The following is a 56843-nucleotide window of genomic DNA, read 5'->3' on the forward strand; positions in this document are numbered from 1 at the left end:
GCGTCCCGAGGGCGGTTACGGCGGTGATCGCGGTCCGCGTCGTGATGACGATCGGCGTTCGTCCCGTGACCGCGATGATCGCGCTCCTCGTCGTGAGGGCGGGTACGGTGCGGATCGTGGTCCCCGTCGCGAGGGCGGGTACGGCGGTCCGCGTCGTGAGGGTGGATTCGGCGGTGACCGGGGTCCGCGTCGTGACAATGACCGGCGTTCGTTCCGTGACCGCGATGATCGTGCTCCTCGTCGTGAGGGCGGGTACGGCGGTGATCGTGGTCCGCGTCGTGATGACGACCGGGGATCCTTCCGTAACCGTGACGACCGCAGCCCGCGCAGTGAGGGTGGGTACGGCGGTGATCGTGGTCCGCGTCGTGACGATGACCGGCGTTCGTTCGGTGAGCGTGATGATCGCGGTCCTCGTCGTGAGGGTGGTTACGGCGCGGATCGTGGCTCGCGCGGTGAAGGCGGTTACCGCGGTCCGCGACGCGAGGGCGGTTACAGCGGAGACCGTGGTTCGCGCGGGGACAGTGGCCCGCGTCGCGAGGGTGGGTACAGCGGCGATCGCGGCCCGCGCCGTGACGGCGGTTACGGTAGTGATCGCGGTCCCCGTCGCGAGGGCGGTTACGGCGGAGACCGTGGTCCGCGTCGCGAAGGCGGGGACCGGGGCTCGCGCGGCGAGGGTGGGTACGGTGCCGCTCCGCGTCGCGATGACGAGCGCCGTCCCTTCCGCGACCGCGATGATCGCGGACCTCGTCGTGATGATGATCGGCGTTCGTTCCGTGACCGTGACGACCGCGGCCCCCGTCGCGAGGGCGCTGACCGGGGTCCGCGGCGTGAGGGCGGCTACGGGGATGACCGGGGTCCGCGGCGCGAAGGCGGCTACCGGGATGACCGGGCGCGACCTTTCTCGCGTGATCGCCAGGAGCACCCCGAGGACGGCACCCGTGCCCGGTATGGCCGGAATGACCGCGAGGACAACATGGGGCGTGAGAGCATGCCGGAGCTCGCGCCTGACATCACCGCCGACGAACTCGACAAGGAAGTACGTGACGAACTCCGTTCGCTGCCGACGGACCTTGCCGAGCTGGTGGGCAGGCACCTCGTCGCCGCGGAGCGCGCACTCGAAGAGGATGACACCGACAAGGCGCACGAGCACACCAAGGTGGCGCGAAGGTTCGCGGCCCGCATCGGTGTCGTCCGTGAGGCGGCGGGCATCGTCGCCTATCGCGCCGGCAACTTCGCCGAGGCGCTCAGTGACCTGCGCGCCGCCAGGCGGATGACCGGATCGGACGCGTACCTCCCGATCATGGCCGACTGCGAGAGGGGCCTTGGCCGCCCCGAACGGGCCCTCGACCTGGTCCGGTCGCCTGAGGCTGAGCGTCTCGAACGGGCTGAGCGCATCGAGCTGTCCATCGTCGAGTCCGGTGCGCGCCGCGACCTCGGTCAGCACGACGCCTCCGTGATCATCTTGCAGCGCCTGCCCGAGCTACGTGATCCGCAGCCGAAGCCGTGGTCGGCGCGGCTGGCGTTCGCGTACGCCGACGCGCTGGCCGAAGCGGGCCACCCGGAGGCGGCGACTGACTGGTTCGCCAGGGCGATGGCCTTCGACGAAGACGGCGAGACCGACGCGGCGGAGCGCTACGCCGAGCTCACCGGCACTGTCATCGAGGACATCGAAGAGGACTTCGATGACGAGTTCGAGGCGGACGAACAGGACGCGGAAGCCGTCCTGACCCTTGCCGAAGATCTGCCCGACAAGACGAAGAAGCCGGCGCCCGCTGACGGTGAAGCCGGAACGCGGGACAGCGCCGAGCCGGAGGGTGCCGCGGACGTGGCGCCATCGGACCTCGGCGGCAAGCAGGACGGCCCGGAGACGACCGAGCCCAAGGACGTCGCCGCGAAGTCGCCTGAAACGGAGGAGGTTCCGGAGTCACCGGTGATTGGTGACACGATGGACGCCACCGGGGCAGGCGACGTGAACGAAGCGGCGGAGGCGAAGGATCTCACCTCGGCGGAATCCGGTGAAACAGAGGCCGTCTCCGAGTCCACATCGTCGGCTGGTGCGAAGGTTGTCCCCGAATCGGCTGACGGCGTCGACACCGGAGTGTCCGGTGACAGGGTGGACTCCGACGATGACGGGGAGGCCGCTGGTGAGACGGTTGTGGTGAAGGGCGATACGCCCGACATCAACCTGGCGTTCATCGAGCCGGACTTCGGCGACATCCTGGATGTGCCTGACGAACCAGCCAAGGAACATCCCAAGCACGACAACTGACGTCTTACGAGACGTTACTGCGGCGGGTGGCCCCTGGGGTCACCCGCCGCAGCAATCTGAGGTTCTACGGTGAGACGCGGTCGAGCCAGTGGATGATGCCGGCCACGTTGGACGCGGCGCCGCTGAGCAGTTCGAACTGTTCGGCCGTCTCGTCATCGGACTTCAGTGCGGTGTAGCGCTCCTTGGTGCGTTCTCTTACCATGGCGACGGCGTGGTCCAGATCCACGCCCTCCGCATGCGCCTGGCGGGTCAGATCGACCCAGATGCGGAGTTCCTCCGCAGAGCGTTCCAGTGTCTCCTGTACCGCGTCCACGGGCCCATAGTGGCTGAACAGCAGCCGTTGCGGCCCAAGCGCCCCGAACAACGCGATCGAGTCGAGTGCCGTCCGCAGGTCGAAGTCCGGCGGCGGGGTGGCCGGACGCAGGTCGCCGGTCTGTGGCAGGTAGACCCCGGCCGCGTCGCCCACGTAGAGATCACCGGTGCCCGAATCGATCAGGCCGACGTGGTGCTTGGCGTGACCGGGAGAGTAGTGGCTGTTCAGTGTCCTGCCGTTGCCCAGGTCGATGGCGCCAGTGTCGCCCAGCGCCACGATCCGCTCGGCCTCGGTGGGGGACAATTCACCGAAAAGCGTGTCGAGCCGGTCGCCCCACACCATCCGGGCGCTGGCCATCAGTCGCGATGGGTCGGCCAGATGCCTGGCGCCCTTCTCATGCACGACGATCTGCGCGTTCGGGAAGAAACTCGCGATGTCCCCGACCCCTCCGGCGTGGTCGAGGTGGATGTGCGTGACGACGACCGTGGCCAGGTCCTGAGGTCCGACGCCAAGCGAGGCCAGCGCGTCGCGCACGATCGGGGCCGACGTCGAGGTGCCGGTCTCGACGAGACACGGCCGATCCCCCAGGATCAGATATCCAGCGGTGATGCCCGAATACCCCGCCATTCTCGTGTCGATTTCATACACGTCTCCGCCTAGGGCGGTGATGTTGTCCACAGGCAGCTCCCGAGCGTCGGCCACTGTCCCCAGAACGGCGTTCGGCCGATCCGGCTCTCTGCTCATCGTAGAGAGTGAGCCTCACCAGACCACAGACGGGAGGACGACAGTGGACCGCAACGAGGTCGTGCTGGTGGGGAGGCTGTCCATGGCAGCCGAGGACAAGACGCTGCCGAGCGGCGACACCCTGACGAAATGGCGCCTGGTCGTACGACGGCGCCGCCGTCACAAGCGAGGTGAGGCTCTGACGGACAGCATCCCGTGCGTGACCTTCGACCCCGAGACGGCCGCCTTCGTTCGCAGTCTCGATCTTCAGGACACCCTGGAGGTCATGGGCGCCTTTCGTTGCCGCATCTACGGCCCGGCCACCGCCAAGGTCTGGCGTTACGAGGTGGAGGTGTTCACTGCCAAGGCAGTAGAGGAGGCGACGTGCCCGGCTCCCGAGGTGACGTCCGTGGACCTCGTCACCCGGCCACCCCGTGCGGTGGCATCCCTCGCCCGAGCGGGCTGAATTCCCCACTCCGCAGCGCCGTGGCCACGGTCCCGGGCGCCTGATTCACATGCGGCCCTCCTCAGGACGCCGCGTCCGGAGGCTCGTGATCAGGTCCCTGTGAGGCCGGTGGCGCGGTTCCTGCGGATGAGCGGGGAGGTCAGTCGATGGCGAAGGTGCGCAGGACGAGGCCGGTGCGGGGCTTGGGGCCGAAGGAAGTGGACTTGCGGGGCACCCGTTCGCCGCTGGCGGCCACGGCCAGCACGTCCTCGACGGCGAGAGGCTTGAGGATCACGGCCGTGCCGCCCATGCTGACGGCCAGCCGGGCAGCGGCCTCCGCGTCGTGGTGCACCACGCGTACGGCCTGTTCGTCATCCCGCATGCCCCACACCCGCGGCATGACGAACTCCGTCAGGATCGAGGTGTTCAGGGAGTTCCATCGGTCGGAGCGGTCGGCGGGCATCGCGAGGGCGAGCTGCACCGGGTCAGGATTGGTCAGTAGGTGGCAGCCGCCCTCGCCGGCGATCAGAAAGGCTGGTTCCGGGGCGGCGTCGAGCGCGGCCAGGCCCTCGGTGAGGGTCGGGTGGTCCTGTACGCGCCACGAACCCTTGGCCCTGGCGGCCGCCTCGTCCAGCGGCAGGCCAGGAACGACCCGGTGGATGGCCTTCAGGTCGGGCGGGTACGCGGAGGAGTCGACGAGCAGCGCCAGCCCGAAGTCCCACGGGCCCAGCGCCCGCTCGTCGGCCGAGCCTGAGGCGCCGGGCGGCGACGAGGCGGCGACGTCCAGGGGGCTGGGTTGAGACGTCGCGCGCGCGGCGTGCTCCTGACGTTGGAGCATGCGATACGTCGCGTACCTGTGGTGACCATCGGCGATGAGGGCCTGGCGGCTGCGGAGGTCGGCGTTGACGGCGTCGATCTCCGCCTGGTCTGTGATCGCCCAGAGGCGGTGGTCGAGGCCGTCCTCTGTCCGGGCGCTCACCAGCGGCGCACGGTTCACGGCCACCTCGTCCACCAGGGTGGTGGCCGTGCTCTGGGCGCCGTCGTACAGGAGGAAGATCGGTTCCAGGTTGGCCTGGGTGGTGCTCATGAGCGCGAGACGGTCGGCGACCGGGCCGGGCAGCACGTCCTCATGAGGCAGGATGATGCGGCGCGCGGGGTCAGTGAGGGCCACGTCGCCGATGATCCCGCGTTGCAGCACGCCGGGGCCGCTCTGCTCGTACACGTAGAGCGCCGGGCGTTCGTCCGATGCCAGCACGCCGGAGTCGAGCCAGGCGCGCAACGTGTCCCGGGCCTCGACATACCTCTCTTCGAGGGGCTTGTCGGACCGGCTGGCGGGGGAAGGGTCAGAAGACGCGCCACCGGACGTGGGCGGAAACGATGGCGACGCGCCGGGAAGGATGAGGCGGACGACATTGTTGGGATGTGCGTTGAGGAGTACGCGGACGTCGCCGTCGGAGATCAGATCGTAGGGCGGGGAGGTCACCCTGGCGGGCTCGTCGACAGTGAAACGGACGCCACGGAAGGGCCGCAGCACCAGTCCATCGGGTACCGGCAGTTCATGAATCCCCATACCGGGCATGCTCCCATAAAGATCCGAGTCTTCCGGAAATCCCCACACCTCAGCCGTTCCGAGATCGCGGTGTCCAGCGGATCCGTCGTCTGCAGAAGGAGGCCTCACGCATGGTCCAAGGACGAAACGTCCACGATGATTCCCCTGGAGCCCCGGAGGGGGACGTATACGAGTGGTATCAGCGGGGGGTGAAGCTGCTCCGCGAAGGTAGTCCCGCGGCTGCCGCGGCCCTGCTCGAGCGTGCCGCGACGGCCGAGCCCGACTCCCGTAGCATCCGTGAGGCTCTGGCCCGGGCGCAGTTCAACTCGCGGCAGTATTCCGACGCCGCCGCTAGCTTCCGCCAGATCGTGGACGCCAATCCGGCGGAGGACTACGCCTATTTCGGGCTTGGCCTGGCGTTGTGGCGGACGGGCGATGTGGAGGGAGCCCAGGAGCCCCTCGCGATCGCCGTGGCCATGCGCCCGGACGAGCGCCACTACGTGTCCGCTTTGAAGAGCGTCCGCGCCACCTTGCGTGCCCGCCGCGAGATGTGACCTGCGCTACCCAAGCTGAAGTCCGCTTCATGTGAGATGGCGGGCAGGAGCGCTGTACGGCTCGCCAAGGCCGTGGTGGATCTCGTACGCGCGTCTTCGGCGGCGAAATCGCCGAACGGTTCCGTCCATGCCGGGGTGAGATCGGGCTGTGCTGGGGTGAGATCGGGTGGTTCGGACATGGTCGGCCTTCCTAGGGTGGGTAGGAGGTCCCCGACGCTAAGGTCTCACGCGACGTGAGAGCCGAACCGGAATGAGGCGCTGTGCTGATCGACGGTTATGACACCCTGCTGCTCGACCTCGACGGGGTCGTCTACCTGGGCGACCACGCGGTTCCCGGCGCGCCTGAGGCGCTGGAGGTGGCACGGGGCAGGGGTGTCCGCCTGGCGTACGTCACCAACAACGCCTCGCGCACCCCCGCGGCCATCGCCGGCCATCTGCGTAGGTTGGGCGTGCCGGCGACGGCCGACGACGTCGTAAGCTCCGCTCAGGCGGCCGCGCGGCTGGTCTCCGAACGGGTGCCGCCGGGGTCGAACGTGCTGGTCGTCGGTGGGTCCGGCCTGCGGCTGGCGGTGCGAGACAGGGGTCTTCGGCCGGTGACCACGGCGCTGGACGCGCCCGCCGCGGTGGTGCAGGGTTTCGCGCCGGGACTCTCCTACGGGCTGTTGGCGGAGGGCGCGCTGGCGGTGCGGCAGGGAGCGCTGTTCGTCGCGTCCAACGGCGACCACACCATGCCCACCGGCCGCGGTGAGCTACCGGGCAACGGCTCGATGGTGCGGGTGATCGCCACGGCGACGGGCGTGGAGCCGTCGTACGCGGGCAAGCCCGATCCGCCGCTGCACCGGGAGTCGGTGATCCGCACCGGGGCCCGCCGGCCGCTGGTCGTGGGCGACCGGCTGGACACCGACATCGAGGGGGCGGTCAACGCGGGCGTGGACGGCTTGGTGGTGCTCACCGGAGTGGCGACACCGCTCGACCTGCTCACTGCCGGTCCCCGGCAGCGGCCGACGTACTTGTCGGAGGATCTGTCGGCGCTGCTCGAGCCCTACCCGGAAGTGCGGCACGGCGGTTGCGGCGGTTGGCGGGCCCGCTGGGTGGACGGCGTGCTGCGACTGGAGGGCGACGGGAGCCGGATCGACGGCCTGCGTGCCGCCTGTGACGCCGCGTGGGCGGCGGCGGGAGAGGGACGGGTGGAGGAGGACGCGGTCAAGCACGTGCTCGACCGCGTCGCGTGACGGCGGCTCGGCTCGGGCGACGCGTTCAGCGGTCTGGCGGGCGAACTGCAAGGAGCCCGCGGCGCCGGCAGCCCACGGTGCCCGCATCCACGGCCGGCAGTGGCGCCGATGAGGAGACCCAGGTGTTCGCCCGTCGCCAAACAGTTGATGAAGTCACTGAATATCCGCGAGGCGACTCAGGTCAACGGGCCGTCAGATCAGACGACGCAGGCGCAGCAGGTCGCCGAAGCTCGCGTCGATCTTCACTTTGCCCCCGAGCAGCGCGCGGGCCAGGTCGAGCTCCCCGTTGACCATCGACACGAGATCGTCGCTGCCGATCGTCAGCCTGACGTCAGCGGATCTGCCGTCCGTGGGAGGTTCCTCAAGAAACGGGTCAAGTCCGTTGTGGTGCAGGCGGCCGTAGAACGTCACGGCAAGGTCGGGAATTCGGCAACTGACCGTGCGCTCGACCACGTGCCTGGCCCGGTCCTGCTCGTCGATCTCGTCGAACTGGGCGACGAGCTTGGCCAGTGCCGCCCGGCACTCCTCGACGCTTGCCATGGTGCCCATCCTTTCTGACCTCTAGGACGTAGCGTTCCACATCAATCGCGGCCGCCATGACCCTTCAACGTCTGACACGCCTGCCAAGGTGCCGGGCGCTCCCGAGAGGCGTTACCGTCGTGTCATGAGTGCGCTGCCGGAGGAGACCGGCGACGAGCGGGTCGACGCCGTGCTCGACGGCCTCGGTCGTCTGGCCGGGCTGCCGGTGAGCGACCATGTGGCGGTGTTCGAGGAGGCGTTCTCCGGGCTTGAGGCCGCCCTCGCCGACGTGGACGACCAGTGAGCCGCCGGATCCGTCTGGACAGCGAGCTGGTACGACGGGGCCTCGCCCGGTCGCGTGAGCAGGCGGCCCAGCTCATCGAGGCTGGCCGGGTCTCCGTCGGCGGCCGGCGGGCGGGCAAACCGGCCACGCAGGTCGACACCGCCTCACCCATCGTCGTGGCCGAGTCTCCCGACGGGCCCGACTACGTATCACGCGGGGCCCACAAGCTGCTCGGCGCGCTCAAGGCGTTCGAGAGCCTGACCGTCGAGGGCCGCCGCTGCCTCGACGCGGGCGCGTCCACCGGCGGCTTCACCGACGTGTTGCTGCGCGCGGGCGCCGCCCACGTGCTCGCCGTCGACGTCGGCTACGGTCAGCTGGCCTGGTCGCTGCGCACCGACGAGCGGGTCACCGTGATGGAACGGGTCAACGTCCGCGACCTCACCCCCGACATGGTCGGCGAGCCGCCCACGCTGATCGTGGGTGACCTGTCGTTCATCTCGCTGCGGCTCGTGCTGCCCGCCCTGGCCGGCGTGGCCGCTCCGCGAGCCGACTTCGTGATGCTGGTCAAGCCGCAGTTCGAGGTGGGCAAGGAGCTCGTGGGAGCCGGCGGGGTGGTGCGCGACCCCGAGCTCAGGGCGGGAGCCGTGCGCGAGGCGGCGGGCAGTGCGGTCCGGCTCGGCCTGGAGGTGCGCGGCGTCACCGCCAGCCCTCTGCCGGGGCCCTCCGGCAACGTCGAATACCTCCTCTGGCTGGGCAAGGGCGAGGGCGCGCCGCCGGTCGCCGACCTCGAGGCCGAGATCCGGCGTGCCGTCGCGGAGGGGCCGCAATGAACCGGACCGTCCTGGTCACCGTGCACACCGGGAGAGAGGCGGCCGTCGACAGCGCCCGCCTGGTCATCAGCCGTCTGGTCGACGCCGGACTGACCGTCAGGGTGCTCGACTTGGAGGCGCCCGAGCTCGCCTGTCCGGGCGCCAAGGTGGTGCCCGGCGACGCCGACGCGGCCAAGGGCGCCGAAGTCATGATCGTGCTGGGCGGCGACGGCTCGCTGCTGCGCTCGGCCGAGCTCGCCCGCCCCACCCGCACGCCGCTGCTCGGTGTCAACCTCGGGCACGTCGGGTTCCTGGCCGAGGCCGAGGTGGCCGACCTCGCCGCGGCGGTCGACAGCGTCGTCGCCGGCCGCTACGACGTCGAGGAGCGCATGACGATCGACGTCCTGGCCCGGCAGAACGGGCAGGTCATCGCCGACACGTGGGCGCTCAACGAGGCGACCGTGGAGAAGCGCGACCGCATGCTGGAGGTCGTGGCCGAGATCGACGGGCGGCCCCTGTCGCGCTGGGGCTGCGACGGGGTGATCTGCGCGACCCCCACCGGATCGACCGCCTACGCCTTCTCCGCCGGCGGCCCGGTGGTCTGGCCGGAGGTGGAGGCGCTGCTCATGGTGCCGATCAGCGCCCACGCGCTGTTCGCCAGGCCGCTGGTGGTCTCGCCGCGCTCCACGCTGGCCGTCGAGATCCTGCCCGACACGCCCGGCGGGGTGCTGTGGTGCGACGGGCGACGCCGTTTCGACCTGCCGTCCGGCACCCGGGTGGAGGTCCGCAGGGGCTCCGATCCCGTACGGCTGGCGCGATTGCACGGGGTGGAGAGCACCGGCGCGCCCTTCACCGACAGGTTGGTCGCCAAGTTCGAACTGCCCGTTCAGGGGTGGCGCGGAAGGGTGCGTCCCTGAGTGAATGAGCGGTGAGGCGCGTAGGATCATGCGCACAGGTGTTCGGAGCGACGGGAGTGGGCAGTGCGACCAAGGGTCGAGGAGGTCCGCATCCAGGGGCTCGGCGTCATCGATGAGGCCGTGCTCGAGCTTTCGCCGGGCTTCAACGTGGTCACCGGCGAGACCGGCGCGGGCAAGACGATGGTCGTCACCGGGCTCGGGCTGCTGTTCGGCGGCCGGGCCGACCCGTCGCGCATCAGGCCGGGCGCCGACAAGGCCACCGTCGAGGGCAGGCTCGTCATCGAGACCGGCGGCCGGGTGGCCCAGCAGGTCGAGGACCTCGGCGGCGACGTCGACGACGGTGAGCTCCTCATCTCCCGCACCGTCTCCGCCGAGGGCCGGTCGAGGGCCTGGCTCGGCGGTCGCAGCGTCCCTGTCGGCACCCTGACCTACCTGGCCGACGACCTGGTGGCGGTGCACGGCCAGATGGACCAGCAGCGCCTGCTCCAGCCCGCCAGACAGCGCGCCGCGCTCGACCGCTACGCGGGAAACGGCCTGGTCAAGCCGTTGCGTGCCTATACGCAGGCGTACAAACGGCACAAGCAGGTGAGCGCGCTCCTCGACGAGCTCACCACCCGGGCACGCGAGCGTGCCCACGAGGCCGACCGGCTCAGGTTCGGCCTGGAGGAGATCGAGAAGGTCGACCCCAAGCCGGGCGAGGACGTCGAGCTGCGCGGCGAGGAGGAGCGGCTCTCGCACGCCGACGCCCTGCGCGGCGCGGCCACGGGCGCCCACACGGCGCTGCTCGGCGACCCGATGGAGGCGGCGAGCGACGCCCGGGACGTGATCTCGCTGCTCGGTGAGGCGCGCGCGGCCGTCGAGGCGGCGGGCGACTTCGACGCGCAGCTGGCCGGGATGGCCGAGCGGCTGGCCGAGGCCGGCTACCTGATCTCCGACGTGGCCACCGATCTGGCCGCCTACGCCGAGTCGATCGAGGCCGACCCCGCCCGGCTGGCCGCCGTGCAGGAACGCCGGTCGCTGCTGTCCGGGCTGATCCGCAAGTACGGCGAGGACAGCGCCGGGGTGCTGGCCTGGGCGCGCGAGGCGGCGGCCCGGCTGGCCGACCTCGAGGGAGACGACGACCGCATCGAGGAGCTGACCCGCGAGCAGGAGGAGCTGACCGCGCAGCTCACCGAGCTGGCGGCCAAGCTGACCGTCGTGCGTGAGGCGGCCGCCGAGCGGTTCGGGCGGGCCGTCACCGAGGAGCTGACCGCGCTCGCCATGCCCCATGCCAGGGTCGTCGTCCAGCTCACCCAGGCCGCCGACTTCGGCCCCGAGGGCGTCGACGAGGTCGAGCTGCGCATGGCCGCCCACCCCGCCGCTCCGCCGCTGCCGCTCAACAAGGGTGCCTCGGGCGGCGAGCTGAGCCGGGTCATGCTCGCCATCGAGGTGGTGTTCGCCGGTGCCGATCCGGTGCCGACCTTCGTGTTCGACGAGGTCGACGCCGGAGTGGGCGGCAAGGCCGCGGTCGAGATCGGCCGCAGGCTGGCCCGGCTGGCCCGCACCGCGCAGGTCGTGGTCGTCACCCACCTGCCGCAGGTCGCCGCCTTCGCCGACCAGCACCTGGTGGTCGAGAAGGCCGGTGACGGCAGCGTCGTGCGCAGCGGCGTGCTGGCGCTCGACCATGAGGGCAGGGTCCGCGAGCTGTCCCGCATGCTGGCCGGACTGGAGGATTCCGAGCTGGGCAGGGCACATGCCGAAGAACTCCTCGGGCTGGCCGCGGCAGACCGGTGATCCGATGTGACATAGCGGACACACCGCGTACTGAATGGCCTCCCGGCCGTTTCACTCTGGCAGGATGGTCATGATGAAGGTTCCGGGGAGCAGAATGCCGGGCCTCCGTGCGAAGAAGGTCGCGGACCTTCCCGGTGTCACGGCTGTGGCGAGAGTCGATCGGCGGACGAAGAGGCTGACCAAGCGCCTCCAGCCCGGTGAGATCGCGATCATCGATCACGTCGACGTGGACCGGGTCAGCGCGGAGGCTCTCGTCGCGTGTGGTGTCGCGGCCGTGGTCAACGTGGCGGCGGGCATCAGCGGCCGCTATCCCAACCTGGGGCCACAGATTCTTGTCGAGGCGGGCGTGACGTTCGTCGACAATGCCACGCCGGAGCTGTTCGAACGTGTCCAGGACGGCGACGTCGTCCGCCTGCACGAGGGCGTCGTCTACCTCGACGACGAGCTCGCCGGCAAGGGCGACGAGCAGACGGCCGAGGCCGTCGACGCGGCCATGGCCGAGGCCCGAGCCGGCCTCGCCGTGCAGATCGAGGCCTTCGCCGTCAACACCATGGAGTACGTCCGCGGCGAGGGCAAGCTGCTCATCGACGGCGTCGGGGTGCCCGACATCCGCACCCCGATGGAGGGCCGGCACGCCCTCATCGTGGTGCGCGGCTACCACTACAAGGAAGACATCGCGACGCTGCGCCCCTACCTCCGCGAATACCGGCCGGTGCTCATCGGCGTCGACGGCGGCGCCGACGCGCTGCTCGAGGCCGGCTATCTGCCCGACGTGATCGTGGGCGACTTCGACTCGGTTTCCACCAAGGCGCTCACCTGCGGCGCCGAGCTGGTCGTGCACGCCTACCGTGACGGCAGAGCTCCGGGCCTCGAACGGGTCCACCAGCTCGGCCGCGAGGCGGTGCTCTTCCCCGCCACCGGCACCAGCGAGGACATCGCCATGCTGCTGGCCGACGACAAGGGCGCCGAGCTGATCGTCGCCGTCGGCACCCACGGCACCCTGGAGGAGTTCCTCGACAAGGGCCGGTCCGGGATGGCCAGCACCTTCCTCACCCGGCTGCGCGTCGGCAGCAAGCTCATCGACGCCAAGGGCGTCAGCAGGCTCTACCGCAGCCGCATCTCCACGCCGCAACTGCTGTTGCTGGTGATCACGGCGTTGATCACCATGGGCGTGGCGCTCTTCCTGTCGCCGCTCGGCCAGACCTGGCTCAACGGCCTGCAGGACGTCTGGAACGCATTCATCTTCTGGTTGGTCGGACTCTTCTCGTGATCGATTTTCGCTATCACCTCGTCTCCATCGTCGCGATCTTCCTCGCGCTCGCCGTGGGCATCGTCCTGGGCACCACGCTGCTGCAGGAGCCCGCGCTCAAGTCGGCCGAGGAGCTGACCGCCCAGCTGGCCAAGACCAAGGAGGAGCTGCGCACCCAGGTCAACCTGCTGCAGGGCCGGGAAGCCGGCAACGACGCGTTCGTCAGCGAGCTCACGCCCAAGCTCGTCGCGGGCGAGCTCAACGGCGAGCACGTGCTGCTGATCGAGGCGCCGGGCTCCAGCTCCGCCAACCGCGAGGCGCAGCACCAGGTCCTCCTGCAGGCGGGCGCGGCGATCACCGGACGGGTGACGCTGACCGACAAATACCTCGACCCCGCCAACGCCGGCCTGATCGACGGGCTGGTCAACCAGCTCAAGCCGGCCGACATGGTGTTCCCCGAGGGGGCCGCCACCTACGACAAGGCGTCCACCCTGCTCGCCGCCACGCTCATGACCACCGATCAGGGCCAGGCGGGCACCGCCAATCAGGCCACCGCGGCCGTGCTCGACGGCTTCGAGACCGGTGGCCTGCTCAGCGTCGACGACGAGCCCAAGAAGCGGGCCACCCTCGCCGTGATGTTCGCGCCGGAGGAGCCCTTCGAGGGCAAGTACGCCGCGGTCCAGGCCGGCGCCCTGGCCTCGCTCGCCGGCGGGCTCGACGCGGGCGGCAAGGGCACGGTGATGACCGGCAGCGGGAGCTCCGCGGTCGGCCCCGGAGGCGCGCTCACCACGGTCCGTGACGACGGCGACATGGCCAAGCGCGTCTCCACCGTCGATACCCCCGACATGCCGGCGGGCCAGATCGTGATCGTCTACGCTCTGCGGGAGCAGGCGCGCGGCGGCGTCGGCCAGTACGGCATCGGCGCCGGAGCCTCGGGGCCCATGCCCGCGCTGCCCACCTCGTCCCCGTCCCCCTCCAACGAGTCAGGGAGCTGACATGGCCCGTGGCCTGCTCTACGCACTCGCCGGCGCCGCTCTCGGCGCCGCCGCCGCCCGTGCCGCCTACACCGCGCTCACCCGCGGGCGCGGGCAGGGCGACCCCGGTGACCGCTGGACCCGCAAGAACCATCGGGGCGAGCCCATCACTCTCCTCGAAGGGCCCGCGTTCGTGGCCGGCTCGGGCGCCGCGCTCGCGTGCGCGCCCGGCCTCCCCACCCGGGTACGGCTGGCGGCGCTGCTCGCCGGGGGCGGCAGCGGAGCGCTCGGCGCCTACGACGACCTGTACGGCACGACGTCCTCCAAGGGATTCAAGGGACACCTGAGCGCGCTCACGCGCGGCGAGGTCACCAGCGGCGCGGTCAAGATCCTCGGCATCGGCGCCACCGGTCTCGGCGCCGCCGCGCTCGTCTCGACCGGCCCGGTCGACACCCTGGTCAACGGCGCCACCGTCGCGGGCGCCGCCAACCTGGCCAATCTCTTCGACCTGCGCCCCGGACGGGCGATCAAGGTCGGACTGCTCGCGGGCGGGCCGCTGCTGGCCGCCTCCCTCCTTCGTGACCGGCCGGTGAGCGCAGCCCTCACGGCGGTGCCCCTGGGGGCGGCCGCGGCGCTGCTGCCCGAAGACCTCGGCGAGCGGGCCATGCTCGGCGACGCCGGAGCCAACGCGCTGGGTGCCCTGCTCGGGCTCGCGGCCGTGACCGGGCTGGGCCGGCCGGGCAGGCTCGCGGTGCTCGGCACCGTCGTCGCGCTCACGGCCGCGGCCGAGAAGGTCAGCTTCACCAAGGTGATCGCGGGCAACCAGGTCCTCAACCGTCTCGACATGCTCGGCCGCCGCCCGGCCGCCGCCGTGTGACCGGACCTGACTCGGCGGACCGGTCATCCGCGTGGCCTGCCAGGATGTCAGCGTGACCGGCTACAGGCGGGCGTCGTGACCTCGAGGCTGGCCCGTGGCGTGGCGGGTGGAGCCCTGCTCATCGGCGCGATCACCATCCTGGCGCGGGTCATGGGCTTCGCCAAGCAGTACGCCTTCGCCCAGACCGTGGGCACCAACTGCCTGGCCACCGCCTACGCCACCGCCAACCAGGTGCCCAACATCATCTTCGAGGTGGTGGTCGGCGGGGCCCTGGCCGGCGTGGTGGTCCCGGTCCTCTCGGGCGCCGCCGGCGCCGAGGCGCCGGCGGGGCGGGAGCGGGTGGAGTGGATCAGCTCCGCGCTGATGACCTGGGTGGTCGTCGTGCTGGTGCCGCTCGGCCTGCTCACCGCGCTGTTCGCCGAGCCCGTCGCCGGGTTGTTCTTCGGCGACGCCCTGAAGGGGTGCGACGCCGGCGCGGTCACCGCCGTCGCCACCCGCATGCTGGTGGTGTTCGCCCCCCAGATCCCTCTGTACGGCGTGGCGGTCGTGCTGTACGGCGTGCTCCAGTCACACCACCGCTTCACCTCGCCCGCCCTGGCGCCCCTGGTGTCCAGCGTGGTCGTCATCGTCGCCTACCTGGTGTTCGTCCCGCTCAGCGGTGGCGACACCGACCCGGGCGCCGTGCCCTCGGCCGAGCTGGCCCTGTCCGTCGGCACCAGCCTCGGCGTACTGGCGCTCGTGCTCACCGTGATCGGCCCAACGGCCGGGCTCGGTCTGCGCTGGCGGCCCACGCTGCGTTTCCCCGAGGGCGTCGCGAGGCAGGTGCGCAGGCTGGCGCTGGCCGGGGTCGCCGCGCTGCTCGCTCAGCAGGCAGCGATGATCGTGGTGCTGCTGCTGTCCAACAACGTCATCGGCAACGGCGCGATCGTGGTCTACAACTACGCGTGGGCGATCTACCTGGTGCCCTACGCCGTGCTCGCCGTGCCCATCGCGACCAGCGCCTTCCCGCGCCTGTCCGCGCGGGCGGAGGCGGCGGACAGCGATGGCTTCGTCACGCTGGCGGCGGGCACCACGCGGGCGGTCGTGCTGGTGTCCGGGCTCGCCGCCGGGGTGCTGGCCGCCGTCGCCGGGCCGGGCGCCGTGGTGTTCCTCGGTTTCAAGAGCGACGTGCCGGCCGCCGACTTCGCCCGGGCCGTCGCGTTGTTCGCGCCCGGCCTCATCGGCTACGGGCTCATCGCGCACCTGACCCGGGTCCTCTACGCCGCCGGAAAGAGCCGGGCCGCGGCGACCGGCACCGTGGCGGGCTGGCTCGTCGTCATGGCCGCGCAGGTCGTCTTCGTGCCGGCCTTCCCCGACGGCTGGAAGATCGCCGGGCTGGCGCTCGGCATGACGGTGGGCATGACCGTGGGAGGCGGGCTGCTGCTGGCATCCGTCGTGTCCGCCCGGGGACGCGGGACGGCGAAGGGACTGGGCCGGGCCGCCGTGGCCGCCGTGGCGGGCGGCGGCGCCGCCTACCTGGCCGGCGCCGCCGTGGTGGCCTGGATCGGCGCGCGCGGCATCTGGCCCAACGTGGGCGCGGTCGTCCTGGCCGCGATCGTGGCGACGGCCGCCGGAGGGCTGGTCGTCGCGCTGGTGGACCGGGCCGACGCCCGGGCGGTGGCCGGTCGGCTCACGCGCGGCGGTCCGTCGCGCGGGCCGGGCGGGATCTGAGAGGAAGGAACTCCTGTGCGGGTGGCATTCGTGCTGGGCACCACGTCCGGCGGCACGGGCAGGCACGTCCACATGCTGGTGGAGGGGCTGGTCCGGCGCGGCCACCAGGTGCTGGTCGTCGGGCCGCGCAGCGTCGAGGAGCGTTTCTCCTACACCGGCGCGGGCGCCCGCTTCGCCGAGGTGACCGTCTCGGACCGGCCGCATCCGTTCAACGACGCGCGGGCGGTGCTCGCCATCAGGCGGCTGACCCGTGGCGCCGACGTCGTGCACGCCCACGGCCTGCGGGCCGGTGCGCTCGCGGCGCTGGGCCGCCGCTCTCCCCGGCGCGGCTCGTCCCGGGCGGTCGCGGCGCGGGCGCCGCTGGTCGTCACGCTGCACAACGCGCTCACCGCCGGCGGGCTCATCGGGCTCGTCTACGGGCTGCTGGAACGCGTCGTGGCCGGGCGAGCCGACCGGGTGCTCGTCGTCTCGCCCGATCTCGGCGAGCGGATGGCCGCTCTCGGGGCCCGCGACGTGCGAGCCGCCGTGGTGCCCGCGCCCCCGCCGCCGCCCGCGCGACGCGGCCCCGAGGAGGTGCGGGCCGAACTGGGCGCCGGGCGGCGTCCCGTCCTGCTGACCATCGCCAGGCTCGCGCAGCAGAAGGGCCTCGACACCCTGCTCGACGTCGCGCGCGGCCCGTGGCCGGACGACGACCCGGAGCGGTCGCCCCTGTTCGTGGTGGCGGGGGAGGGGCCGCTGCGGGAGCCGCTGCAGGCCAGGATCGACGCCGAGCGGCTGCCCGTGACGCTCCTCGGCAACCGTGACGACGTGCCTGACCTGCTCGCCGCCGCCACCGCGGTGGTGGCGACCGCCCGGTGGGAGGGGCAGCCGCTCAGCCTCAGCGAGACGCTCATGGTGGGCAGGCCGGTGATCGCGACCGAGGTGGGCGGGATTCCGGGCCTGCTCGGCGGTGCCGGCGTGCTGGTCCCGTACGGGGACGTCGAGGCGCTGCGCCGTGCCGTACAGGAGCTGGTGGGGGATCCGGGGGCGGTGGAGAGGATGGCGGAGGCGTCGGCGAGGCGCGGCGCTGAACTGCCGGACGCGGATGACGCGGTGGAGAGAATTATGTCCGATTATGGACAGGAAGATCGCACGAAGGATTAGGCGAGGGTTAAGCGTTCTCGTATACTGCGTGCGTTAAGGGAGGGGAGTATCCCTTCGCGGCAGCCTCGTCATCACGGTGTAGCCCCGCTCCACGGGGCCCCCGGGGCTGCCGGTCCGCGTGTTCGGCGGGCGGGAGAGACCTCCGGCAGTTTTTCTCGCATGCCGGAGGTTTAGTCACGTGAGCGTACCCTTGTGGGCTTGGATCGCCGTGATCGGCGGTCTGCTGGTCATCCTCGCCGTCGATCTGTGGATAGTCGACCGGGGCGAGGCCCGCGAATTCTCGATGCGGCAGGCCGGTTACTGGGTCACGTTCTACATCACGCTGGCCGCCGCCTTCGGCGTGGTGCTCTGGATGACGGCGGGTGCCGCCAAGGCGGGTGAGTTCTTCGCCGGTTACATCACTGAATACAGCCTGAGTGTCGACAACCTGTTCATCTTCTTCATCATCATGAGCCGGTTCGCGGTGCCGAAGGCCTACCAGCACAAGGTGCTGCTCATCGGCATCCTGCTCGCACTGGTCATGCGCGGCATCTTCATCGCCCTCGGCGCCGCCGCCCTCGAGCGGTTCAGCTGGCTGTTCTACGTGTTCGGTGTGTTCCTCATCTACACCGCGGTCAACATCGTGCGCGGGCACATGAAGGGTGACGACGAGGGGGACTTCAACGAGAACGTGCTGCTCAGGTGGGTGCGCAAGGCGTTCCCGACGACCGAGGGATACGTCGGCTCCAAGATCACCGTGAAGATCGACGGCAAGCGCATGGTCACGCCCATGCTGATCGTGATGATCGCCATCGGCTCCACCGACCTGTTGTTCGCGCTCGACTCGATTCCGGCGATCTTCGGCCTCACCACCGACCCGTTCGTGGTGTTCACCGCCAACGCGTTCGCCCTGATGGGCCTGCGTCAGCTGTACTTCCTGCTCGGCGGGCTGCTGCAGCGCCTGGTTTACATCAGCTACGGTCTCGCGTTCATCCTCGGGTTCATCGGGGTTAAGCTGATATCGGAGGCCTTGCACGCCAGTGGGGTTTCCTGGGCGCCCGAAATCCCCATCTGGTTGTCGCTCACTGTCATCGGCAGCACCATGGTCATCACCACTGTGGCCAGCTTGGTCAAGGCCCGCGCAGACGCGCGCAGGAGCGAGGAAAGCAGCCCTACCAGGGGCTAGCTAAATGGCTTTCGAGGCGCTTTGCTTGTGTAGTTCCGCCGTGTAATAGTTGCTGACCCCGTAACATCACGGCAAAGCGCCCAGTCCAGCCACCACCAAAGGTTGTCCGTGTCAGACGATTCTGCCCAGTCGAACCGCCTCAGACTCGCGCGCGGGGTGTCCCCGTGGCTCATCCCCACGGTGGCCGCGGCGGCCGCCACCGCGTTGCTGACGCGCCGGGACCGGCGATGGGCGCTCGCGGCGCTGCCGCTGGGCGCGCTCACCGGCGGCATGCTCTGGTTCTTCCGTGACCCCGACCGCACGCCAGGCGAGGGGCGCGTCCTGTCGCCGGCCGACGGGGTCGTGCAGAGCATCGACCCCTGGCCCGACGGCCGCACCCGTGTCGCGATTTTCATGAGCCCGCTGAACGTGCACGTCAACCGAGCCCCTCTTGCGGGAAATGTCGTGTCCGTGCAGCATGTGGCGGGTGGCTTCCTGCCGGCTTTCAACAAGGACAGCGACCAGAACGAACGCGTGGTGTGGCATTTCGACACCGCGCTCGGTGACATCGAGATGGTGCAGATCGCGGGCGCGGTGGCGCGCAGGATCGTGCCGTATCTGAGCGCGGGTGCCAAAGTCGCGCAGACCGACCGCATCGGCCTCATCAGGTTCGGTTCCAGGGTCGACATCTACCTTCCCGAAGGGATCTCTCCCGCGGTGTCCGTGGGCGAGAAGACGATTGCGGGGGTGACCAGAATTGACCACGGCTGATGCCGGCAGTTGGCAGGAGGAAGAGGAAGAACTCCGGGGCCCGGTCGGAAAAGCGTTCCGGCTCTCGGCCGCCGACTCTCTCTCCCTGGGCAACGCCCTCTGCGGTTTTCTCGCGGTCTGTGTTCTGGCCTCCTCCGCCATCCAGTCGCTCAAGGACGGCGGTGACTTCACCCCCGCGCCGAGCTACTTCGCGACCGCGGTGGTGCTGCTGTTGATCGGTGCCACCTGTGACCTGTTCGACGGTCTGGTCGCGCGCCGGTTCCGTGCCTCCGCGATGGGCGCCGAGCTCGACAACCTCGCCGACGTGATCAGTTTCGGGTTCGCTCCCGCGTTCATGGTCGTGATCTGGGGCGGCTTCACGCACCAGGTGCCGTTCGTCGCGGTGCTGGCCGCCGCGGGTGCCGTGCTCGTCGCGGGAGTCGTACGCCTGGCCAGGTTCGCCTGTGTCAAGACCAAGAGCGGCGACTTCATGGGGCTGCCCATCCCGATGGGCGCCATGACCGTGATCTCCATCGTGCTGCTGTTCGAGCCCAGCATCTACGCGCTGCTGGCGGTGCTCGGCGTCGCCTGGCTGATGGTCAGCCGCATCGAGTATCCCAAGCCCAAGGGGCAGCTCGCCGCGGTCGTCCTCGGATGGATCATGGTGAACGTCGCATTCCTCGCCTTCTGGGTGGCGCGGCCGGAGGGTGGTGACCTGCCCATCATGATCGGCGCCTCCATGCAGATCGCGTTGGTGGCGGCGATCCCGCTCCGGATGCTGTTCTACAAGCGGTCGCAGCGCAGGGAAGCCGAGCGGGTCATCAGCAACTAAGGCGATTTTTCGGCCTTCTTCGGCTTTGATGGAGCCATGTCGGCCATGCCGCGCGAGCACACGCGCACGTACTTCCTCGGCAAACTGGCCCAGGAGCTCGAAGCCCGCGGGCTGACCGCCATCCTGCGCGCTCATCCGCCCGCGCTGCGGATCAGCGACCCGGACACCGCGATCCTCGCCGAGACCGTCGACTGCGTGCCGCTGGCCGACGGATGGTTCTACCGCTGGTCGTGGGGCGAGGTCGTCGGGCTCGCCGACGACCCCGCGCTCGCGGCCCAGCGGATCGCCAAGGTTCTCGCCGGGCGCTGAGCTACCAGCCCCGCTCCTTCCACTCCTGGAGCGAGGGGCGCTCGGCGCCGAGCGTGGTGTCCTTGCCGTGGCCCGGGTAGACCCAGGTCTCGTCGGGCAGCCGGTCGAAGACGCGCTCCACCACGTCGGTGTAGAGCTGGGTGAAACGCTCGGGGTCGTTCCACGTGTTGCCCACCCCGCCGGGGAAGAGCGAGTCGCCGGTGAACAGGTGCAGGTCGGAGCCACCCCCGTCGTAGAGCAGCGCGATCGCGCCCGGCGTGTGACCGCGCAGGTGGATCACCTCAAGGGTGACCACGCCGACCGTGATGCGGTCGCCGTGCTCCACGGTGCGGTCGGCGGGCAGCGGCAGCGCGGCCGCGTCGAGCGGATGCACGAGCACCTTGGCGCCCGTCACCTTGACCACCTGCTCCAGCGCCTGCCAGTGGTCGCCGTGCTGGTGGGTCGTGACCACCGAACTGATCGGCTGGTCGGAGATCAGGGCCAGCAGCCGGTCGGCCTCCGCGGCCGCGTCGATGAGCAGCCCGTCGCCGGTCTCGACACAGCGCAGCAGGTAGGCGTTGTTGTCATAAGGCCCGACTGCCAGCTTGTAGATCGTCAGCTTGGCCAGCTCGCGGACGTCGGCGGGACCGCCGACCTGGACGTCGCCTGTGTAGGTCATGGATAGTCCTTCGGGGGCGTCTCGGGCAGATCAGCGGGAGCGAGCGTCGTCAGCCACGGCGGCGGCGCCGGGACGGTCGCCGGGCCGGGCCCGGACCGTTGCCCCGCCAACACCACCCTAACCCCCCGCCCGTCGGACCTGCCCGTGAGCCAGGCCAGTAGGTCGGCCTGCAGGCCTTCCACCGCCGGTCCGTCGCCGAGTCCCCGCCAGGTGCCGGTCGGCGTCCCGTCCGCGCCGAGCATCCTGATCTCGCTGACCGGGCTTCGCTCGTACGGCCATGTCCGCAGGCAGTCGTGCAGCTCACGCGTGACGAACGGCCCGGACCAGTCGGCCGGCCCGAAGCCGGCGTCGAGGTCGACGTGGTGCATGCCGATCTCGCGCAGCCGCCTGACCAGGATGTACCAGGCGGGATGCGACGTCGGGCGCAGGCCGGCGACCGGTGCGGACCAGGCCTCCCCGGGCAGCCCGTCGATGGCCGCGGTCAGGCGGGCGGCGCTGTCCTCCAGATCCGCCAGCTGCTCGGCGGCCCCCCGGCCGGCTCCGGCCTCGATCCCGGCCTGCCTGGCGTCGGGGGTCGCGTACTGTGGTGTCTTGACGCCGGTCCTGGCCCAGGTGAGCAGGTTGACGTGGCTGTCGGCGTTCCGGGCCACGTGGGTCAGGACGTGCCCTCTCGTCCAGCCGGGGAGACGGGAGGGGGCGGAGACGTCGCCGTCGGACAGGGTCGCCGCCGTGGCCAGCAGGTGACGGGTGGCGTCGGCCAGCTCGGCCTTCAGCGCAGGAATAACTGTCATGCCAGATATTTCATCACCTGAGGTGGAGCGTTGGCCCTGGCATAAAAGGCCAGGTCATGCGGTTGACTGGAGAAGGCATCCTGCCGGGGTGGCGGGAGGCCGTAACCTGAGAGGGACGGATTTTCGGAGGGTGGACAGCGACCCGCCGAAATTGTCGGAGCCCCCGTCTACCATCCCCGTGGACCTATCCGCCTCTTCGACATCGGGATCACCGTGGCAGACCGCCTGATCGTGCGTGGTGCACGAGAACACAATCTCAAGGACGTCTCACTCGACCTCCCGCGAGACGCTCTGATCGTTTTCACCGGCCTGTCCGGCTCGGGCAAGTCGAGCCTGGCCTTCGACACGATCTTCGCCGAGGGGCAGCGGCGTTATGTCGAGTCGCTCTCCGCCTACGCCCGTCAGTTCCTCGGCCAGATGGACAAGCCCGATGTCGACTTCATCGAGGGCCTGTCGCCCGCGGTCTCGATCGACCAGAAGGCCACCAGCAAGAACCCACGGTCGACGGTCGGCACGATCACCGAGGTCTACGACTACCTGCGGCTGCTCTGGGCGCGCATCGGCAAGCCGCACTGCCCGGTCTGCGCCCGCCCGATCGCCAGGCAGACGCCCGAGCAGATCGTCGACAGGGTGATGGACCTCGACGAGGGCACGCGCTTCCAGGTGCTGGCCCCCGTCATCAGGGGCCGCAAGGGCGAGTACGGCGAGCTGTTCCGTGAGCTGCAGACCAAGGGCTTCGCCCGGGCCAGGGTCGACGGCACGGTCGTGCGGCTGGAGGAGCCGCCGGTCCTGAAAAAGTACGAGAAGCATGACATAGAGGTCATCGTCGACCGCCTGTCGGTCAAGGAGTCGGCCCGGCGCAGGCTCACCGACTCGGTCGAGACCGCCCTGCAGCTGTCCGGCGGCACGATCACGCTGGAGTTCGTCGACCTGCCCGAAGACGATCCTGGCCGGGAGCGCTTCTACTCCGAGCACCTCTACTGCCCCTACGACGACCTGTCGTTCGAAGAGCTCGAGCCGCGCTCGTTCTCGTTCAACTCGCCGTTCGGCGCCTGTCCCGAGTGCACCGGCCTCGGCACCAAGATGGAGGTCGACCCCGACCTGGTCGTGCCCGACCCTGAGCGCGCGCTCGGCGAGGGCGCGCTCCATCCCTGGTCCGGCGGTCACACCAGCGAATACTTCGCCAGGCTGATCGAGGCGCTCGGCCACGCCATGGGCTTCACCCTCGACACGCCCTGGGAGAAACTGCCGAAGAAAGCGCAGAAGTCGCTGCTGTTCGGCCACGACGAGCAGGTCCACGTCCGCTACAGCAACCGCTACGGCCGGCAGCGTTCCTACTACACCACCTACGAGGGCGTCATCCCGTGGGTGCAGCGCAGGCATGCCGAGGCCGAGAGCGACTCCTCGCGCGACCGGTTCGAGGGCTACATGCGGGAGATCCCGTGCCCGGTCTGCCGGGGCGCCAGGCTCAAGCCGGTCTCGCTCTCGGTCACCGTCGCCGACCGGTCGATCGCCGAGGTGTCGGCCATGTCGATCGGCGAGTGCGCCGAGTTCCTGGCCGCGCTCAAGCTGTCCGACCGCGACATGCAGATCGCCGAGCGGGTGGTCAAGGAGATCAACGCCCGGATGGGCTTCCTGCTCGACGTCGGTCTCGACTACCTCACCATGGACCGGGCGGCCGCCACGCTGGCCGGCGGCGAGGCGCAGCGCATCCGGCTGGCCACGCAGATCGGCTCCGGTCTGGTCGGCGTCCTCTACGTGCTCGACGAGCCGTCGATCGGCCTGCACCAGCGCGACAACATGCGGCTGCTCGACACACTGGTCAGGCTCCGCGACATGGGCAACACGCTGATCGTCGTCGAGCACGACGAGGACACCATCGCCGCCGCCGACTGGGTGGTGGACATCGGTCCCGGCGCGGGCGAGCACGGTGGCCAGGTCGTCGTCTCCGGCACGGTCCAGGACCTCCTGCGCAGCGAGGAGTCGATGACCGGCCAGTACCTGTCGGGCCGCCGGAGCATTCCGATCCCCGCCAAGCGCCGCAAGCGCGACAAGAAGCGGCAGATCACGGTCAAGGGGGCGCGCGAACACAACCTCAAGGGCGTTGACATCGAATTCCCCCTCGGGGTCTTCACCGCGGTCACCGGCGTGTCCGGATCGGGCAAGTCGACGCTGGTCAACGACATCCTCTACACCGCGCTGGCCAAGGAGCTCAACGGCGCCCGCGCGGTGCCCGGGCGCCACTCGCGGATCAACGGCATGGATCTGGTCGACAAGGTCGTCCACGTCGATCAGTCGCCGATCGGGCGCACCCCGCGCTCCAACCCGGCGACCTACACCGGCGTCTTCGACCACGTCCGCAAGCTGTTCGCGGCCACCGCAGAGGCCAAGGTCCGCGGCTACCAGCCCGGCCGGTTCAGCTTCAATGTCAAGGGCGGCCGCTGCGAGGCGTGCGCCGGCGACGGCACGATCAAGATCGAGATGAACTTCCTGCCCGACGTCTACGTCCCGTGCGAGGTCTGCCACGGCGCCCGCTACAACCGAGAGACGCTGGAGGTCCACTACAAGGGCAAGACGATCTCCGAGGTCCTCGACATGCCCATCGAGGAGGCGCTCGCGTTCTTCGAGGCGATCCCGGCGATCAGGCGGCACCTGCAGACCCTCAACGACGTCGGCCTCGGCTACGTCCGTCTCGGGCAGCCCGCCACGACGCTGTCCGGTGGCGAGGCGCAGCGCGTCAAGCTCGCCTCCGAGCTGCAGCGCCGCCAGACCGGGCGGACGATCTACGTGCTCGACGAGCCGACCACGGGGCTTCACTTCGAGGACATCCGCAGGCTGCTCGGCGTGCTCGGCCGGCTGGTCGAGGGCGGCAACACGGTGATCGTCATCGAGCACAACCTCGACGTCATCAAGACGGCTGACTGGGTCCTCGACATGGGCCCGGAGGGCGGTTCCAGGGGAGGCACGCTGGTCGCCGCCGGCACCCCCGAGGAGATCGCCCTGGTCGAGGAGAGCCACACCGGCCGCTTCCTGCGCAAGATCCTGGAGATCTAGCGGCCCCGTACGAGATCGTGACGCCGCCCGAGCCGGCCGACGAGGCGGGCGGCGTCCCGGCCCCTCGGGCACCACTCGGCCGTGCGCCACCCGATTCCGGGACCGAGGGGTGCCGCCCATAAAGTGAGGCGTGAAACTTCCTGACCTGCAGGGGATCAGGGCTGATGGGGGAGGGCCGGCAGCACATGAGGAGTTCGGAGCGGGGCTTCGCCATGCCCGAGATCGGGCGGCGTCAGGCGCTGGGAGTGGCCGGAGTGGCGGCGTGTGGCCTGGCGCTGGCCGGCTGCGGCGCGGACGCCGCCGAGCCGGAGCGAGCCCAGGGCATCAAGGGCCAGGTCATCGCCAAGACGGCCGACGTGCCCGTCGGCGGCGGCACGGTCGTCGACCGGTGGAGGATCGTGGTCACCCAGCCCACCGAGGGCGTCTACAAGGCGTTCAGCGCGGTGTGCCCGCACCGCGGCTGCGCGGTCGGCCTGCCCAAGGAGAACGTCATGACCTGCCCGTGCCACGGCAGTGAGTTCGCGGCCGACACCGGCAAGGCCCTCACGGGCCCGGCGACCGGCCAGTTGACGGCCTACCAGGTCAAGGTCGAGGGCGACGGCATCGTGGTGGTGTGAACCGGTAATTGTGCGTGGTTCCTGGGATCGGCTCACGGCAGGCTGAACCAGCCTGAGGGCGCTGGCCGTACCTGTAGTGAGACCCGAACCTGGGAGGACCGACCATGACCGAAACGACGCGCCGGACAGTGGTGCTCGGAGCCGGAAGCGCGGGGCTCGCCGCGGTGCTGACCGCGTGTGCGAGCTACGGCGATCCCGCGACACAGGCGAGTGCCGAGCCACTGCCCGAGGAGCCGTCGTCCGCGGCGCCGAAGAAGAAGGCGAAGGCGAAGCCGCTGGCCGCCACCTCCGACATTCCCTCGGGTGGCGGGAAGATCTTCGAGAGCCAGAAGGTGGTCGTCACCCAGCCACAGGAGGGTGAGTTCAGGGCGTTCAGCGCGGTGTGCACCCACCAGGGCTGCACGGTGGCCAGTGTCTCCAACGGGACGATCAACTGCCCGTGCCACGGCAGCAAGTTCGACATCGCCGACGGATCGGTGGCCGGTGGACCCGCCGGCGATCCGCTGCCCGAAAAGAAAATCAAGGTGGACGGCGACACGATCATGCTCGCTTGAGGCGTCTTTCATGAATTTCTCACCTGCGTGCGGTTTCGTGGTCGCATGGCAGATGACCTTCAGAGCCGCCGGGCGGTGATCGCGGGTGTGGGCGCCGGTGGCCTGGCGCTCGCGCTCACCGCCTGCGGGGCGGACACCGACACTCCGGACGACGCGGTTGCGGCCGGTCCGGCGAAGTCCGGCGCGCCGGGTGGTGCGCTGGGCAGGACCGCCGACATCCCGGTGGGCGGGGGAACGGTCTTCAAGGAGCAGAAGATCGTAGTGACGCAGCCCACCGCTGGTGACTTCAAGGCGTTCACCGCCGTCTGCACCCACCAGGGCTGCACGGTCGCGAGCGTCGCCAACGGCCTGATCCAGTGCCCGTGCCACGGCGGCAAGTACAAGATCGAGGACGGATCGGTGGCGGGCGGACCGCCCAAGGGGCCGCTCGCCGAGACGGCGATCAAAGTGGAGGGCGACCAGATCACCCTGGCCTGACCTCGGGCCCGCCGTACCAAGGCAGAGCGTACGGCGGGCCTTCCTGTCGGTGTGGCCCGTTAGGCTTTGGTCGTGGTGAGATCAGCGGGCAGCTCCCTGAGTTTCCGGCCCAGGCCAGGATCGATCCCCGATTCGCCGGGGGTCTACCGGTTCCGGGACGGGCACGGTCGCGTGATCTACGTCGGCAAGGCCAAGAGCCTCCGGCAGCGGCTCAACTCCTACTTCACCGACATCAGCGCGCTCCACCCGCGCACCCAGTCGATGCTCAACACCGCGACCGGGGTCGACTGGACCGTCGTGGGCACCGAGGTCGAGGCGCTGCAGCTCGAATACTCCTGGATCAAGGAGTTCGACCCCCGCTTCAACGTCAAATACCGCGACGACAAGTCCTACCCCTACCTCGCGGTCACGATGGGCGAGGACTTCCCGCGCGTGCAGGTGATGCGCGGTGCCAAGCGCAAGGGCACCCGCTACTTCGGCCCCTACTCCCACGCCTGGGCCATCCGCGAGACCGTCGACCTGCTGCTGCGTGTCTTCCCGGTCCGCACGTGCAGCGCCGGGGTGTTCAAGCGGGCGGGCCAGATCGGCCGGCCGTGCCTGCTGGGCTACATCGACAAGTGCTCCGCGCCCTGCGTCGGCAGGGTCACCCCCGAGGAGCACCGCGCTCTCGCCGAGGACTTCTGCGACTTCATGGCCGGCAACACGAGCCGCTTCATCCGGCGGCTCGAGAAGGAGATGCGCGAGGCCGCGAGCGAGCAGGAGTACGAACGGGCCGCCCGGCTGCGCGACGACATCCAGGCACTGCAGCGGGCCCTTGAGAAGCAGGCCGTCGTGCTCGGCGAGGCCACCGACGCCGACGTGATCGCGCTCGCCGAGGATCCTCTGGAAGCCGCGGTCCAGGTCTTCTACGTGCGCGGCGGCCGCATCCGCGGCCAGCGCGGCTGGGTCGTCGACAAGGTCGAGGAGGCTTCGCCCGGCGAGCTGGTCGAGCAGTTCCTGCTGCAGATGTACGCCGAGGCCAGCCCCGAGTCGATGCCCCGCGAGGTGCTCGTGGCCGCGCTGCCGCCCGACGCCGAGGCGGTCACCGAGCTGCTGTCCGAGCAGCGCCGGGCCCGGGTCGAGGTGCGGGTGCCGCAGCGCGGCGACAAGAAGGCGCTGATGGAGACCGTCGAGCGCAACGCCAAGGAGTCGCTCGCCCAGCACAAGATCCGCCGGGCCGGCGACCTGACGACGCGCAGCAAGGCGTTGCAGGAGATCGCCGACGCGCTCGACCTCGACCAGGCGCCGCTGCGCGTCGAGTGCTACGACGTCTCCCATCTCCAGGGCGAGAACGTCGTGGCGTCGATGGTGGTCTTCGAGGACGGCCTGGCCCGCAAGAGCGAATACCGGCGCTTCGCCGTCAAGACCAAGGAAGGCGACGTCGCCTCGATCCACGAGGTGATCATGCGGCGGTTCCGGCGTTACCTGGAGGAGCGCTCCGCCACGGGCGAGCTGGCCCCCGACGACGACGCCCACAGCCCCATCGACCCCGAGACGGGCAAGCCTCGCAAGTTCGCCTACCCGCCCAACCTCGTCGTGGTCGACGGCGCGGGCCCGCAGGCGGCCGCCGCCCAGCGCGCGCTCGACGAGCTGGGCATCGACGACGTCGCGGTCTGCGGCCTGGCCAAACGGCTGGAGGAGGTGTGGCTGCCCGGCGACGACCAGCCGGTCATCATGCCCCGGTCAAGCGAGGGCCTCTACCTGTTGCAGCGGGTCAGGGACGAGGCGCACCGGTTCGCCATCACCTACCATCGTTCCAAGAGGTCAAAGACCGTCAAGGAGAGCGCGCTCGACAGCGTGCCGGGTCTCGGCCCGGCGCGGCGACAGGCGCTGCTCAGGCACTTCGGCTCTGTGAAGAAGCTGCGCGAGGCCACCGTCGCCGAGATCTGCCAGGTCCCCGGCATCGGCCCGTCGACCGCCGAGGTGATCGCGTCAACGCTGAAGGGGGAGTCATCGTGAGCACCCCGCCACCGCGACGGAGCGCTGCCACCGAGCGGCCGAGCGGAGTTCGGCAATGAGCAGGAGTGAGCAATGAGCATGGAGCCGGCGTTCGTCATCGTCACCGGCATGTCGGGTGCGGGCCGCAGCACCGCGGCCAAGGCCCTGGAGGACCTCGGCTGGTTCGTCATCGACAACCTGCCGCCGGGGCTGCTGTTCGCCATGGCCGAGGAGGCGGGCAGGGTCAAGCTGGCCGCCGACAAGGTGGCCGCGGTGGTCGACGTGCGCAGCCTGGCCTTCACCACCGACCTCAACGCCGCCATCGAAGAGCTCGAGGCCCGGGGCGTGCGGGTGCGCGTGGTGTTCCTCGAGGCCAGCGACGAGGAGCTGGTGCGCCGCTTCGAGAACGTCCGCCGCCCGCACCCGCTGCAGGGCGAGGGCAGGCTGGTCGACGGCATCACCCGCGAGCGCGGCATCCTGCGCGAGGTGCGGGCCAACGCCGACCTGGTCATCGACACCTCCTCGCACAACGTGCACGAGCTGCGCAACAAGATCGTCAACTTCTTCGGCGGTGACGACCGCCCGGGACTGCGGGTCAACGTGGTCTCGTTCGGGTTCAAGTACGGCCTGCCGGTCGACGCCGACCTCGTCGTCGACTGCCGCTTCCTGCCCAACCCGCACTGGGTGCCGGAGCTGCGGCCGATGAGCGGTCTCGACGCGCCCGTCCGCGACTACGTGCTCGGCCAGCCCGGGGCCAAGGAGTTCCTCGACGCCTACGAGGAGGTCCTGCGGGTGGTCGCGACCGGCTACGCCCGCGAGGGCAAGAGCTACGCGACGCTGGCCGTGGGATGCACGGGCGGCAAGCACCGCAGCGTGGCCATGGCCGAGCAGGTCGCCGGCCGGCTGCGTGACCGCGGCATGGAGGTCCAGGTGAGTCACCGGGATGTGGGCCGGGAGTGACCGATGACAGCGAAGGCTCAGGCGCCGCGAATGCCTCCGAGGCGTCCGAGGGCCCGGTCCCGGCTTATCCCCTCCGGCCCTCCACGGCGCACGTCCCCGTAAGCGGCGCGCAGGCGGACGGCGGCACCGGGAGCGCGGCAGGGGCACCGCGCTCTGCAGATCGGGCGCCGCGGGTCGTGGCGCTCGGCGGCGGGCACGGGCTGCACGCCTCGCTGTCCGCGCTCCGGTCGGTGACCGACGCGCTCACCGCTGTGGTGACCGTGGCCGACGACGGAGGGTCCAGCGGCAGGCTCAGGCGGGAGCTCGGCGTGCTGCCGCCCGGCGACCTGAGAATGGCCCTGGCCGCGCTCTGCGGCGACGACGAGTGGGGCGTCACCTGGAGCGAGGTGGTCCAGCACCGCTTCCGCAGCGAGGGCGACCTGCACGGGCACGCCGTCGGCAATCTGCTGATCGTGGCGCTGTGGGAGCTGCTCGGCGACCCCGTGCAGGGGCTCGACTGGGTGGGGCGGCTGCTCGGCGCGCGGGGCAGGGTGCTGCCGATGGCCTCGGTGCCGCTCGACATCGTGGCCGAGGTGGAGCTCGACGGCGTCATCTCCACCGTGTGCGGGCAGGTGGCCTGCGCGCTCACCCCTGGCCGGGTGCAGGCGATCTCGCTCGTCCCGGAGGACCCGCCCGCCTGTCCCGAGGCCGTGGAGGCGATCCTGCGGGCCGACTGGGTGGTGTTCGGCCCCGGATCGTGGTTCACCAGCGTGCTGCCGCACCTCAAGGTGCCCGAGCTGGCCAGGGCGCTGCACGAGACCCGGGCCAGGCGGCTCGTCACGCTGAACCTCGCTCCGCAGGCCGGCGAGACCGACGATTTCTCGCCCCAGCAGCATCTGGAGGTGCTCAGACAGCACGCTCCCGACCTCGCGGTGGACATCGTGCTCGCCGACACCGGCGTGGTCGACGACCCCGGCGCGCTGGACAAAGCAGCCGCCGCGCTCGGCGGGCGGCTCGTCATGGCCGACGTGGCCGCCTCCGATGGTTCGCCCCGGCACGACCCACGACGTCTTGCCTCCGTCCTTGACGAGATTTTCCTCCAGAAGCGTTGATCCTGGTCGGCGGGGCTTGAAGGTACGAGAGACTGGGAGCCGGTCTGAATGGGGGAGGACTAAACGCTTATGGCGATGACGGGTGTGGTCAAGGACGAGCTGAGCCGACTGCCGGTGCTGAAGCCCTGCTGCCGAAAGGCCGAGGTCTCCACGCTGCTGCGGTTCGCCAGCGGCCTGCACCTGGTGGGCGGGCGCATCGTGATCGAGGCGGAGCTCGACACCAATGCCACCGCGCGGCGGCTGATCAAGGACATCAGCGAGGTGTTCGGTCACAAGGCGGAGGTGCTGGTGCTGGCGCCCGCCGGGTTGCGCAAGGGCTCTCGCTACGTCGTACGCGTCTACCGCGACGGTGAGGCGCTGGCCCGGCAGACGGGCCTGATCGACAACCACGGGCGGCCCGTGCGCGGGCTGCCCCGCCAGGTCGTGGCGGGCGCCTCCTGCGACGCCGAGGCCGCCTGGCGGGGGGCGTTCCTGGCGCACGGGTCGCTCACCGAGCCGGGCCGCTCGATGTCGCTCGAGGTCACCTGCCCGGGGCCGGAGGCGGCGCTGGCGCTCGTGGGGTCGGCGCGGCGGCTGAAGATCCATGCCAAGGCCCGTGAGGTGCGCGGTGTCGACCGGGTCGTGGTGCGCGACGGCGACGCGATCAGCGCGCTGCTGACCAGGCTGGGGGCGCACGACAGCGTGCTCGCCTGGGAGGAGCGCCGGATGCGCCGGGAGGTCCGGGCGACGGCCAACCGGCTGGCCAACTTCGACGACGCCAACCTGCGGCGCTCGGCGCGGGCCGCGGTGGCGGCGGGCGCCCGGGTGCAGCGGGCGCTGGAGATCCTCGGCAACGAGGCGCCGGAGCACCTGGTGGTGGCCGGGCGGCTGCGGGTCGAGCACAAGCAGGCGTCCCTGGAGGAGCTGGGGCAGATCGCCGATCCGCCGCTGACCAAGGACGCCATCGCGGGCCGCATCCGCAGGTTGCTGGCCATGGCCGACAAGCGCGCCTCCGACCTGGGCGTCCCCAACACCGAGGCCAACCTCACCGTGGACATGCTGGCCCCCTGACGGCCTCCGCCGCGAGGCACGCCGCGGCTCCGCCGCCGGGTGTGGCCGAGGGGCCGTCTCCGGGTGCGGCGGTCGCGTGACCTGGGACGGAGGTGGCGCTCCTGTGATCCCGGGACCGGCGGGCCGTGGCGCTGAGCGGCGGATCAGTCGTGGGACGGCTTCCTGGGAGTGAACAGGTCACCCGCCGGCGGGGCCGGCGTGCCGGCGGACTGGGCCGGCTCGAAGGGAGCCCGATACTCCGGCTCGGGCTGAGCCTCCGTGGGCTCGTCCTTGGTGGCGTTGCCGGCCGCTGCCCGGGCGCCGCGGCGCATGCGCAGCGCGCGGGCGAGCACGAGGGCGAACGCGGGGATCGCCGCGACCGGCAGGGGCACCCATGGCTCCCACGAGGTCGCGAACGCCCTCCAGATGGTCTGCGCCACATAGGGCAGGCCGTCCAGGAAGTCGTCGACGGTCAGCGTGAGCGGATCGGCCCGGCCCCCACCGAGCGTCAGGTGGCCGTACGGCGCGGATCCGCCGATCCAGCCCAGCGGCACGGCCGCCGTCGCGTACAGCGCCGCGGCCCAGGGCAGCGCCAGGCTGCGCGCCCTGACCAGGCGGATCGCCCAGCCGACCAGCAGGCCGGCGACGAGCGCGAGCGCGGACATCAGCGGGACGCCGCCGCCGTAGGTGCGCGCGAACACCGGCAGGTAGTCCCAGAACACGAGGACCGCCCCGAGCCCGACCGCGCAGACGAGCATCGCGATAAAACCCATGACCAGGCCAGACAGCAGGCCGGACCGGCGTTGTGACATCTCAGCCCCCCAGAGAATGCCGGAATTTACTCTGATGAGTCGGGCACTTTACTCGAAGCTCACAAATTGCGCTTGCGGAACCGCCGTTCACACACCGGGGGTGCACGTGGTCTAAACCAATTACGGTCCGATAGGGTTCATGGTTGAGGATTAGCCCGCCATCATGCACGAGGAGATCGGTTTCCGTGAGCATCCGCGTAGGCGTCAACGGCTTCGGCCGTATCGGTCGCAACTTCTGGCGTGCTGTCGCAGCCAGCGGTAAGGACATCGAGATCGTCGCGGTCAACGACCTGACCGACAACGCGACGCTCGCCCACCTGCTGAAGTACGACAGCATCCTCGGCCGCCTCCCTTACGAGGTGAAGGCGTCCAGTGACGAGATCACCGTCGACGGCAAGGCGATCAAGGTCTTCGCGGAGCGTGACCCGGCCAAGCTGCCCTGGGGCGACCTGGGCGTGGACGTGGTGGTCGAGTCGACCGGCCTGTTCACCGACGCCAACAAGGCCAGGGTGCACGCCGACAACGGCGCCAAGAAGGTCATCATCTCGGCTCCGGCCAAGAACGAGGACATCACGATCGTGATGGGCGTCAACCAGGGTCTCTACAACCCGGCCACCGACACGATCATCTCCAACGCCTCCTGCACCACCAACTGCCTGGCCCCGATGGCGAAGGTGCTCCACGACACCTTCACCATCGAGAAGGGCCTGATGACCACGATCCACGCCTACACGCAGGACCAGAACCTCCAGGACGGCCCGCACAAGGACCTGCGCCGCGCCCGCGCCGCCGCGCTCAACGTGGTGCCCACCTCCACCGGCGCCGCCAAGGCCATCGGCCTGGTGCTGCCCGAGCTCAAGGGCAAGCTCGACGGCTTCGCGATGCGCGTGCCGATCCCCACCGGCTCGGCCACCGACCTCACCGTCGACCTCGCCCGCGAGGTCACGGCCGAGGAGGTCAACGCCGCGGTCAAGGCCGCCGCCGAGGGCCCGCTCAAGGGCATCCTGTCCTACACCGAGGACGACATCGTCTCCTCCGACATCGTCACCGACCCGGCCTCCTGCATCTTCGACGCCGGCCTCACCAAGGCGCTCGGCAACCAGGTCAAGGTCGTCGGCTGGTACGACAACGAGTGGGGCTACTCCAACCGCCTCGTCGACCTCATCGAGCTGGTGGGCACCGACCTGTGACACGGCAGCCGCAGCCGCGGGCAGCGGCGCACCACGACGGGGACGCACGAAGGAGCACAGTTGCGCACGCTTGACGATCTCGACGTGAAAGGGCGGCGCGTGCTCGTGCGCGCCGACCTCAACGTCCCCCTCGACGGTGAGACGATCACCGACGACGGGCGCATCCGCGCGTCGGTGCCGACGATCCGGACCCTGGTGGACCGGGGCGCGAAGGTCATCGTCTGCGCTCATCTGGGCCGTCCCAAGGGCCAGGTGAAGCCCGAGTTCTCGCTGCGGCCGGTGGCCGGGCGCCTGGGCGAGCTGCTCGGCCAGGCGGTGGCCTTCGCCACTGACGTGGTCGGCCCGAGCGCCCAGGGCGTCGCGGAGGAGCTCCAGGAGGGCCAGGTCGCCCTGCTGGAGAACCTCAGGTACGAGCCCGGCGAGGAGTCCAAGGACGACGCGACGCGCCAGGCCTTCGCCGAGCGGCTGGCGGGGCTCGCCGAGCTCTACGTCGGCGACGGGTTCGGGGCGGTGCACCGCAAGCACGCCAGCGTCTACGACGTGCCCCGGCTGCTGCCGCACGCGGCGGGCGGGCTGGTCGTGGCCGAGGTCGAGGTGCTGCGCAGGCTCACCGAGGCCACCGAACGGCCCTACGTGGTCGTGCTCGGCGGCGCGAAGGTGTCCGACAAGCTCGGCGTCATCGCCAACCTGCTGACCAAGGTCGACCGGCTGCTCGTCGGCGGTGGCATGGCCTACACCTTCCTCAAGGCCCAGGGCCACGAGGTCGGCGGCTCGCTGCTCCAGGAGGACCAGCTCGACCAGGTGCGCGGCTTCCTCAACGAGGCGGCCAAGCGGGGCGTCGACCTGGTGCTGCCGCTCGACGTGCTGGCCGCCACGCACTTCGACCCGAGCGCGCCCTACGACGTGGTGGAGGCGACCGCGATCCCGGCCGACCGGCAGGGGCTCGACATCGGGCCGAGGACACGCGAGCTGTTCGCGGGCAAGCTGGCCGACGCCCGCACCGTCTTCTGGAACGGCCCGATGGGTGTGTTCGAGTTCGACGAGTTCGCCGGCGGCACCCAGGCGGTGGCCGAGGCCCTGATCGGCTCGGAGGCGTTCACCGTCGTCGGCGGCGGCGACTCCGCGGCTGCCGTACGCAGGCTGGGCCTGCCCGAAGACGGTTTCTCCCACATCTCCACCGGTGGCGGGGCGAGCCTCGAATACCTTGAGGGCAAGACCCTCCCCGGACTCGCCGCCCTGGAGGACTGACGTGCGAAAGCCGCTCATCGCCGGCAACTGGAAGATGAACCTCAACCACCTTGAGGCGATCGCGCTGGTCCAGAAGCTGGCCTTCGCGTTCTCCGACAAGGACTTCGACAAGGTGGAGGTCGCGGTCCTGCCGCCCTACACCGACCTGCGCAGCGTGCAGACGCTCGTCGACGGCGACAAGCTGCGCGTCGTCTACGGCGCGCAGGACCTGTCCCAGCACGACGCGGGGGCCTACACGGGCGAGATCTCCGGCGCCATGCTGGCCAAGCTCGGCTGCACGTTCGTCGTGGTCGGCCACTCGGAGCGGCGGCAGTACCACCGCGAGGACGACGACATCGTCAACCTCAAGGTGCAGGCCGCCTACCGGCACTCGCTCACCCCCATCCTGTGCGTGGGCGAGGGGCTGGCGGTGCGCCAGGCGGGCGAGCAGGTGGCGCACACCCTCGCCCAGCTTGAGGGCGCGCTGCGCAAGGTCTCGGCCAAGCAGGCACAGTCGATAGTGGTGGCCTACGAGCCCGTGTGGGCGATCGGCACCGGCGAGGTGGCCACCCCCGAGGACGCCCAGGAGGTCTGCGCGGCTCTGCGCGTGCGACTCGCTGAGCTGTACGACTCCGAAGTGGCCTCGGCGGTACGTATCCTTTACGGAGGATCGGTCAAGTCAGGCAACATCGCCGGCATCATGGCTCAGCCCGATGTCGACGGCGCGCTCGTGGGCGGTGCCAGCATCGATGCCGGTGAGTTCGTGAAGATCTGCCGGTTTTCCGAAATGCCCGGCTAACTGAGCCGTTCGGAGGGTGCGACTTGACAGCAGGCCGTACCCTCTAGAAGCAAGTTTGAATCGTCGCGCGTAACAGAGCATTGAAGGAACAGGCATACCGTGGAACTCGGAATCTCCATCGCCCTCATCCTGGCGAGCCTTCTCATGATCCTGCTCGTCCTGCTCCACAAGGGCAAGGGGGGCGGCCTGTCTGACATGTTCGGCGGTGGCTTCTCGTCGAACTTCGGAGGTTCCTCCGTGGTGGAGCGCAACCTCGACCGGCTGACGGTCATCACGGGCGTGATCTGGTTCATCTGCATCGTGGCTCTCGGTCTGCTCGTGAGGCCCTGAGCCGTCTGACGCGTGACAGTGATTCTCTCCCCGCCCCATGCGGGGCGATCAAGCGAGGAGTTCATCCGTGGGTAGTGGCAACGCGATCCGTGGCAGCCGTGTCGGCGCCGGCCCGATGGGGGAGGCCGAGCGCGGCGAGGCAGCTCCGAGAGTGCGGGTCTCGTTCTGGTGCGCCAACATGCATGAGACGCGCCCCAGTTTCGCGAGTGACGCGGCGGTTCCCGAGATGTGGGACTGCCCGCGTTGCGGCCTCCCGGCCGGACAGGACGAGCAGGCCCCGCCTGCCCCGCCCAAGAACGAGCCGTACAAGACGCACCTGGCGTATGTGAAGGAGCGCAGGAGCGACAAGGACGGCAAGGCGATCCTCGAGGAGGCCCTCGAGCGCCTGCGCAACACCAAGTCCCCCTGGTAGGCGAGTCCTCCCGGCAGGACGGTCGAAAGGCCCCGGCAGCTGCCGGGGCCTTTCGCGTGGAGCGGTCCGGTCGCGGGCGGGTACGTTACGAGCCGGGCCGCCGGTGGACGATCTCGCCGTCCACGAACGTCATGGCCACCCCGGTAGTCCAGATGTCCGCCGCGGGCAGCGTGAACGGGTCGCGGTCGAGCACGACCAGGTCGGCCGGGCGGCCCGGCTCGATGGCCCCGGCCGGCGAGCGGTTGATCCACGCCGAGCCCGTCGTGTAGGCGCTCAGCGCGGTCGCGAGGCCGATGCGCTGGCCGGGCAGGAACGGCTTGCCCGCGGTGGGGTAGCCGGCGTGCACCGAACCACCCGGCTCGGTCCGGTTCACCGCCACGTGCAGGCCCTGCAGCGGGTCGGCGCTCGACACCGGCCAGTCGCTGCCCGCGCAGAGCCTGGTGCCGTGGGCCAGCAGACCGGCGAACGGATACTGCCAGGACGAGCGCGGCTCGCCGAGGAACGGCAGCGTCAGCTCGTCCATCTGGGCGTGGTGCGTGGCCCACAGCGGTTGCAGGTTGGCCGTGACGCCGAGGGCGGCGAAGCGCGGCACGTCGGACGGCTCGATGATCTGCAGGTGCGCGATGTGGTGCCGGTTGGCCGGGTCGGTGCCCTCGAAGCTGTCGAGCGCCTCGCGCACCGCCCGCTCGCCGATCGCGTGGAAGTGCACCTGGAAGCCGAGCCGGTCGAGCTCGGCGACGTACTCCCTGAGCTTGGCCGGATCCACGTAGGACAGGCCGGTGCCGCCGCATCGGCAGTAGGGCTCCAGTGTGGCGGCCGTGAAGTTCTCGGTGATGCCGTCCTGCATGATCTTCACCGAGGTGGCCGCGAACCGGTCGAGCCCCTCGGCCGAGGCGCGCCGGGCGACCAGCTCCTCGATCTGGTCGAGGCCGCGGGTCCTGTCCCACCACAGCGCCCCCACCACGCGCGCCCTGAGCCTGCCGGAGCCGGCCGCGGACAGGTAGGTGGGCAACTGGTCGTCGGAGCCCGCGTAGGAGCCCACGATGGCGTCCTGCCACCCGGTGACACCCAGTGAGAACAGGTGGCGCTCGGCCTCCGTCAGCGCCGTGTCCAGGTCGGCGGCCGTGGGGCGGGGGGTGAGCAGGCCGACCAGGTCCATCGCGCCCTCGTGCAGCACGCCGCTGGGGGTGCCGTCGGGGTCGCGCTCGATGCGGCCGTCGGCGGGGTCGGGGGTGTCGCGGGTGATCCCGGCCCGTTCGAGCGCGCGGGTGCTGACCCAGGCGGCGTGGTGGTCGCGCTGGATCAGGTAGACGGGACGGTCGGCGAAGTCGAGCAGGCTCCGGTGGGGCAGCCCGCCCGGGAAGGCCGACATGTCCCACCCGCCGCCATCGATCCACTCCTTTTCAGGATTTTTCGTCGCATAGTCTGCGATCTTCTCGATGTACGCGTCCAGTCCGTAGATTTCCGACAGGTCGCACTTGGCGCGTTCCAGGCCCGCCTGTACCGGATGCACGTGCGCGTCGGTGAACCCCGGCACCAGCAGCCCGCCCGCCAGGTCGACGGTCTCGTGCGCCGGCGCCAGCCGCGCCAGCTCCCGCTCGCCGCCCACGGCGGCGATCACGCCGTGGCGGACCAGTACGGCCTCCGCGAAGCCGCCCGTCGGGGTGAAGGCGCGCCCGCCCCGGAAGAGGATGTCCATCGATCTCCTGTCTGGCTGCGCCGGCCGGGACACGACCGGGGTGTTCGGCCCGGGCCGGGGGAGCGGGGCGTCCGGCGGACCGTGTGGCCGGGATGAAGCCCCTCACCGCCGGTCAGTCCGGGCGAAGAGACATTTACACATATATGGCCACATATCTTGCTACATGAAACGCGGTGGTAGCGGTCGCGTAACGGCCCTCCGGCATGCTCATGGCCATGGGATTCTTGCGCATCCGCACCACGGTTGACGAGCGGCCCGGACGGCTCGCCTCCCTTGCCGCCGCCCTGGCCGCACGGGGCGGCAACATTCTCGGCCTGAGCGTCCAGTCCAACGCCGACGGCACCGTCGACGAGTTCGTCGCCGACATCCCGGCGACCCCTGAGACCGTCCGTGAGGCGCTGGAGGCGGCCGGGGGGCGCAGAGTGCAGGTCGTCCCCGCGACCGCCCACGAGCTGACCGACGAGCCGACCCGAGCCCTGCTGCTGGCCTCCAGGCTGAGGTCCACGCCATGGCGGCTGCCCGAGCTGCTGGCCGAGCTGCTGCGCGCGGACGACGCCCGGTGGATCTATGGTGAAGCGGTGAGTGACCTGCCCGATCCGACCCAGCTCATCGTGCCCGTGGCCGCAAGGCGAGCGGTGCGCCTGCGCCGGGGTGAGCTGCCCTTCACGTTGACCGAGGCCGCCAGGGCGGCCTCCTTCGCCCGGCTCGCCCAGCCGCCCGCGGAACGGGCGGGCGCCGAGCGCGCGGCCAAGCTGGCCGACGGCGCGGAGGTCACCGTCCGCCCGCTCACCACGATCTACCGCGAGGCCGTGCGAGACCTGCACGACCGCTGCTCGCCGGAGGCGCGCCGGTTCCGCTACTTCACCTCGATGCCGACGCTGCCCCCGCGCATGTTCGACCGGCTCTGCGACCGCAACCGCGGCCAGTCCCTGGTCGCCGGGCACGACGGGCAGGTGGTCGCGATGGCCAACCTGATGTTCACCCCCGATCCGGGCATCGCCGAGATGGCCTTCCTGGTCGAGGACCGCTGGCAGGGGCGCGGTCTGGGCCGGGCACTGGCCACGATGCTGGTGCGGGATGCGCGCGACCTCGGATACGCCGAGGTCAGGGCCTCGATGCTGTCCGACAACGTACGCATGCGCAGGCTGCTGCTGTCGCTGGGCGCCACGATCGGCTACACCGAGGACCCCGGCGTGGTGGAGGCCAGGCTGCCGGTCGGCGCGCTGGTGTCAGCCTGACTCCTCCCGCGCCGCGTCGTCCGGCCCGGGCGGCCGCCGGATTCCGAGGTGGCGCTCGATGCGATCGAGGCTCTCCTGGATCCGGGTGAGCCGCTCGCCCAGCATCGAGACGCCGGCGAAGGGGAGGTCGCCCGGCTTGTCCCTGTGGCGGCCCACGCGGTGGATCAGCCGCTGGCGCGCCTCGGCCAGGTCGACTCCCAGGTCGCTGAGCGCCCGGGCGCCCAGGCCCTCGCCCTCGCGCAGCAGGCCGAGCAGGATGTGCTCGGTGCCGATGTAGGTGTGCCGCAGCTGCAGGGCCTCGCGCAGCGAGAGCTCCAGCACCTTCTTGGCGCGCGGGGTGAACGGGATGTGGCCGTCCGGCTCCCGTTCGCCCGGCGCCACTTCTCGCGCGATGTACGCGCGGACGCCCTCCAGGTCCACGCCGAAGCTCTCCAGGATCGTCCTGGCCGCCCCTTCGTCCTGGTGGAGGAGACCGAGCAGGATGTGCTCGGTGCCGATGCAGGCGTGGCGCATCGTCCGGGCCTCCTGCTGGGCGAGGACGACGACCTTGCGGGCACGGTCGGTGAAGCGCTCGAACACGTGCGGCCTCCGTTCGAATGCCTGCCTCCACTATGCGCTACGAAAGGGCGGATGTGGGGTATCTCACCATTGTGGATCTTGACGAGGTGGCCGACCGGCTCTACGCGCTCGTGCCGTCCGAGTTCACCGCCGCGCGCGCGGCCGAGGCGGGCGCGGCCAAGGCCGCGGGTGAGGCCGGGCTGGCCCGTGAGATAACCGGGCTGCGCAAGCCCACGGTCTCGGCCTGGGCGCTGAACCGGGCCGCCCGCCTGCACCCCGGCGAGCTCCAGGAACTGTTCGACCTGGGGGAGCGGTTGAGGAGCGCGTGGGAGGAGCACGACGCCGACGCGCTGGCCGAGCTCACCCGGCGGCGCGGCGACCTCACCGGCAGGGTTGGCCGCCTGGTGAAGGAGGGTGCCCGGCTGTCGGCCGCGGCGGCGGCCGAGGTCGACCAGACGCTCGACGCGGCCGTGGTGGACGCCGACGCGGCCGCCCAGGTACGGCGAGGTCGCCTGGTCAGACCGCTCAGCTACAGCGGCTTCGCCCCCGCTCCCGCGCCCCGTCGCGGGCCCGCCGGCCGGAAGAGGACTCCGGACGCCGAGGACGAGGTGGCCAGGGCCAGGCAGGAGGCCGAGGAACGGCGGGCGCGGGAGCGGCAGGAGGCCGAGGCCGCCTACGAGGAGTGGCGGGACGCGGTGGCCGCCGCCGCCGAGGAGCATCGCGCCCGCGCCGAGAAGGTCGCCAGGATCGAGAAGAAGCTGGCGAAGGCGCGCAGGAAGCTCGCCGAGACCGAGCAGCGGCTGGAGGTGGCCCGGCGCGAGGAGCGCCTCGCTCGCCGGCGACTCGAACGCTGAACGCCCTCAGAATCGGAATCTGACGTTTTCATGTGAGATTCGGCCGGGAAATCTGTCCGGATGGCGAAACGCAGGCTTATGGTCGTGGCCATGATCCCCGACGCGTCACTCGACGCCTTCATCGTCGCGCTGCCCAAGGTCGAGCTGCACGTCCACCTGATCGGCTCCGCCTCCGTCGCCACGGTCCTGGAGCTGGCCCGTCGTCACCCGGACGGCGGCGTGCCCACCAACGAGGAGGAGCTGCGCGCGTTCTACGCCTTCACCGACTTCCGGCACTTCGCCCGGGTCTACGCGGCGGTCAACGCCCTGGTCAGGGAGCCGGAGGACGTGGCCGCCCTGGTGCTCGGCCTGGCTCGCGACCTGTCGGAGCAGGGGGCCCGCTACGCCGAGCTCCAGGTCACCCCGTACGCGCACCACCAGGTCGGCATGCCGATGCGCGAGGTGACGGAGGCGCTGGACGGCGCGGCCCGCCGCGCGCCGGTCGAGTACGGCGTCGAGATGGCCTACATCTTCGACATCCCCGGCGAGTACGGCGTCGAGGCCGCCGAGGTGACCCTGGCCCACGCGCTGGAGGAACCTCCCGCCGCGCTGGTAGGTTTCGGCCTCGGCGGGATCGAGCAGGAGCGCCCGCCCTACCGTGACGCGTTCCGTGACGCCTTCGCCGCCGCCCGAGCCGCCGGGCTGCACAGCGTCCCGCACGGCGGCGAGATGACCGGTCCCGAGACGATCTGGGAGGTCGTCGACGGCCTCGGCGCCGAGCGTGTCGGACACGGCATCTCCTGCCTCCAGGACGACCGCCTGGTGGCCCGCCTGCGCGAGCGGCAGCTCCCGCTCGACGTCTGCCCGACCTCCAACGTCCGCACCGGCCAGGTGGCCCGCATCGAGGACCACCCGCTGCCGCGGCTGCTGGAGGAGGGCCTGTTCGTGACGCTGGGCAGCGACGACCCGCCCATGTTCGCCACCACGCTGGCCGACGAGTATCGGACCGTGGCCCGTGCCTTCGGCTTCGGCAGGGAGGAGCTGGCCTCGTTCGCCCGCAACGGCGTGACCGCGTCCTACCTGGCCGCGGACCGCAAGCGGGCGCTGCTGGCCGAGATCGACGCGCTCGCCGCGACAGGCTAGGGACCGGTCAGGGAGAGGCGATGCGGCCCATGCCCGGCGGGATCTTGCCGGCGGCCGCACGGTCCAGCAGGAACAACGTCCGGCTCCGGCCGTGGGCGCCGGCCGCCGGCACCTGGACCGGGCCGGATTCTGACAGGGCGAGCCGTACGGCGCCCGACTTCTCCTCGCCGGCCGCGATCACCCACACCTCGCGCGAGCCCTGGATGACCGGGAGCGTCAGCGAGATGCGCGTGGGCGGTGGCTTGGGGGAGCCGTGCACCGCCACCACCGGGCGGGTGTCGTAGAGCGCGGGCATGCCGGGGAACAACGAGGCGACGTGCGCGTCGGGGCCCATGCCGAGCAGCATCACGTCGAACGACGGCGCCGGGCCGTGGTCCTCCGGCCTGGCCGCCTTGCGCAGCTCGGTGGCGTAGGCGTCGGCCGCCTCCTCCGCCGTCAGGCCGGAGTCGGGGCCGAGCATCACGTGCACCCGCTCCGGATCGACGTCGACCTGGTCGAGCAGCGCCCGGCGGGCGCCGGTCTCGTTGCGCTCGGGATCGCCCGACGGCAGAAAGCGCTCGTCGCCCCACCAGATGTCGAGCCGCGACCAGTCGACCGCGTCACGGGCGGGCGTGGCGGCGATCGCGGCCAGGGTCGCCGTGCCGACCGTGCCCCCGGTCAGCACCAGCGACGCTGAGCCCGTCGCGGACTGCGCGTCGACCAGCCGGGTGATGATCCGCGCGGCCACGGCCTTGGCCAGGACGTCGGCGTCACGGTGGACGACAATGGTGGGGACGCTCACGCAACCACTCTTTCACAGGTGAAAAGATCAGGGCTTGACCAGGACAGGGCCCGATCAGGTCAGGGCTTACTCGGGTCGGGCTTGCTCGGGTCGGGCTTACTCGAATCGGGCTTACTCGAATCGGGCTTGTACGAGCGGGCCAGCCGCTTGACCGCCGCCGCGTAGGTCTCGTCGGAGTCGAGCCGCCGCAGCTCCTCGGCCAGGAGCTCCGAGGTGTGCCGCCGGGCCAGCGCGACGTTGCGATCGGGCTGCCCCGGCCGCGACAGCGTGGCCAGCCGGGCGTCGCTCCTGGCCACCGAGAGATCGCCGTCGGCCACGGTCAGCCGCACGCAGGTGAGCCCTGGCCCGGCGGAGTCGGCGACCTTGACCGGCGCGCCGAGGCGCTCCGACAGCCAGGCCGCCATGAGCGGGGCGCTCGGATTGCCGGGCGACGCCTCGACCAGACCCTTGCGCACCTTGCCCACGGGCTGGTCGAACGCGGCCGCCAGCAGGCTGCGCCACTGCGTCAGCCGCGCCCAGGCCAGGTCGGTGTCGCCGGGGGCGTACCCCTTGGCCCTGGTGGCCAGCGCCTTGGTGCCGTCGCCGGCCGCGCGCCGCGCGTCGGTGATGCGCCGCTGGCCCAGCATCCCGACCGGGTCCTTGGACGGCACCGTGGGCGCCTCACCCGGCCACCACACCACGACCGGCGTGTCGGGCAGCAGCAGCGGGCTGACCACCGAGTCGGCGTGCCGGGTCAGCTCGCCGTACAGGCGCAGCACCACGACCTCGCCCGGCGTGGACTCGCCGATGCGCAGCTCCGCGTCGAGACGGGTCTGCTCGTCGGTCTCGCGGCTGATCACCACGAGGATGCGCGACGGGTGCTCGCGCGCCGCCTCGGTGGCCGCGCGCAGCGAGTCGTACTGGTCGCGCTCCTCGCAGACCACGACCAGCGTCAGCACCATGCCGACGGCGGGCGCGCCCATCTGGTGCCGCAGCATCATGAGCTGGGACGAGATCTTCCCGGCCGTCGTGTCGGCCAGCATGAAGGTCGTCATGCGCGCTCCTTCGCCGGTGTCGTCGCCCCGCTCCGCTCGCCCACTAGAGCCTCCTCCACACGCGGCCGTCGCGTGCCATCATCGCGTCCGCCGTCGGCGGCCCCCACGAGCCCGCCGGATAGGGCTCGGGCTGGCCCAGCGTGGCCCACAGGTCCTCGATCGGGTCGAGGATCTTCCACGACAGCTCTACCTCGCGCTGGTGCGGGAAGAGCGGCGGGTCGCCGATCATCACGTCCAGCAGCAGCCGCTCGTACGCCTCGGGTGAGGACTCCATGAACGACTCGCCGTAGGCGAAGTCCATCGACACGTCGCGCACCTCCATCTGGGTGCCCGGCACCTTGGAGCCGAACCGCACCGTGATGCCCTCGTCCGGCTGCACCCTGATGACCAGGGCGTTCTGGCCCAGGATCTCGGTGTCGTCCTTGGAGAAAGGCAGGTGCGGCGCCCGCTGGAACACCACGGCCACCTCGGTCACGCGGCGGCCCAGCCGCTTGCCGGTGCGCAGGTAGAACGGCACGCCCGCCCAGCGCCGGTTGGCGATCTCCAGCTTGACGGCCGCGTAGGTCTCGGTGATGGAGTCGGCCGGGATGCCCTCCTCCTGCAGGTAGCCGACGACCTTCTCGCCGCCCTGCCAGCCCGCGGCGTACTGTCCGCGCGCGGTGTTGGCGGCCAGGTCGGACGGCAGCCGCACCGCCTTGAACACCTTCTCCTTCTCGCGGCGCAGCGCCGAGGCGTCGAAGGACGTCGGGTCCTCCATGGCCACCAGGGCGAGCAGCTGGAGCAGGTGGTTCTGGATCACGTCGCGGGCGGCGCCGATGCCGTCGTAGTAGCCGGCCCGGCCGCCGATGCCGATGTCCTCGGCCATGGTGATCTGCACGTGGTCGACGAAGCCGCGGTTCCAGATCGGCTCGTAGAGGTTGTTGGCGAACCGCAGCGCCAGGATGTTCTGGACCGTCTCCTTGCCCAGGTAGTGGTCGATCCGGAAGATCGAGCTCTCGGGAAAGGCCGAGGTGGTGATCTCGTTGAGCTGGTGGGCCGACTGCAGGTCGTGGCCGAAGGGCTTCTCGATGACCACCCGGCGCCACGACCCGGGCGGCGCCTCGGCCACGCCGGTGCGCTTGAGCTGCTCGACCACCACGGGGAAGAACTTCGGCGGCACGGACAGGTAGAACGCGTAGTTTCCGCCGGTGCCGCGGGTCTCGTCGATCTCCTTCAGGGCCATCGCCAGCGCGTCGAACGCGCCGTCGTCGGAGAACTCTCCGGGCACGAAGTGGATGCCCTCGCAGATCTGTTTCCAGACCTCCTCGCGGAACGGTGTCCGCGCGTGCGCCTTGACGGCGTCGTGCGTGAGCCGGGCGAAGTCCTGGTCCTTCCAGTCACGGCGGGCGAACCCGACGAGCGAGAACCCCGGCGGCAGCAGCCCCCGGTTGCCCAGGTCGTAGATCGCCGGCAGCAGCTTGCGCTTGGCCAGGTCTCCCGTCACGCCGAACAGCACCATGACGCACGGCCCCGCCACCCGTGGCAACCGCTTGTCCCGCGGGTCGCGCAACGGGTTGGCCTCCTCCACCTCCAGTGTCGTGGACGTGGCCGCCACGGCCGACGCGATGGTCGCGGCCTCGGGGGCGGGCGCTCCCGGGTCTGTCATCTCAAGCCTCCTGTGCGGCTGCGAGCAGGTGCGCGACTCCCGCCGCGCGGTCGGTCAGATGCACGCGTACGGCGGGCCGCCCGCGGTGCTCCAGCGCGTCGAGGTCGCCGAGCGCCTGGGCCAGCTGGAGCGTGCCCAGGGTGTAGGGCCTGCCGGGCACCGCCACGTCGTCGGCCACGGCGCCGGTGACCTGCAGGAAGACCCCGTTCTGGGGACCTCCCCTGTGGTATTGCCCGGTGGAGCGCGCGAAACGCGGGCCCCAGCCGAACGTCACGGGCCGGTCGGTGCGCAGGGCGAGCAGCGGCCGCAGCGTGGCCGCGTCGGCCGCCATCCACGCGTCGGTCATCTGCTCGAAGTCGGCGCCCTCGGCCACCGGCGCGTCGAAGGCGGCCAGCCGGTCGAGGTAGGCCGTCACGGCCACGTAGCCGCCGTCGGGCACCGACCGCAGCAGCTCGGTCAGCACGCCGGGCAGATCCTTGGCCCGGGTGTGGCCGTAGACCTCGACGGGGCCGTCGACCAGCACCGGCTCGCCCACCGGCAGCGCGGGCAGGGTCAGCAGCCGGCCGGTGGCGGCCGTGGACTCGGCGATGTTGGGCTCGTCGAACGGGTCGACGCCGAGCACCAGCCCGGCGACGGCCGTGGCGTACTGCCAGACCAGGAACTGCGCGCCGAGCGGCCCGTCCACCCGGACGTCGCCGTCGTCCGCGTCGAAGGCGACGAGCAGCTCGTCGCCGGTGCCCCGCGGCTCGCCGCCGACGACGGGCAGGATGCCCCGGCCGCGTTTGCCGGTCGACCCGGCGACCAGCTGCTCGATCCAGTCGGGCAGCCCGGTGGCGGCCGACAGCCGGTCGTCCATGAGCAGCTTGTCGCGGCCGGCGAGGGCCGCGCCGCCGAGCGCCGCGCCGAGGTCGAGCCCCGGGTTGCCGGTGTCCTTCGACAGCAGGGGCAGCACCTCGGCGGCCTCGTCCAGCAGCCTGCCCGCGTCGGCGCCCGCCAGCGCACTCGGCACCAGGCCGAACGCCGACAGCGCGGAGTAGCGTCCGCCCACGCCGGGCGCGGCCGGGATCAGGTGGTAGCCCGACTCGGCCGCCGGTCGCTCCAGCGGGGAGCCGGGGTCGGCGACGACCGTCACGCGTGTGGCGGGGTCGATGCCGGCGTCGAGGAAGGCCCGCTCGTAGACCCGCAGCAGGGCCTCGGTCTCGACCGACGCGCCGCTCGTGCCGGCCACGACCAGGATCGTGGAGTCGAGACCCTCGGCCAGCGCCCGGCGCACCTGGCCGGGGTCGGTCGTGTCGAGAACGGTCAGCGGCGCGTCGGCGGAGGCGCAGATCACCTCGGCCGCCGGCGACGAGCCGCCCAGCCCGGCCAGCACCACGTTGGTGAGCCCGTCGGCGCGGGCGCGCCGCGCCAGCGCCGCGAGCTCGGGCAGCAGCCCACGGGACGCGCGCGGCAGCGCGAGCCAGCCCAGCCGGGCGGCCGCGACCGGCGCGGCGTCCTCCCCCCACAGCGTGGGATCGCCGCCGGCGAGCCGGGCGGGCACGCCTTCGGCGACGAGCCGCTCCGCGACGGAGGCGGCCGAGTCGGCCACCTCCTGGTCGCGGTAGGTGACCTCCATCAAGGGACCAGGTTCTTGGTGACGCTCTCCAGCAGCTCGTTCCAGGACGCCTCGAACTTGTCCACACCCTCGTCCTCGAGCACCCGGACGACGTCGTCGTAGTCGACCCCGGCCTCCTTGAGCTCGGCCATGATGTTCCAGGCCTGCTCGTAGAAGGGCCGGATGGTGTCGCCCGAGATCTGGCCGTGGTCGGCGACCGCGTCGAGCGTCTTCTCCGGCATGGTGTTGACCGTGCCGGGGGCGACGAGCTCGTCGACGTACATCGTGTCGGCGTAGTCGGGGTTCTTGACGCCGGTCGAGGCCCAGAGCGGACGCTGCGGGCGGGCGCCCGCGGCGCGCAGCTCCTGCCAGCGCTCGGAGTTCATCACGTCCTCGAACGCCGCGTAGGCCAGGCGCGCGTTGGCGACGCCCGCCTTGCCCTTGAGCTCGGGCCGGCCGAGCCCGTCGAGCCGCTTGTCGATCTCGGTGTCGACGCGGCTGACGAAGAACGAGGCCACCGACTCGATCGTGGCCAGGTCGAGCCCCTTGGCCCGCGCGGCCTCCAGGCCGGCCAGCCAGGCGTCCATGACCTGGCGGTAGCGCTCCAGCGAGAAGATCAGCGTGACGTTGACGCTGATGCCCTCGCTGATCGCCTGGGTGATCGCCGGCAGGCCCTCCAGGGTCGCCGGGATCTTGATGAACAGGTTGGGCCGGTCGACCAGCCACCACAGCGCGCGCGCCTCGGCGATGGTCTTGTCGCTGTCGCGCGCCAGGCGCGGGTCGACCTCCAGCGAGACGCGCCCGTCGTGGCCGCCGGTGGCGTCGTAGACCGGACGCAGCACGTCGGCCGCCCACCGGATGTCGTAGGTGGTGATGGAGCGCACCGCCTCGCCGACGTCGACGCCGCGCACGGCCAGGTCGTGCATCTGCGTGTCGTAGGCGTCGCCCTTGCTGAGGGCACTGGCGAAGATCGTCGGATTGGAGGTGACCCCGACCACGTTCTTCTCGCGGATCAGCTGCTCCAGGTCGCCCGTGCGCAGCCGCTCGCGGCTGATGTCGTCGAGCCAGATGGACACACCCTGGCCGGACAGCTTGTTGAGGATCTCACTCATTGTTCAGTTTCCCGTCGTCTCGCCCTTGTCGTGACCAAGCTTGGCCAGGCTCGACCTGGCCGCCGCCGCCACGCGCTCGGCCGTCAGGCCGAACTGTTCGTACAGCGTCCTGTACGGCGCGGAGGCGCCGAAGTGTTCGAGGCCCACCACTTCGCCGCACTCGCCGACGAACTCCCGCCAGCCAAGGGCCACCCCGGCCTCGACCGCGACCCGCGCCTTGACCTCCGACGGCAGGACGGTCTGCCTGTACGCGATGTCCTGCCCGTGGAACCACTCGACACACGGCATCGACACGACCCGTGTCGGGACGCCCTGCGCCTCCAGCAGCTCGCGGGCGTTGACGGCCACCTCCACCTCGCTGCCGGTGGCGATCAGGATCACCTGCGGCCGGGCGTCGGACGCCTCGTGCAGGATGTAGCCGCCGCGGGCCACGCCGTCGGCGCTGGTGCCCTCGAAGACCGGAAGGTTCTGCCTGGTCAGGGCCAGCGCCGCGGGCCTGTCGCTGTGCTCCAGCACCGCCTTCCAGGCGTGGGCCGTCTCGTTGGCGTCACCGGGGCGCACCACGTCGAGGCCGGGGATCGCGCGCAGCGCCCACAGGTGCTCGATCGGCTGGTGGGTCGGGCCGTCCTCGCCGAGGCCGATCGAGTCGTGCGTCCACACGTAGATGACCGGCAGCTTCATCAGCGCCGCCAGGCGCACGGACGGGCGCATGTAGTCGGAGAAGACCAGGAACGTGCCGCCGTAGGGGCGGGTGCCCCCGTGCAGGGCGATGCCGTTGAGGATGGCCCCCATGCCGTGCTCACGGATGCCGAAGTGCAGGGTGCGGCCGAAGCGGTTGCCGGGGAACTCCTTGGTTTGGTACTCCTCCGGGATGAAGGACGGCTCGCCCTTCATCGTGGTGTTGTTGGACTCGGCCAGGTCGGCCGAGCCGCCCCACAGCTCGGGCAGCACCGGGGCCAGCGCGCTGAGCACCTCGCCGGAGGCCTTGCGGGTGGCCATGGAGGCGCCCGGCTCGAACGACGGCAGCGCCGAGGCCCAGCCGCCGGGCAGCTCGTGACGCGAGATGCGGTCGAGCTCGGCCGCGCGCTCCGGGTTGGCCTGGCGCCAGGCGGTGTAGGACTTCTCCCACTCGACGTGGGCCTCGTGACCGCGCCGCGCCACGTCCCGGCTGTGGTCGAGCACGTCGCCGGGGACCTCGAAGCTCTGCGCCGGGTCCATGCCGAGGATGGTCTTGGTGGCGGCGACCTCGTCGGCGCCGAGGGCGCTGCCGTGGATCTTGCCGGTGTTCTGCTTGTTGGGCGCGGGCCAGCCGATGATCGTGCGCAGCCGGATGAAGGTCGGCCGGTCGGTCTCGGCGCGCGACTCCTCGAGGGCGGCGTACAGGGCCGCCACGTCCTCGACGTACTCGCCGGTCCGGGTCCAGTCGACCTCGAGCGTCTGCCAGCCGTAGGCCTCGTACCGCTTGACCACGTCCTCGGACTTGGCGATCAGCGTGTCGTCCTCGATGGAGATGTGGTTGTCGTCGTAGAGGACGGTCAGGTTGCCCAGCTTCTGGTGGCCGGCGAGGGCGCTGACCTCGTGGCTGACGCCCTCCTCGATGTCGCCGTCGCTGACGAAGCACCAGATGTGGTGGTCGAACGGCGAGGCGCCGGGAGCGGTGTCGGGATCGAACAGCCCGCGCTCGCGCCGGGCCGCCATCGCCATGCCGACCGCGTTGCCGAGGCCCTGGCCGAGCGGCCCCGTGGTGGTCTCCACGCCCGCCGTGTGCCCGTGCTCGGGGTGACCGGGCGTCACGCTGTCCCACTGGCGCAGCCGCTTGAGGTCGTCCAGGTCGAGGCCGTAGCCCGACAGGAACAACTGGATGTACAGCGTCAGGCTGGTGTGCCCGCACGACAGCACGAAGCGGTCACGCCCGATCCACGTGGGATCCGTCGGGTCGTGGCGCATCGTACGCTGGAACAACAGATATGCGGCGGGGGCCAGGCTCATGGCGGTGCCGGGGTGACCCGAGCCCGCCTTCTCCACTGCGTCCATCGCCAGGGCTCGAACGACGTCGACCGCCTTCTTGTCGAGGTCGGTCCATTCGAGGGCTGGCACGAGTTCGGTGCTCAAGTGCTCGATCTCCGGAATCTAGTTGTCATTGGTGGTGCCGGTTGGCATATCCCGCCCACACCGGACCCTAACCGAGTGGAGCTCGCGATCGATTCCCCTCCACTCATGCGGGTCCGCGAACGGCGAAAGCCCCCCATTGGCCGGACCGGCCGTCCCTGCGACTACAGTTTGGTTGTCGCAGGGGCGTCACGACGCCCATCCACGGATCCGCTCTAATCAGAGGTTACGCGTTGACTCCGCACGTGCTGGAAGCGCCTTGACGGTGCTGACCAACAGGCAGACGACGGCCCCCGCCACCGCGGCCGAGGAGCCGCGGACGATCGGCACGATCGTCACGGCCTACATCGCCCTCATGAAGCCGCGGGTCATCGAGCTGCTCCTCATCACGACCCTGCCGGTGATGTTCCTCGCGGCGGGCGGCCTGCCCCCGCTCTGGACGTCGATCGGGGTCATGGTGTTCGGCACCCTGTCCGCGGGCAGCGCCAACGCGCTCAACTGCTACATCGACCGCGACATCGACCAGAAGATGCGCCGCACCCGCCGCAGGCCGCTGGCCCGGCACCAGGTCTCGCCCCGCGCCGCGCTCGTCTTCGGGCTCGTGCTGGGCGTGGTCTCCACGGTGGGCCTGTGGGTGAGCACCAACTGGCTGGCCGCGACGCTGTCGCTCGGCGCGATCCTGTTCTACGTGCTGGTCTACTCGCTGGTCCTCAAGCGGCGCACCGTCCAGAACGTCGTGTGGGGCGGCATCGCGGGCTGCATGCCGGTGCTGATCGGCTGGGCGGGCATCACCGAGCGGCTCGACTGGGCGCCGCTGGTGCTGTTCGGCGTGGTGTTCTTCTGGACCCCGCCGCACACCTGGACCCTGGCGATGCGCTACAAGGACGACTACGCGGCGGCCGAGGTGCCGATGCTGCCGGTGGTCGCCACCGAGCGCCGGGTCATCCTGGAGTCGATCGCCTACACCTGGGCCACCGTGATCTGCTCGCTCGCGCTCTGGCCGGTGGCGGGCACCACGCTGCTCTACCCGAGCGTGGCCGCGGTGCTGGGCGCGCTGTGCCTGTGGGAGGTGCACCGCCTGCTGGGCCGCCTCAACTCCGGCCTGACCGGGGTCGCGCTGCGTCCGATGCGCTTCTTCCACTGGTCCAACGCCTATCTGGCCCTGCTCTTCCTGGCCGTGGCGATCGACCCGCTGCTGGCCTGACTCCGCTCCCGCGCGGGCCCGCGGGCCTCGCCGGCTCGATGGGACAGCGCCTTTTTGATCCGTTACAGTCACCGTATGGCGTCCCGTGATCCACGCTGGGTGTTGAAGGACCGCCCGTCGTTCACGTTGATCATCGGGCTGGTCGCGACCGGCATCTGCGCTCTCGTCTCGTTCTCCTTCGACGTGCTCAACGGCGCGCCGGTGCAGTTCTTCATCGCGCTGGGTCTCGCCCTGGCGCCGGTGCCGCTGCTGCTGGCCGCCGTGCTGGCGCTCGACCGCATGGAGCCGGAGCCGCGCGGCGACCTGGTCTTCGCCTTCGCCTGGGGGGCGGGCATCGCGGTGCTCGTCGCGGGCGTCATCAACTCGCTCAACCTGCACTACATCATCGACACGGCCAAGCTGTCGGAGCCGAGCGCGCGCAACATCGCGGCCACCTTCGGCGCGCCCGTGGTCGAGGAGACGATGAAGGGCCTGGTGCTGCTCGGGCTGCTCAAGTACCGCCGGGCCGAGCTCGACGGGCCCACCGACGGCGTCATCTACGCCAGCATGGTCGGCCTCGGCTTCGCCATGAGCGAGAACGTCAGCTACTACGTCGCCGCCCTCAACTCCGAGACGGGCGCGATGGGGCTGGCCGTCACCGTGGTGCTGCGCGGCCTGCTGTCGCCGTTCGCGCACCCGTTGTTCACCTCGATGATCGGCGTGGCCGTCGCCTACGCCGCCCAGCGTCACGGGCCCGAGCGGGTGTTCTACGTCATGGCCGGCTGGGTGGGGGCGATGGTGCTGCACGGCCTGTGGAACGGCCTGGTCTCCTACGGCGGCTTCCCCGGTCTCGTGATCGCCTATCTGGCGCTGATGGTCGTGCTCATCGTGCTGATCATGGTGGTCTTCCGCGACCGGCGGCGGATCGTCGCGCTCATCCAGCGCTACCTGCCGCCGTACGAGCCGACCAAGCTGGTCAACAGGGCCGACATCCACATGCTGTCGGGTCTGGAGCGGCGCCGCCAGGCCAGGCAGTGGGCCAAGGCCCACGGCGGCAAGCGGGGGCTGCGGGCGATGAAGGACTACCAGCTGGCCGCGACCGAGCTGGGCCTGCTGCACGAGCGGGCCGCCCGCCGGATGGTCGACGAGCACACCTTCCACGAGGAGCAGCGCGCCCTGCTCGAATGCATGAGCGTCGCGCGGGCCGACTTCCCGGTCCCGCCGGCCCACCTGCGGGCCGCGGCCCGTGGCATGCCGCCGCCGGGCTACGCCCCGGGCGCGCCGAGCTGAGGGCACGACCCTCGGCGCGGCCCGGACCGCCCGGCACTACGGCCCGGGTGTCCCCGGGTGCGGGCTGCGGGCCAGGATCGTGGTGAGCGACGTCTCACGCGGGCCCGGGAAGACCGGGTCGGAGCGCAGCAGGAGCGCGTCGGCGAAGCCCTTGGCCGTCGCGGCGAGCTCGCGGGCGGCGTACTGGTAGGTGGTGGCGGCCCACCGCCTGCTCGAGTCGTCGCCCACGCCGAAGGCGTCGAGCCCCGCCGTACGGCACAGCGTCACCGCCCTGGGCAGGTGGAACCGCTGGGTCACCACGGTCACCCGCTCGGCTCCGAAGACCTCACGGGCCCGCACGCACGAGTCCCAGGTGTCGAACCCGGCGTAGTCGAGTACCATCACCGCGTCGGGCACTCCCTTGGCCCGCAGGTGGTCGCGCATGGCCGTCGGCTCGTCGTAGTCGGCGCGGCTGTTGTCGCCCGACAGCAGCAGTGCCCTGACCTTGCCCGTGTGGTAGAGCTCGGCGGCGACGTCGAGCCTGTCGGCCAGCATGGGCGAGGGCCGCCCGCCGTACAGGCCGGCGCCGAGCACCAGGGCGGCCTGCGAGCCGGGCACCCGGGCCAGCCAGCCGTCGGTGCCGGCGACCACGCGGTGGCCCGAGCTGGCGAGCCAGGCCCAGGTCATCGGTGCCAGGGCGAGCACGCTGAGCAGCACCAGGCCCTGGTAGGAGCGTCGGAGAGCGGTGCGAGAGGGGCGGACGAACAACCGCAAACGGGACCTCGCCTCGGTGGGGGAGTGGCCGACGTATCTCCCCATAGCGTGGCATAGCGGCTCAGGCTGTGGCGGCCATTTCGGCGGGGGAGGGGCGGGCCTCGGCCGGCGGAGCGCCCCGGGCGCGCAGCGAGGTGACGGTGCGCAACGTGGCGATCCAGACCAGGGTCGAGCCGAGCACGTGCAGCCCCACCAGGAACGCGGGCACGGCCAGGAAGTACTGGGTGTAGCCGATCACGCCCTGGGCCAGCTCGATCACGAGCAGGGCCAGCGCCGCACGGCGGGCGGGCCGTGGCGCGTCGGACACGCGCAGCGCGAGCAGCAGCGCGAAGGTCAGCCCGACCACCAGGTAGACGAGGTCGGCGTGCAGCCGCGCCATGTCCTCGATGTCGAGGTCGAACCGCGAGGCCAGCACGTCACCCGAGTGCGGGCCGGTGCCGGTCACCACCACCCCGGCGACGATCAGCGCGAACACCGCCGCGACCAGGACGTGGCCGAGGCGGCGGAGGTCGCGGTGGACCAGGTCGCGCGCCGGTCCGTCGCCCTCGGACGCGCGCCGGTAGAGCATCCAGGACGCCGCGATCAGCCCGGTCGAGAGCAGGAAGTGCATGCCGACCGTGAACGGGTTGAGCATGGTGCGCACCACCAGGCCGCCCCAGAGCGCCTGGGCGACGATGCCCACCGGCTGCAGCAGGGCGAGCAGGAGCACGGAACGGCGGCGCGGGACCAGCCGCCAGGCGGCGACCACGCAGGCGAAGCCCACCGCGAGCACGAGGAAGGTGAGCAGCCGGTTGCCGAACTCGACCGCCATGTTGATCGGCGAGACCTCCGGGTGCGGGACGGGCACGAAGCTGTCGGGTGTGCACTTCGGCCAGGTCGGGCAGCCGAGCCCGGAGCCGGTGACCCGGACGGCGGCGCCCGTCACCGTGATGCCCGCGTTGACCACCACGGCCGCGATCGCCCAGCCTGCCATCGACCGGGCGGTGGGCGCCCAGAACGAGAGCAGGAACCGGGCGAGCGGGTGGGGACGGTCGGTGGGTAGCTTCACGACATCGATGGTATGGGCCTGCCCGGCCGGTCCCGCCACCGGGAACGGGCTCGCCCGGCGGGCTGCTCCGGCATCTTCTCAAACGTAAAAGTATGTGACATGTTACTGGCGGAGGTGTGATGCCGGACCTGATCGTCATCGGTGCCGGAGTGGTGGGCGCGGCGTGCGCCCACTACGCGGCGCGCGCCGGACTCGACGTGACCGTGATCGACCGCGGTCCCGTCGCCGGCGGCACGACCGGCGCGGGCGAGGGCAACGTCCTGGTCTCCGACAAGGAACCCGGTCCCGAACTGGACCTCGCCGTGCTGTCCCGCCGCCTGTGGCGCGCGCTCGCCGAGGACGCCGGGCCCGGCGGCTTCGAGTACGAGCCCAAGGGCGGCCTGGTCGTCGCCGAGACCCCGGAGATCCAGCGGCGGCTGGCCGCGCTGGCCGCGCTGACCGCGGCCAGCGGTGTCGAGCACACCGTGGTGGCGGGCGAGGACCTGCGCGGCTACGAGCCGCATCTGGCCGGTGGGCTGGCCGGCGGTGTCCACTACCCGCAGGACGCCCAGGTGCAGCCCATGCTGGCGGCCGCCCGGCTGCTCGGCCACGGCTCCATCCGGCTGCGCACCGACGTCACCGTGACCGGATTCACCCGCTCCGGCGAGCGGGTGACCGGCGTGCGCACCGACCGGGGCGACCTGACCGGCGACGCGGTGATCAACGCGGCCGGCACCTGGGGCGGCGAGATCGCCGCGCTGGCCGGCGTCGAGCTGCCCATCCTGCCCCGGCGCGGGTTCATCCTGGTCACCGAGCCGCTGCACCGGCCGCTGGTCCGGCACAAGGTCTACACCGCCGCCTACGTGACGAACGTGGCCAGCGACGCGGCCGGCCTGGAGACCTCGGCCGTCGTCGAGGGCACCCCTGCCGGGACCGTGCTCATCGGGGCCAGCAGGGAACGGGTCGGCTTCGACCGCACGACGTCGGTGCCGGTGCTGTCCCGGCTGGCCGCGCAGGCCGTCGCCCTGTTCCCGGCGCTGCGCGACGTGCGGGTCATCAGGTCCTACTGCGGGTTCCGGCCGTACTGCCCCGACCATCTGCCGGTGATCGGCCCGGATCCACGCGCTCCCGGGCTCTATCACGCGTGCGGCCACGAGGGCGCGGGCATCGGGCTCGCGCCGGCGAGCGGTCACCTGCTCGCCCAGGTTCTCACCGGCCGGCGCCCCGAGCTGGACCTGCGCCCCTTCCGCCCCGACCGATTCGAACCCGCCCTTCGCCCCGACCGCTTCGAGGAGCCGGCGTGAGCGACGCCTTCCAGATCACCGTCGACGGCCGGCCCGTGCCCGTGACGCGCGGCCAGACGATCGGCGCGGCCCTGCACGCGGCGGGCGTCCGCTCGTGGCGCACCACCCGCCTCGGCGGCCGGCCGCGCGGGCTCTTCTGCGGGATCGGGATCTGCTTCGACTGCCTGGTCAGCGTGAACGGCCGCCCGCCGGAACGCGCCTGCCTGCTGGACGCCCGGCCCGGAGACGAGGTGACCACGTCTTGACCTCCTCCCCAGGCCCGAACTCGGGGTCTCCGGCGCGGTCCATGTCCGGTCAGCCCGGCTCGGATCCGGTGACCTGCGACGTCGTGGTGGTCGGCGGCGGGCCGGCCGGGGTGGCGGGCGCCCTCACGGCGGCCCGGCGGGGGCTGCGCGTCGTGCTCCTCGACTCCGGCGCGCGGCTCGGCGGCCAGTACTTCCGCCATCCCGCCGTCGCCGTACGGCCCGGCACAGCGGGGTTCGACCGTTTCGTACGCCAGGCGCGCGCCCTCGACCGGCAGGCCCGGGTGCTGCTCAGGCACCAGGTGTGGGCCGTGAGCCGTGACGATGACCTGGTCGTGCACTGCCTGGCCCCCGGCGGCGGTGCCGTCACCGTCCGGTGCCGCGGCCTGCTCATCGCCACCGGCGCCCACGACCGGGCGCTGCCGTTCCCCGGCTGGGACCTGCCCGGGGTGCTCACGGCGGGTGGCGCCCAGGCGCTGCTCAAGGGCGACGGCGTGGTGGCCGGCCGGCGGATCGTCGTGGCCGGGACCGGCCCGTTCCTGCTGCCCGTCGGCGCCGGCCTGGCCGGGGCCGGAGCGCGGGTGCTCGGCGTGTTCGAGGCCGGCGGCGGCCTCGGCCTGGCCCGCCACCCGCTGCCCGCGCTGGCCAGGGCCGGGGAGGCCGCGGGGTACGCGCTGGCCCTGGCCCGGCACCGCGTGCCGTACCGGACCCGCCGGGCCGTGGTCGCCGCGCACGGCGAGCGCGAGCTGGAGGCCGTCACGGTGGCCCGGCTCGACCGCGACTGGAACGTGCTGGCCACCCGCCGGATCGCCTGCGACACGCTGGCCGTGGGGTACGGCTTCGTGCCCCAGATCGACCTCGGCGTCCAGCTCGGCTGCGACACGCGCGCCGACGTGGACGGCAGCCCTGTCCTGGCCGTGGACGGCGCGCAGCGCACCTCGGTGGA

General features: G+C 71.2%; 54 protein-coding genes and 1 pseudogene (1 of these 55 cut by a window edge). 38 read left to right on the forward strand and 17 right to left on the reverse strand.

Annotated elements, in window-relative coordinates; genetic code table 11:
- A partial coding sequence (locus IEY82_RS39380; RefSeq protein ID WP_229697685.1) for a hypothetical protein occupies positions 1–1444 on the reverse strand: 1444 nt, incomplete at its 3' end.
- Between the two features lie 9 nt (positions 1445–1453).
- Between IEY82_RS39380 and IEY82_RS39385 the strand changes: the two genes are divergently transcribed.
- A complete protein-coding gene (locus IEY82_RS39385) occupies positions 1454–2269 on the forward strand; it encodes a prolipoprotein diacylglyceryl transferase (RefSeq protein WP_229697687.1) in 816 nt (271 codons plus the stop codon).
- 64 nt (positions 2270–2333) lie between these two features.
- Here the strand turns inward: IEY82_RS39385 and IEY82_RS25915 are convergent, their stop codons facing one another.
- The gene (locus IEY82_RS25915; protein ID WP_225263746.1) at positions 2334–3209 is read right to left on the reverse strand and encodes an MBL fold metallo-hydrolase; all 876 of its coding nucleotides are present in this window, start codon (positions 3207–3209) and stop codon (positions 2334–2336) included.
- A 160-nt stretch (positions 3210–3369) separates the two neighbouring features.
- Here IEY82_RS25915 and IEY82_RS25920 point away from each other — a divergent pair, with 160 nt between their 5' ends.
- The gene (locus IEY82_RS25920) at positions 3370–3771 is read left to right on the forward strand and encodes a single-stranded DNA-binding protein (RefSeq protein ID WP_189126829.1); all 402 of its coding nucleotides are present in this window, start codon (positions 3370–3372) and stop codon (positions 3769–3771) included.
- A 139-nt stretch (positions 3772–3910) separates the two neighbouring features.
- Here IEY82_RS25920 and IEY82_RS25925 read toward each other — a convergent pair whose 3' ends face one another.
- Positions 3911–5320: a DUF1015 family protein gene (locus IEY82_RS25925; protein WP_189126830.1), complete on the reverse strand. Its 1410-nt coding sequence runs from the start codon at positions 5318–5320 to the stop codon at positions 3911–3913.
- A gap of 110 nt (positions 5321–5430) precedes the next feature.
- Between IEY82_RS25925 and IEY82_RS25930 the strand changes: the two genes are divergently transcribed.
- Entirely contained in the window at positions 5431–5853 is a 423-nt protein-coding gene (locus IEY82_RS25930) for a tetratricopeptide repeat protein (protein WP_189126831.1), read from the forward strand.
- Between the two features lie 260 nt (positions 5854–6113).
- On the forward strand, positions 6114–7085 hold the full coding sequence (locus tag IEY82_RS25935; RefSeq protein ID WP_189126832.1) for an HAD-IIA family hydrolase: 972 nt from the start codon (positions 6114–6116) through the stop codon (positions 7083–7085).
- A gap of 192 nt (positions 7086–7277) precedes the next feature.
- Here the strand turns inward: IEY82_RS25935 and IEY82_RS25940 are convergent, their stop codons facing one another.
- A complete protein-coding gene (locus IEY82_RS25940) occupies positions 7278–7625 on the reverse strand; it encodes an SCP2 sterol-binding domain-containing protein (protein ID WP_189126833.1) in 348 nt (115 codons plus the stop codon).
- 124 nt (positions 7626–7749) lie between these two features.
- On the opposite strand from IEY82_RS25940, the gene IEY82_RS25945 reads away from it, so the two are divergent.
- The 13 genes from IEY82_RS25945 (at position 7750) to IEY82_RS26005 (ending at position 20374) form a co-directional block, all read left to right on the forward strand.
- Positions 7750–7908, forward strand: coding sequence for a hypothetical protein (locus tag IEY82_RS25945; protein ID WP_189126834.1), 159 nt, complete (start codon positions 7750–7752; stop codon positions 7906–7908).
- The gene (locus IEY82_RS25950; RefSeq protein WP_189126835.1) at positions 7905–8717 is read left to right on the forward strand and encodes a TlyA family RNA methyltransferase; all 813 of its coding nucleotides are present in this window, start codon (positions 7905–7907) and stop codon (positions 8715–8717) included. Before IEY82_RS25945 ends, IEY82_RS25950 begins: the two co-directional genes overlap by 4 nt.
- Positions 8714–9613, forward strand: a complete 900-nt coding sequence (locus IEY82_RS25955; RefSeq protein ID WP_189126836.1) for an NAD kinase — start codon at positions 8714–8716, stop codon at positions 9611–9613. Before IEY82_RS25950 ends, IEY82_RS25955 begins: the two co-directional genes overlap by 4 nt.
- Before the next feature lie 63 nt (positions 9614–9676).
- The gene (recN, locus tag IEY82_RS25960; RefSeq protein ID WP_189126837.1) at positions 9677–11386 is read left to right on the forward strand and encodes a DNA repair protein RecN; all 1710 of its coding nucleotides are present in this window, start codon (positions 9677–9679) and stop codon (positions 11384–11386) included.
- 73 nt (positions 11387–11459) lie between these two features.
- Positions 11460–12656 carry a putative cytokinetic ring protein SteA gene (gene steA, locus IEY82_RS25965; RefSeq protein ID WP_189126944.1) on the forward strand — a complete coding sequence of 399 codons (1197 nt, stop codon included), beginning with the start codon at positions 11460–11462 and terminating at the stop codon, positions 12654–12656.
- Positions 12653–13630, forward strand: coding sequence for a copper transporter (locus tag IEY82_RS25970; protein WP_189126838.1), 978 nt, complete (start codon positions 12653–12655; stop codon positions 13628–13630). Before steA ends, IEY82_RS25970 begins: the two co-directional genes overlap by 4 nt.
- A gap of 1 nt (position 13631) precedes the next feature.
- Positions 13632–14486 (forward strand): hypothetical protein, encoded by an 855-nt coding sequence (locus IEY82_RS25975; RefSeq protein ID WP_189126839.1) that lies wholly within the window; start codon positions 13632–13634, stop codon positions 14484–14486.
- A 75-nt stretch (positions 14487–14561) separates the two neighbouring features.
- Positions 14562–16196, forward strand: coding sequence for a murein biosynthesis integral membrane protein MurJ (murJ, locus tag IEY82_RS25980; RefSeq protein ID WP_225263748.1), 1635 nt, complete (start codon positions 14562–14564; stop codon positions 16194–16196).
- Between the two features lie 15 nt (positions 16197–16211).
- Positions 16212–17339: a glycosyltransferase family 4 protein gene (locus IEY82_RS25985; RefSeq protein ID WP_189126840.1), complete on the forward strand. Its 1128-nt coding sequence runs from the start codon at positions 16212–16214 to the stop codon at positions 17337–17339.
- A gap of 178 nt (positions 17340–17517) precedes the next feature.
- Positions 17518–18504 carry a TerC family protein gene (locus tag IEY82_RS25990; RefSeq protein WP_189126946.1) on the forward strand — a complete coding sequence of 329 codons (987 nt, stop codon included), beginning with the start codon at positions 17518–17520 and terminating at the stop codon, positions 18502–18504.
- Between the two features lie 108 nt (positions 18505–18612).
- Positions 18613–19254 (forward strand): phosphatidylserine decarboxylase, encoded by a 642-nt coding sequence (locus tag IEY82_RS25995; protein ID WP_189126841.1) that lies wholly within the window; start codon positions 18613–18615, stop codon positions 19252–19254.
- Positions 19241–20065 (forward strand): CDP-diacylglycerol--serine O-phosphatidyltransferase, encoded by an 825-nt coding sequence (pssA, locus tag IEY82_RS26000; RefSeq protein ID WP_189126842.1) that lies wholly within the window; start codon positions 19241–19243, stop codon positions 20063–20065. Before IEY82_RS25995 ends, pssA begins: the two co-directional genes overlap by 14 nt.
- A 36-nt stretch (positions 20066–20101) precedes the next feature.
- Positions 20102–20374, forward strand: coding sequence for a hypothetical protein (locus IEY82_RS26005; RefSeq protein ID WP_225263750.1), 273 nt, complete (start codon positions 20102–20104; stop codon positions 20372–20374).
- 1 nt (position 20375) lies between these two features.
- Here IEY82_RS26005 and IEY82_RS26010 read toward each other — a convergent pair whose 3' ends face one another.
- A complete protein-coding gene (locus IEY82_RS26010; RefSeq protein WP_189126843.1) occupies positions 20376–21032 on the reverse strand; it encodes an MBL fold metallo-hydrolase in 657 nt (218 codons plus the stop codon).
- The gene (locus tag IEY82_RS26015; RefSeq protein WP_189126844.1) at positions 21029–21823 is read right to left on the reverse strand and encodes a maleylpyruvate isomerase family mycothiol-dependent enzyme; all 795 of its coding nucleotides are present in this window, start codon (positions 21821–21823) and stop codon (positions 21029–21031) included. The genes IEY82_RS26010 and IEY82_RS26015 overlap by 4 nt, the downstream gene beginning before the upstream one ends.
- Before the next feature lie 213 nt (positions 21824–22036).
- Between IEY82_RS26015 and uvrA the strand changes: the two genes are divergently transcribed.
- From uvrA to whiA, 8 genes are all read left to right on the forward strand, one after another.
- On the forward strand, positions 22037–24877 hold the full coding sequence (gene uvrA / locus IEY82_RS26020; protein ID WP_189126845.1) for an excinuclease ABC subunit UvrA: 2841 nt from the start codon (positions 22037–22039) through the stop codon (positions 24875–24877).
- 185 nt (positions 24878–25062) lie between these two features.
- The gene (locus tag IEY82_RS26025; RefSeq protein ID WP_225263751.1) at positions 25063–25494 is read left to right on the forward strand and encodes a Rieske (2Fe-2S) protein; all 432 of its coding nucleotides are present in this window, start codon (positions 25063–25065) and stop codon (positions 25492–25494) included.
- A gap of 104 nt (positions 25495–25598) precedes the next feature.
- The gene (locus IEY82_RS26030) at positions 25599–26048 is read left to right on the forward strand and encodes a Rieske (2Fe-2S) protein (protein WP_189126846.1); all 450 of its coding nucleotides are present in this window, start codon (positions 25599–25601) and stop codon (positions 26046–26048) included.
- A gap of 45 nt (positions 26049–26093) precedes the next feature.
- Complete coding sequence (locus IEY82_RS26035) at positions 26094–26525, forward strand: Rieske (2Fe-2S) protein (protein WP_189126847.1); 432 nt, start codon at positions 26094–26096, stop codon at positions 26523–26525.
- A gap of 75 nt (positions 26526–26600) precedes the next feature.
- The gene (gene uvrC, locus IEY82_RS26040) at positions 26601–28523 is read left to right on the forward strand and encodes an excinuclease ABC subunit UvrC (RefSeq protein WP_372459749.1); all 1923 of its coding nucleotides are present in this window, start codon (positions 26601–26603) and stop codon (positions 28521–28523) included.
- 72 nt (positions 28524–28595) lie between these two features.
- Complete coding sequence (gene rapZ / locus IEY82_RS26045; protein ID WP_189126848.1) at positions 28596–29462, forward strand: RNase adapter RapZ; 867 nt, start codon at positions 28596–28598, stop codon at positions 29460–29462.
- Positions 29463–29638: 176 nt separating this feature from the next.
- On the forward strand, positions 29639–30553 hold the full coding sequence (locus IEY82_RS26050) for a gluconeogenesis factor YvcK family protein (RefSeq protein ID WP_189126849.1): 915 nt from the start codon (positions 29639–29641) through the stop codon (positions 30551–30553).
- Between the two features lie 69 nt (positions 30554–30622).
- Complete coding sequence (gene whiA / locus IEY82_RS26055; protein ID WP_189126850.1) at positions 30623–31603, forward strand: DNA-binding protein WhiA; 981 nt, start codon at positions 30623–30625, stop codon at positions 31601–31603.
- Positions 31604–31746: 143 nt separating this feature from the next.
- On the opposite strand, the gene IEY82_RS26060 is transcribed toward whiA, so the two are convergent.
- Complete coding sequence (locus IEY82_RS26060; RefSeq protein ID WP_189126851.1) at positions 31747–32394, reverse strand: hypothetical protein; 648 nt, start codon at positions 32392–32394, stop codon at positions 31747–31749.
- 185 nt (positions 32395–32579) lie between these two features.
- Here IEY82_RS26060 and gap point away from each other — a divergent pair, with 185 nt between their 5' ends.
- From gap to IEY82_RS26085, 5 genes are all read left to right on the forward strand, one after another.
- Entirely contained in the window at positions 32580–33584 is a 1005-nt protein-coding gene (gene gap / locus IEY82_RS26065) for a type I glyceraldehyde-3-phosphate dehydrogenase (protein WP_189126852.1), read from the forward strand.
- Positions 33585–33644: 60 nt separating this feature from the next.
- Positions 33645–34832, forward strand: a complete 1188-nt coding sequence (locus tag IEY82_RS26070; protein WP_189126853.1) for a phosphoglycerate kinase — start codon at positions 33645–33647, stop codon at positions 34830–34832.
- A gap of 1 nt (position 34833) precedes the next feature.
- Entirely contained in the window at positions 34834–35610 is a 777-nt protein-coding gene (tpiA, locus tag IEY82_RS26075; RefSeq protein WP_225263753.1) for a triose-phosphate isomerase, read from the forward strand.
- Between the two features lie 99 nt (positions 35611–35709).
- Positions 35710–35940 (forward strand): preprotein translocase subunit SecG, encoded by a 231-nt coding sequence (gene secG / locus IEY82_RS26080; protein WP_189126854.1) that lies wholly within the window; start codon positions 35710–35712, stop codon positions 35938–35940.
- 67 nt (positions 35941–36007) lie between these two features.
- A complete protein-coding gene (locus tag IEY82_RS26085; RefSeq protein WP_113703949.1) occupies positions 36008–36352 on the forward strand; it encodes an RNA polymerase-binding protein RbpA in 345 nt (114 codons plus the stop codon).
- 85 nt (positions 36353–36437) lie between these two features.
- Here the strand turns inward: IEY82_RS26085 and IEY82_RS26090 are convergent, their stop codons facing one another.
- Entirely contained in the window at positions 36438–38051 is a 1614-nt protein-coding gene (locus IEY82_RS26090; protein WP_189126855.1) for an amidohydrolase, read from the reverse strand.
- Between the two features lie 215 nt (positions 38052–38266).
- Between IEY82_RS26090 and IEY82_RS26095 the strand changes: the two genes are divergently transcribed.
- Positions 38267–39289: a GNAT family N-acetyltransferase gene (locus IEY82_RS26095; RefSeq protein ID WP_189126856.1), complete on the forward strand. Its 1023-nt coding sequence runs from the start codon at positions 38267–38269 to the stop codon at positions 39287–39289.
- A gap of 135 nt (positions 39290–39424) precedes the next feature.
- On the opposite strand, the pseudogene IEY82_RS26100 reads toward IEY82_RS26095, so the two are convergent.
- Positions 39425–39868 (reverse strand): annotated as a pseudogene (locus tag IEY82_RS26100) (Clp protease N-terminal domain-containing protein); the annotation flags it as partial.
- A gap of 71 nt (positions 39869–39939) precedes the next feature.
- Here IEY82_RS26100 and IEY82_RS26105 point away from each other — a divergent pair.
- Together IEY82_RS26105 and add are read left to right on the forward strand one after the other, a co-directional pair.
- Positions 39940–40701, forward strand: a complete 762-nt coding sequence (locus tag IEY82_RS26105; protein WP_189126858.1) for a hypothetical protein — start codon at positions 39940–39942, stop codon at positions 40699–40701.
- A 90-nt stretch (positions 40702–40791) separates the two neighbouring features.
- Positions 40792–41823 carry an adenosine deaminase gene (add, locus tag IEY82_RS26110; protein WP_189126859.1) on the forward strand — a complete coding sequence of 344 codons (1032 nt, stop codon included), beginning with the start codon at positions 40792–40794 and terminating at the stop codon, positions 41821–41823.
- A gap of 7 nt (positions 41824–41830) precedes the next feature.
- Here the strand turns inward: add and pgl are convergent, their stop codons facing one another.
- From pgl to tkt, 6 genes are read right to left on the reverse strand one after another with little or no spacing between them, the layout of a single operon-like run.
- Complete coding sequence (pgl, locus tag IEY82_RS26115) at positions 41831–42604, reverse strand: 6-phosphogluconolactonase (protein ID WP_189126860.1); 774 nt, start codon at positions 42602–42604, stop codon at positions 41831–41833.
- 59 nt (positions 42605–42663) lie between these two features.
- Positions 42664–43638, reverse strand: a complete 975-nt coding sequence (locus tag IEY82_RS26120; protein ID WP_189126861.1) for a glucose-6-phosphate dehydrogenase assembly protein OpcA — start codon at positions 43636–43638, stop codon at positions 42664–42666.
- 43 nt (positions 43639–43681) lie between these two features.
- Positions 43682–45283, reverse strand: coding sequence for a glucose-6-phosphate dehydrogenase (gene zwf, locus IEY82_RS26125; RefSeq protein WP_225263755.1), 1602 nt, complete (start codon positions 45281–45283; stop codon positions 43682–43684).
- 1 nt (position 45284) lies between these two features.
- Entirely contained in the window at positions 45285–46898 is a 1614-nt protein-coding gene (locus IEY82_RS26130) for a glucose-6-phosphate isomerase (protein WP_189126952.1), read from the reverse strand.
- Positions 46898–47989, reverse strand: a complete 1092-nt coding sequence (gene tal, locus IEY82_RS26135; RefSeq protein ID WP_189126862.1) for a transaldolase — start codon at positions 47987–47989, stop codon at positions 46898–46900. Before tal ends, IEY82_RS26130 begins: the two co-directional genes overlap by 1 nt.
- A gap of 3 nt (positions 47990–47992) precedes the next feature.
- Positions 47993–50023: a transketolase gene (tkt, locus tag IEY82_RS26140; protein WP_229697690.1), complete on the reverse strand. Its 2031-nt coding sequence runs from the start codon at positions 50021–50023 to the stop codon at positions 47993–47995.
- A gap of 334 nt (positions 50024–50357) precedes the next feature.
- Between tkt and IEY82_RS26145 the strand changes: the two genes are divergently transcribed.
- Positions 50358–51302, forward strand: a complete 945-nt coding sequence (locus tag IEY82_RS26145) for a heme o synthase (protein WP_189126864.1) — start codon at positions 50358–50360, stop codon at positions 51300–51302.
- Positions 51303–51377: 75 nt separating this feature from the next.
- Positions 51378–52571, forward strand: coding sequence for a PrsW family intramembrane metalloprotease (locus IEY82_RS26150; protein ID WP_189126865.1), 1194 nt, complete (start codon positions 51378–51380; stop codon positions 52569–52571).
- Between the two features lie 36 nt (positions 52572–52607).
- Here IEY82_RS26150 and IEY82_RS26155 read toward each other — a convergent pair whose 3' ends face one another.
- Positions 52608–53324, reverse strand: a complete 717-nt coding sequence (locus tag IEY82_RS26155) for a SanA/YdcF family protein (RefSeq protein ID WP_225263757.1) — start codon at positions 53322–53324, stop codon at positions 52608–52610.
- Between the two features lie 61 nt (positions 53325–53385).
- Entirely contained in the window at positions 53386–54372 is a 987-nt protein-coding gene (locus tag IEY82_RS26160) for a COX15/CtaA family protein (protein ID WP_225263758.1), read from the reverse strand.
- Positions 54373–54491: 119 nt separating this feature from the next.
- Here IEY82_RS26160 and IEY82_RS26165 point away from each other — a divergent pair, with 119 nt between their 5' ends.
- The 3 genes in view from IEY82_RS26165 to IEY82_RS26175 are tightly spaced (at most 41 nt apart) and all read left to right on the forward strand, a layout consistent with a single transcriptional unit that may run on beyond the window.
- Complete coding sequence (locus tag IEY82_RS26165) at positions 54492–55655, forward strand: NAD(P)/FAD-dependent oxidoreductase (RefSeq protein WP_189126867.1); 1164 nt, start codon at positions 54492–54494, stop codon at positions 55653–55655.
- Positions 55652–55900, forward strand: a complete 249-nt coding sequence (locus IEY82_RS26170; RefSeq protein ID WP_225263760.1) for a (2Fe-2S)-binding protein — start codon at positions 55652–55654, stop codon at positions 55898–55900. The genes IEY82_RS26165 and IEY82_RS26170 overlap by 4 nt, the downstream gene beginning before the upstream one ends.
- Positions 55901–55941: 41 nt before the next feature.
- A protein-coding gene (locus IEY82_RS26175; RefSeq protein WP_189126868.1) for an FAD-dependent oxidoreductase crosses the window boundary here: on the forward strand, positions 55942–56843 show its 5' portion. It continues 490 nt past the right edge of the window; only the first 902 of its 1392 coding nucleotides appear in the window; its start codon is at positions 55942–55944; its stop codon lies beyond the right edge, outside the window.

The organism is Nonomuraea cavernae (assembly GCF_014646355.1).
Classification (GTDB): domain Bacteria; phylum Actinomycetota; class Actinomycetes; order Streptosporangiales; family Streptosporangiaceae; genus Nonomuraea; species Nonomuraea cavernae.

Excerpts from the sequence above, each read along its gene's own strand:
- IEY82_RS25955 (WP_189126836.1), top strand. The coding sequence starts at position 8,714 with ATGAACCGGACCGTCCTGGTCACCGTGCACACCGGGAGAGAGGCGGCC.
- IEY82_RS26030 (WP_189126846.1), top strand. The coding sequence starts at position 25,599 with ATGACCGAAACGACGCGCCGGACAGTGGTGCTCGGAGCCGGAAGCGCG.
- IEY82_RS26015 (WP_189126844.1), bottom strand. The coding sequence starts at position 21,823 with ATGACAGTTATTCCTGCGCTGAAGGCCGAGCTGGCCGACGCCACCCGT.
- IEY82_RS26010 (WP_189126843.1), bottom strand. The coding sequence starts at position 21,032 with ATGACCTACACAGGCGACGTCCAGGTCGGCGGTCCCGCCGACGTCCGC.
- IEY82_RS25945 (WP_189126834.1), top strand. The coding sequence starts at position 7,750 with ATGAGTGCGCTGCCGGAGGAGACCGGCGACGAGCGGGTCGACGCCGTG.
- tkt (WP_229697690.1), bottom strand. The coding sequence starts at position 50,023 with ATGGACGCAGTGGAGAAGGCGGGCTCGGGTCACCCCGGCACCGCCATG.
- IEY82_RS26035 (WP_189126847.1), top strand. The coding sequence starts at position 26,094 with ATGGCAGATGACCTTCAGAGCCGCCGGGCGGTGATCGCGGGTGTGGGC.
- IEY82_RS25930 (WP_189126831.1), top strand. The coding sequence starts at position 5,431 with ATGGTCCAAGGACGAAACGTCCACGATGATTCCCCTGGAGCCCCGGAG.
- IEY82_RS26060 (WP_189126851.1), bottom strand. The coding sequence starts at position 32,394 with ATGTCACAACGCCGGTCCGGCCTGCTGTCTGGCCTGGTCATGGGTTTT.
- tal (WP_189126862.1), bottom strand. The coding sequence starts at position 47,989 with ATGAGTGAGATCCTCAACAAGCTGTCCGGCCAGGGTGTGTCCATCTGG.
- IEY82_RS26120 (WP_189126861.1), bottom strand. The coding sequence starts at position 43,638 with ATGACGACCTTCATGCTGGCCGACACGACGGCCGGGAAGATCTCGTCC.
- rapZ (WP_189126848.1), top strand. The coding sequence starts at position 28,596 with ATGAGCATGGAGCCGGCGTTCGTCATCGTCACCGGCATGTCGGGTGCG.
- add (WP_189126859.1), top strand. The coding sequence starts at position 40,792 with ATGATCCCCGACGCGTCACTCGACGCCTTCATCGTCGCGCTGCCCAAG.
- IEY82_RS25975 (WP_189126839.1), top strand. The coding sequence starts at position 13,632 with ATGGCCCGTGGCCTGCTCTACGCACTCGCCGGCGCCGCTCTCGGCGCC.
- IEY82_RS25925 (WP_189126830.1), bottom strand. The coding sequence starts at position 5,320 with ATGGGGATTCATGAACTGCCGGTACCCGATGGACTGGTGCTGCGGCCC.
- IEY82_RS26095 (WP_189126856.1), top strand. The coding sequence starts at position 38,267 with ATGGGATTCTTGCGCATCCGCACCACGGTTGACGAGCGGCCCGGACGG.
- IEY82_RS25940 (WP_189126833.1), bottom strand. The coding sequence starts at position 7,625 with ATGGCAAGCGTCGAGGAGTGCCGGGCGGCACTGGCCAAGCTCGTCGCC.
- IEY82_RS26005 (WP_225263750.1), top strand. The coding sequence starts at position 20,102 with ATGTCGGCCATGCCGCGCGAGCACACGCGCACGTACTTCCTCGGCAAA.
- IEY82_RS26090 (WP_189126855.1), bottom strand. The coding sequence starts at position 38,051 with ATGGACATCCTCTTCCGGGGCGGGCGCGCCTTCACCCCGACGGGCGGC.
- IEY82_RS26130 (WP_189126952.1), bottom strand. The coding sequence starts at position 46,898 with ATGGAGGTCACCTACCGCGACCAGGAGGTGGCCGACTCGGCCGCCTCC.
- IEY82_RS26025 (WP_225263751.1), top strand. The coding sequence starts at position 25,063 with ATGAGGAGTTCGGAGCGGGGCTTCGCCATGCCCGAGATCGGGCGGCGT.
- zwf (WP_225263755.1), bottom strand. The coding sequence starts at position 45,283 with ATGACAGACCCGGGAGCGCCCGCCCCCGAGGCCGCGACCATCGCGTCG.
- steA (WP_189126944.1), top strand. The coding sequence starts at position 11,460 with ATGAAGGTTCCGGGGAGCAGAATGCCGGGCCTCCGTGCGAAGAAGGTC.
- IEY82_RS25915 (WP_225263746.1), bottom strand. The coding sequence starts at position 3,209 with ATGGCGGGGTATTCGGGCATCACCGCTGGATATCTGATCCTGGGGGAT.
- IEY82_RS26165 (WP_189126867.1), top strand. The coding sequence starts at position 54,492 with ATGCCGGACCTGATCGTCATCGGTGCCGGAGTGGTGGGCGCGGCGTGC.
- whiA (WP_189126850.1), top strand. The coding sequence starts at position 30,623 with ATGGCGATGACGGGTGTGGTCAAGGACGAGCTGAGCCGACTGCCGGTG.
- IEY82_RS26150 (WP_189126865.1), top strand. The coding sequence starts at position 51,378 with ATGGCGTCCCGTGATCCACGCTGGGTGTTGAAGGACCGCCCGTCGTTC.